53 protein-coding genes and 1 pseudogene (1 of these 54 cut by a window edge) are annotated in these 57,164 nt (G+C 69.7%); 14 read left to right on the top strand and 40 right to left on the bottom strand.

Annotation, left to right across the window (positions count from 1 at the left end; all coding sequences use genetic code 11):
- Positions 1-1,195: the start of an alpha-L-rhamnosidase-related protein gene (locus AC5DRG_RS37730; RefSeq protein WP_491804188.1), read on the bottom strand. It extends 1,709 nt beyond the left edge of the window; only the first 1,195 of its 2,904 coding nucleotides appear in the window; its start codon is at positions 1,193-1,195; its stop codon lies off the left edge, out of view.
- A gap of 594 nt (positions 1,196-1,789) precedes the next feature.
- On the opposite strand from AC5DRG_RS37730, the gene AC5DRG_RS37725 reads away from it, so the two are divergent.
- A complete protein-coding gene (locus AC5DRG_RS37725) occupies positions 1,790-3,412 on the top strand; it encodes a glycoside hydrolase family 76 protein (RefSeq protein ID WP_491813265.1) in 1,623 nt (540 codons plus the stop codon).
- Positions 3,413-3,466: 54 nt separating this feature from the next.
- Complete coding sequence (locus AC5DRG_RS37720) at positions 3,467-4,114, top strand: dihydrofolate reductase family protein (protein ID WP_491804187.1); 648 nt, start codon at positions 3,467-3,469, stop codon at positions 4,112-4,114.
- Between the two features lie 26 nt (positions 4,115-4,140).
- On the opposite strand, the gene AC5DRG_RS37715 is transcribed toward AC5DRG_RS37720, so the two are convergent.
- The 3 genes from AC5DRG_RS37715 to AC5DRG_RS37705 are packed head-to-tail and all read right to left on the bottom strand — an operon-like array spanning position 4,141 to position 7,306.
- Entirely contained in the window at positions 4,141-5,343 is a 1,203-nt protein-coding gene (locus AC5DRG_RS37715; protein WP_491804186.1) for an ABC transporter substrate-binding protein, read from the bottom strand.
- A gap of 57 nt (positions 5,344-5,400) precedes the next feature.
- Positions 5,401-6,612 (bottom strand): sensor histidine kinase, encoded by a 1,212-nt coding sequence (locus AC5DRG_RS37710; RefSeq protein WP_491804185.1) that lies wholly within the window; start codon positions 6,610-6,612, stop codon positions 5,401-5,403.
- Positions 6,613-6,649: 37 nt separating this feature from the next.
- A complete protein-coding gene (locus AC5DRG_RS37705; RefSeq protein ID WP_491804184.1) occupies positions 6,650-7,306 on the bottom strand; it encodes a response regulator transcription factor in 657 nt (218 codons plus the stop codon).
- 130 nt (positions 7,307-7,436) lie between these two features.
- Between AC5DRG_RS37705 and AC5DRG_RS37700 the strand changes: the two genes are divergently transcribed.
- Complete coding sequence (locus AC5DRG_RS37700; RefSeq protein ID WP_491804183.1) at positions 7,437-7,985, top strand: hypothetical protein; 549 nt, start codon at positions 7,437-7,439, stop codon at positions 7,983-7,985.
- A gap of 83 nt (positions 7,986-8,068) precedes the next feature.
- Here AC5DRG_RS37700 and AC5DRG_RS37695 read toward each other — a convergent pair whose 3' ends face one another.
- Positions 8,069-9,508, bottom strand: a complete 1,440-nt coding sequence (locus AC5DRG_RS37695; RefSeq protein WP_491804181.1) for a gamma-aminobutyraldehyde dehydrogenase — start codon at positions 9,506-9,508, stop codon at positions 8,069-8,071.
- Between the two features lie 179 nt (positions 9,509-9,687).
- Here AC5DRG_RS37695 and AC5DRG_RS37690 point away from each other — a divergent pair, with 179 nt between their 5' ends.
- From AC5DRG_RS37690 to AC5DRG_RS37660, 7 genes are all read left to right on the top strand, one after another.
- Entirely contained in the window at positions 9,688-10,206 is a 519-nt protein-coding gene (locus AC5DRG_RS37690; protein WP_491804180.1) for an Lrp/AsnC family transcriptional regulator, read from the top strand.
- A complete protein-coding gene (locus tag AC5DRG_RS37685; RefSeq protein ID WP_491804179.1) occupies positions 10,191-11,570 on the top strand; it encodes an aspartate aminotransferase family protein in 1,380 nt (459 codons plus the stop codon). The genes AC5DRG_RS37690 and AC5DRG_RS37685 overlap by 16 nt, the downstream gene beginning before the upstream one ends.
- A 197-nt stretch (positions 11,571-11,767) precedes the next feature.
- Positions 11,768-12,508: an ABC transporter ATP-binding protein gene (locus tag AC5DRG_RS37680; RefSeq protein ID WP_491804178.1), complete on the top strand. Its 741-nt coding sequence runs from the start codon at positions 11,768-11,770 to the stop codon at positions 12,506-12,508.
- Positions 12,490-13,851 (top strand): hypothetical protein, encoded by a 1,362-nt coding sequence (locus AC5DRG_RS37675; RefSeq protein WP_491804177.1) that lies wholly within the window; start codon positions 12,490-12,492, stop codon positions 13,849-13,851. Before AC5DRG_RS37680 ends, AC5DRG_RS37675 begins: the two co-directional genes overlap by 19 nt.
- Positions 13,852-13,947: 96 nt before the next feature.
- On the top strand, positions 13,948-14,355 hold the full coding sequence (locus AC5DRG_RS37670) for a VOC family protein (RefSeq protein WP_491804175.1): 408 nt from the start codon (positions 13,948-13,950) through the stop codon (positions 14,353-14,355).
- 22 nt (positions 14,356-14,377) lie between these two features.
- Positions 14,378-15,499, top strand: coding sequence for an LOG family protein (locus AC5DRG_RS37665; RefSeq protein ID WP_491804174.1), 1,122 nt, complete (start codon positions 14,378-14,380; stop codon positions 15,497-15,499).
- 169 nt (positions 15,500-15,668) lie between these two features.
- Positions 15,669-16,358 carry an LAETG motif-containing sortase-dependent surface protein gene (locus AC5DRG_RS37660; protein WP_491813264.1) on the top strand — a complete coding sequence of 230 codons (690 nt, stop codon included), beginning with the start codon at positions 15,669-15,671 and terminating at the stop codon, positions 16,356-16,358.
- Positions 16,359-16,454: 96 nt separating this feature from the next.
- Here the strand turns inward: AC5DRG_RS37660 and AC5DRG_RS37655 are convergent, their stop codons facing one another.
- The 10 genes from AC5DRG_RS37655 to rpsB form a co-directional block, all read right to left on the bottom strand.
- On the bottom strand, positions 16,455-17,474 hold the full coding sequence (locus tag AC5DRG_RS37655) for an ABC transporter ATP-binding protein (protein WP_491804173.1): 1,020 nt from the start codon (positions 17,472-17,474) through the stop codon (positions 16,455-16,457).
- Positions 17,474-19,111 (bottom strand): ABC transporter permease, encoded by a 1,638-nt coding sequence (locus AC5DRG_RS37650; RefSeq protein ID WP_491804171.1) that lies wholly within the window; start codon positions 19,109-19,111, stop codon positions 17,474-17,476. The genes AC5DRG_RS37655 and AC5DRG_RS37650 overlap by 1 nt, the downstream gene beginning before the upstream one ends.
- A 44-nt stretch (positions 19,112-19,155) precedes the next feature.
- Complete coding sequence (locus tag AC5DRG_RS37645; protein ID WP_491804170.1) at positions 19,156-20,241, bottom strand: thiamine ABC transporter substrate-binding protein; 1,086 nt, start codon at positions 20,239-20,241, stop codon at positions 19,156-19,158.
- Positions 20,242-20,455: 214 nt separating this feature from the next.
- Positions 20,456-21,562, bottom strand: coding sequence for a dual-specificity RNA methyltransferase RlmN (gene rlmN, locus AC5DRG_RS37640; protein WP_491804169.1), 1,107 nt, complete (start codon positions 21,560-21,562; stop codon positions 20,456-20,458).
- A gap of 56 nt (positions 21,563-21,618) precedes the next feature.
- The gene (locus tag AC5DRG_RS37635; protein WP_491804167.1) at positions 21,619-22,068 is read right to left on the bottom strand and encodes an SRPBCC family protein; all 450 of its coding nucleotides are present in this window, start codon (positions 22,066-22,068) and stop codon (positions 21,619-21,621) included.
- A gap of 271 nt (positions 22,069-22,339) precedes the next feature.
- Entirely contained in the window at positions 22,340-23,464 is a 1,125-nt protein-coding gene (locus AC5DRG_RS37630) for a phosphatidate cytidylyltransferase (RefSeq protein WP_491804166.1), read from the bottom strand.
- Entirely contained in the window at positions 23,464-24,021 is a 558-nt protein-coding gene (frr, locus tag AC5DRG_RS37625; protein ID WP_037741929.1) for a ribosome recycling factor, read from the bottom strand. Before frr ends, AC5DRG_RS37630 begins: the two co-directional genes overlap by 1 nt.
- Before the next feature lie 130 nt (positions 24,022-24,151).
- Positions 24,152-24,910, bottom strand: coding sequence for a UMP kinase (gene pyrH / locus AC5DRG_RS37620; protein ID WP_491813263.1), 759 nt, complete (start codon positions 24,908-24,910; stop codon positions 24,152-24,154).
- Between the two features lie 191 nt (positions 24,911-25,101).
- Positions 25,102-25,938 (bottom strand): translation elongation factor Ts, encoded by an 837-nt coding sequence (tsf, locus tag AC5DRG_RS37615; RefSeq protein ID WP_491804165.1) that lies wholly within the window; start codon positions 25,936-25,938, stop codon positions 25,102-25,104.
- Positions 25,939-26,033: 95 nt separating this feature from the next.
- A complete protein-coding gene (rpsB, locus tag AC5DRG_RS37610) occupies positions 26,034-26,981 on the bottom strand; it encodes a 30S ribosomal protein S2 (RefSeq protein ID WP_491804164.1) in 948 nt (315 codons plus the stop codon).
- A gap of 273 nt (positions 26,982-27,254) precedes the next feature.
- On the opposite strand from rpsB, the gene AC5DRG_RS37605 reads away from it, so the two are divergent.
- On the top strand, positions 27,255-27,854 hold the full coding sequence (locus AC5DRG_RS37605) for a murein hydrolase activator EnvC family protein (protein WP_491804163.1): 600 nt from the start codon (positions 27,255-27,257) through the stop codon (positions 27,852-27,854).
- Positions 27,855-27,858: 4 nt separating this feature from the next.
- On the opposite strand, the gene AC5DRG_RS37600 is transcribed toward AC5DRG_RS37605, so the two are convergent.
- The 18 genes from AC5DRG_RS37600 to proS all read right to left on the bottom strand — a co-directional run bounded on the left by AC5DRG_RS37600 (position 27,859) and on the right by proS (position 42,607).
- A complete protein-coding gene (locus AC5DRG_RS37600; RefSeq protein ID WP_491813262.1) occupies positions 27,859-28,416 on the bottom strand; it encodes a TetR/AcrR family transcriptional regulator in 558 nt (185 codons plus the stop codon).
- Between the two features lie 114 nt (positions 28,417-28,530).
- On the bottom strand, positions 28,531-29,373 hold the full coding sequence (gene whiG / locus AC5DRG_RS37595) for an RNA polymerase sigma factor WhiG (protein ID WP_491804162.1): 843 nt from the start codon (positions 29,371-29,373) through the stop codon (positions 28,531-28,533).
- 273 nt (positions 29,374-29,646) lie between these two features.
- Positions 29,647-30,804 (bottom strand): DNA-processing protein DprA, encoded by a 1,158-nt coding sequence (dprA, locus tag AC5DRG_RS37590; protein WP_491804161.1) that lies wholly within the window; start codon positions 30,802-30,804, stop codon positions 29,647-29,649.
- Entirely contained in the window at positions 30,801-32,426 is a 1,626-nt protein-coding gene (locus AC5DRG_RS37585) for a YifB family Mg chelatase-like AAA ATPase (RefSeq protein WP_491804160.1), read from the bottom strand. The genes dprA and AC5DRG_RS37585 overlap by 4 nt, the downstream gene beginning before the upstream one ends.
- Entirely contained in the window at positions 32,426-32,797 is a 372-nt protein-coding gene (locus AC5DRG_RS37580; protein ID WP_491804158.1) for a YraN family protein, read from the bottom strand. Before AC5DRG_RS37580 ends, AC5DRG_RS37585 begins: the two co-directional genes overlap by 1 nt.
- Before the next feature lie 115 nt (positions 32,798-32,912).
- Positions 32,913-33,221 carry a DUF2469 domain-containing protein gene (locus AC5DRG_RS37575; RefSeq protein WP_003965949.1) on the bottom strand — a complete coding sequence of 103 codons (309 nt, stop codon included), beginning with the start codon at positions 33,219-33,221 and terminating at the stop codon, positions 32,913-32,915.
- A 56-nt stretch (positions 33,222-33,277) separates the two neighbouring features.
- Entirely contained in the window at positions 33,278-33,802 is a 525-nt protein-coding gene (locus AC5DRG_RS37570; protein ID WP_491804157.1) for an NUDIX hydrolase, read from the bottom strand.
- Positions 33,792-34,568 carry a signal peptidase I gene (lepB, locus tag AC5DRG_RS37565; RefSeq protein ID WP_491804156.1) on the bottom strand — a complete coding sequence of 259 codons (777 nt, stop codon included), beginning with the start codon at positions 34,566-34,568 and terminating at the stop codon, positions 33,792-33,794. The genes AC5DRG_RS37570 and lepB (AC5DRG_RS37565) overlap by 11 nt, the downstream gene beginning before the upstream one ends.
- A 123-nt stretch (positions 34,569-34,691) precedes the next feature.
- Complete coding sequence (gene lepB / locus AC5DRG_RS37560) at positions 34,692-35,669, bottom strand: signal peptidase I (RefSeq protein WP_491804155.1); 978 nt, start codon at positions 35,667-35,669, stop codon at positions 34,692-34,694.
- The gene (gene lepB, locus AC5DRG_RS37555) at positions 35,557-36,651 is read right to left on the bottom strand and encodes a signal peptidase I (RefSeq protein ID WP_491804153.1); all 1,095 of its coding nucleotides are present in this window, start codon (positions 36,649-36,651) and stop codon (positions 35,557-35,559) included. Before lepB (AC5DRG_RS37555) ends, lepB (AC5DRG_RS37560) begins: the two co-directional genes overlap by 113 nt.
- On the bottom strand, positions 36,644-37,360 hold the full coding sequence (lepB, locus tag AC5DRG_RS37550) for a signal peptidase I (RefSeq protein ID WP_491804152.1): 717 nt from the start codon (positions 37,358-37,360) through the stop codon (positions 36,644-36,646). The genes lepB (AC5DRG_RS37555) and lepB (AC5DRG_RS37550) overlap by 8 nt, the downstream gene beginning before the upstream one ends.
- 45 nt (positions 37,361-37,405) lie before the next feature.
- A complete protein-coding gene (rplS, locus tag AC5DRG_RS37545) occupies positions 37,406-37,756 on the bottom strand; it encodes a 50S ribosomal protein L19 (RefSeq protein ID WP_403961245.1) in 351 nt (116 codons plus the stop codon).
- 133 nt (positions 37,757-37,889) lie between these two features.
- Positions 37,890-38,723 (bottom strand): tRNA (guanosine(37)-N1)-methyltransferase TrmD, encoded by an 834-nt coding sequence (gene trmD, locus AC5DRG_RS37540; protein WP_491804151.1) that lies wholly within the window; start codon positions 38,721-38,723, stop codon positions 37,890-37,892.
- Complete coding sequence (rimM, locus tag AC5DRG_RS37535; protein ID WP_491804149.1) at positions 38,723-39,265, bottom strand: ribosome maturation factor RimM; 543 nt, start codon at positions 39,263-39,265, stop codon at positions 38,723-38,725. The genes trmD and rimM overlap by 1 nt, the downstream gene beginning before the upstream one ends.
- Positions 39,266-39,371: 106 nt before the next feature.
- Positions 39,372-39,611, bottom strand: coding sequence for an RNA-binding protein (locus AC5DRG_RS37530; RefSeq protein WP_003973401.1), 240 nt, complete (start codon positions 39,609-39,611; stop codon positions 39,372-39,374).
- 2 nt (positions 39,612-39,613) lie between these two features.
- Positions 39,614-40,033 (bottom strand): 30S ribosomal protein S16, encoded by a 420-nt coding sequence (gene rpsP / locus AC5DRG_RS37525; protein ID WP_491804148.1) that lies wholly within the window; start codon positions 40,031-40,033, stop codon positions 39,614-39,616.
- A gap of 294 nt (positions 40,034-40,327) precedes the next feature.
- On the bottom strand, positions 40,328-40,930 hold the full coding sequence (locus AC5DRG_RS37520; protein ID WP_491804146.1) for a hypothetical protein: 603 nt from the start codon (positions 40,928-40,930) through the stop codon (positions 40,328-40,330).
- Between the two features lie 261 nt (positions 40,931-41,191).
- Positions 41,192-42,607 carry a proline--tRNA ligase gene (gene proS, locus AC5DRG_RS37515; protein ID WP_491804144.1) on the bottom strand — a complete coding sequence of 472 codons (1,416 nt, stop codon included), beginning with the start codon at positions 42,605-42,607 and terminating at the stop codon, positions 41,192-41,194.
- 192 nt (positions 42,608-42,799) lie between these two features.
- Between proS and AC5DRG_RS37510 the strand changes: the two genes are divergently transcribed.
- Positions 42,800-43,660 carry an SAM-dependent methyltransferase gene (locus AC5DRG_RS37510; RefSeq protein WP_491804143.1) on the top strand — a complete coding sequence of 287 codons (861 nt, stop codon included), beginning with the start codon at positions 42,800-42,802 and terminating at the stop codon, positions 43,658-43,660.
- On the opposite strand, the gene ftsH is transcribed toward AC5DRG_RS37510, so the two are convergent.
- The 6 genes from ftsH to nsdA form a co-directional block, all read right to left on the bottom strand.
- Positions 43,657-45,591, bottom strand: a complete 1,935-nt coding sequence (gene ftsH / locus AC5DRG_RS37505; protein ID WP_491804142.1) for an ATP-dependent zinc metalloprotease FtsH — start codon at positions 45,589-45,591, stop codon at positions 43,657-43,659. The two genes, AC5DRG_RS37510 and ftsH, sit on opposite strands and share 4 nt — an antisense overlap.
- 119 nt (positions 45,592-45,710) lie before the next feature.
- A complete protein-coding gene (gene ffh, locus AC5DRG_RS37500; RefSeq protein ID WP_491804141.1) occupies positions 45,711-47,261 on the bottom strand; it encodes a signal recognition particle protein in 1,551 nt (516 codons plus the stop codon).
- 134 nt (positions 47,262-47,395) lie between these two features.
- On the bottom strand, positions 47,396-49,846 hold the full coding sequence (locus AC5DRG_RS37495) for a [protein-PII] uridylyltransferase (protein ID WP_491804140.1): 2,451 nt from the start codon (positions 49,844-49,846) through the stop codon (positions 47,396-47,398).
- Positions 49,847-49,876: 30 nt separating this feature from the next.
- Positions 49,877-50,215: a P-II family nitrogen regulator gene (locus AC5DRG_RS37490; protein WP_006379495.1), complete on the bottom strand. Its 339-nt coding sequence runs from the start codon at positions 50,213-50,215 to the stop codon at positions 49,877-49,879.
- Entirely contained in the window at positions 50,212-51,552 is a 1,341-nt protein-coding gene (locus AC5DRG_RS37485; protein ID WP_491804139.1) for an ammonium transporter, read from the bottom strand. Before AC5DRG_RS37485 ends, AC5DRG_RS37490 begins: the two co-directional genes overlap by 4 nt.
- Before the next feature lie 323 nt (positions 51,553-51,875).
- Positions 51,876-53,360 (bottom strand): transcriptional repressor NsdA, encoded by a 1,485-nt coding sequence (gene nsdA / locus AC5DRG_RS37480; protein WP_491804138.1) that lies wholly within the window; start codon positions 53,358-53,360, stop codon positions 51,876-51,878.
- A gap of 448 nt (positions 53,361-53,808) precedes the next feature.
- On the opposite strand from nsdA, the gene AC5DRG_RS37475 reads away from it, so the two are divergent.
- Complete coding sequence (locus tag AC5DRG_RS37475) at positions 53,809-54,471, top strand: bifunctional DNA primase/polymerase (protein ID WP_491804137.1); 663 nt, start codon at positions 53,809-53,811, stop codon at positions 54,469-54,471.
- Between the two features lie 116 nt (positions 54,472-54,587).
- Here AC5DRG_RS37475 and ftsY read toward each other — a convergent pair whose 3' ends face one another.
- Positions 54,588-55,793, bottom strand: coding sequence for a signal recognition particle-docking protein FtsY (ftsY, locus tag AC5DRG_RS37470; protein WP_491813261.1), 1,206 nt, complete (start codon positions 55,791-55,793; stop codon positions 54,588-54,590).
- Positions 55,794-55,923: 130 nt separating this feature from the next.
- Here ftsY and AC5DRG_RS37465 point away from each other — a divergent pair.
- Positions 55,924-57,109: pseudogene (locus AC5DRG_RS37465) on the top strand (cytosine permease).
- Positions 57,110-57,164: the final 55 nt, after the last annotated feature.

The raw sequence follows: 57,164 nt of genomic DNA, 5'->3' as shown, positions 1-57,164 counted from the left end.
GCAGCGCGTTGGCGGAGATGTTCTCGCCGCCCTGGCCCGCCCGGGCCCAGTCCTGGGTGCGGGTCACGTTGAGCAGGTTGTTGCCGTCGATCTTGTTGATGATGAAGGCCATCGAGCGCTTGTAGTTGGCCCATTGGGAGTCCAGCCACGCACGGTCGGCGGTGTACGTGTAGTACGTGGCCGTGCCCAGCAGGGTCCAGGTGTGGTAGGTGTCCGAGCCGGTGAGGTTGAACGGCGGTCCCGACCAGGGGATTTCACCCTCCGCGGACGCCGCGTTGAACATCGTGGTAAGCGCGTTGCGCGTCGAGGTGAGGTCGTTGGAGTAGGCGTACTGCGTGGGTACGGCGATGCCCAGGTCGCCGGGCCACACCGTACGGTCGCGCTTGGCGCCGTCGACCAGGACCGAGTCGCCCACGCCGACGGTGGCGCCGTTGTCCCACTCCGAGGCCGGCGGGGGCCAGGCGCGGCCCTGGTTCGAGGCGATCGTGTTGAGCTGCACGGTGTACGCCCCCGCATACCAGATGCTGTTGAGCAACTCGTCGCTGGAGGAGAAGTAGTTGGCGTAGTCGGCCGGGTTGGCCTTCCCCGGAGCCGCGGTGAACGCGAGGCTGACGCCCTTGAGATCCACCCAGCCCGAGGTGTCGAGAAAGACGGTCAAGTAGCGGAAGCCGCCCCGCTGTTGAGCGGTGGGCACGGTGTAGGTGCCGTCGGCGGAGGCCGTGGCGTAGAGCGCCCCGTCCTCTCCGTCGCGTCCGCTGCTGCGGTCGCTGTTGTTGCCCACGTACAGGGATGACTCGCTGAAGGCCAGACCGACGCGCTGACCGCTGTCACTGACGGCCCCGAAGGACAACGTTGTCACGCCCGCGACCTCTTTGCCGAAGTCGAGCGTGATGGCCGACTGCGAGCCGGAGATCCGCGTCGACTGTCCGCTGAGGACGTTCTGCGGGTTCGCGACGCTCCCGGCCGTGCGATGGACGGCGGTCGGCTTGAGGGTGCGTGAGGTCGGCGAGTAGTTCACGGCGGCAAGCTCCGCTCGGAGTCCGGACGTTGAGGTTGCCGACGCCTCCTCGGACACGGAGGGGGCGGCGCCGGCGGACGGCGCGAGAGCCATGACCGGCGCCACTGCCACGGCCATGGCCAGGCCGAGCAATCGGTACCGGCCTGGCGGTCTGCTCAGCGGGGAACGACGACGCATGGGAACCTCCCGGAGCGGGTGCGGAAACATGGAAGCCTGCGGGTCTGAAACGATTCAAAATCACGGTCCACGAGACCCCAACGCCTGACCGGACAGGGGGATGCACGAGAAGCCTCGTCGAAGTTCCACCGATGATGGGCGCGCGGAATCGGGGTGTCAACCCGTCGCGGCCACCGGGAACTCCCTTACGACGGACTCCTGTTGAGGGCATTGACAGGGCCCCGCCAAGCCGGTTCACTGCCCCGGAGACAGGTATGGACCAGTGCTCCATTCCGGCCCGGCTCGGCGAGAGCCGCCGGCCCCAGTCGCGCCCGCCGACCGGCGTCCCCCATCGTTGAATCGAGGCGAGTTCGGGTGTCCTTCCGCAGCTCAGACAACGTTGTCAGATCACGCTTCCTCGTCTTCCTCCTCGCGGCCGCTCTCGCGTTCGTGGCACTGGTCCCGGCCGCGACGCCCGCGGCCGCCGCCACCCCGGTGTGCGTCCTGGCCTGCGACGCGCTGGACCCCTCACAGGCCCGCCAGGAGAGCTTCCCGGTGCCGACCAAGAACCTCAACGGCCGCCGCCTCCAACTGCACGTCTCCGACGCGGACGACATGGCGTGGGCCAGCATCGACGAGGGCACGACCGGCAACTCGGTGTGGCTGGACCGCTCCTGGGACGGCGGCGCCACCTGGGAAGGACTGCTGGGCAAGGCGAGCATCCCGAGCACGTGGACCGGCACCAGGACCCTGATGTACAACATCACCGACCCCCGCAACCACCGCCGCGGACTGGTCCGGGCATGCGGCGACGCGGCCGCCGTCGGCTGCACGGACTGGGTCTACCCCACCGTCTGCGACACGCTCTGCGACGGCACGAGCGCCGCCCAGGCGGCCGGCGACGACCAGCCGGTTGGCTCAACTACCCTCTACGGCCGCACGATCCGCCTCCACGTGGACCAGAAGAACTCCATGGCCTGGGCGAGCATCGACACCGGAGGCGCCGGCGACGAGATCTGGCTCGACCGCTCCTGGGACGGTGGCGCCACCTGGCCGGACGGCTCCTCCCTCGGCCGTACGAGCACGCCATCCGGAGCCACCGGCACCCGTACCACGATGTACGCCACCCGCGACCCGCGCGGCCTCCTCTACGGCGGCGCGGTCCGCGCCTGCGGCCGCGAGGCGAGCCACAACGAGGGCAGTTGCACCGCCTGGGTCAGGCCCGCGCCGACCAGGGCGCGCGCCGCGGCGGACGCGCTGATGACCTCGTACGACCCCTACAACGGCTGGTGGCCGAGCAGTTGGTGGAACTCCGCCGCCACCCTCACCTCCCTCATCGACTTCGCGAGGACCACCGGCAGGCACGACTACGACTGGGCCATCGCGCGCACCTTCGAGCAGAACAAGGGAGTCTTCGCGGCCGGAGTGCGCAGCACGGACGCGATCGAGGGCCACTTCGTCAGCCGGGCCATCGACGACGCGGGCTGGTGGGCCATCGCCTGGCTCGACGCGTACGACCACACCGGCGAGGCCCGCTATCTCGACGAGGCGGTGACCATCGCCAACTACGTTCAGCAGTACTGGGATCCCAGCTCCTGCGGCGGGGGCGTGTGGTGGGACCGTGAGCGGACGTACAAGAACGCGGTGACGAACGGGCAGTACCTCTGGCTGACCACGGCCCTGCAGCAGCGCATCCCGGGCGACACGGTGTGGCTCCAGCGGGCGCAGACGTCCGCCGCCTGGTACAAGGCCAGCGGGATGATCAACTCCTCGGGGCTTGTGAACGACGGGCTGACCTCGTCCTGTGCCAACAACGGCAGCACCGTGTGGAGTTACAACCAGGGACTGGCCATCGGCGCCTTCACCGAACTGTGGAAGACGACCGGCGACAGCTCGATGCTGACCCTCGCACGAACCCTGGCCGACGCCGCGATCAGCAGCCCGGCGCTGACCCGGGACGGAGTGCTCACCGAGTCCTGCGACATCGGCTCGGCATCCTGCGACGACAACCAGAAGCAGTTCAAGGGCATCTTCATGCGGCACTTCGCCGACCTCGCGAAGGTCACCGGTTCGAGCACCTACCAGGCGTACATCCAGAAACAGGCGGACACCCTGTGGGCGCAGGACCGCACCTCTCTCAACGCCCTGGGCCAACGCTGGGCCGGCACCACCCCCAACCAGACCGATTGGCGTACGCAGGCCAGCGCACTGGGAGCGCTCACCGCGGCGGCGAACTAACGTTGGAGCAGTGGGACGAAGCTCGACCTGTAGAAGGAGAGGGTGTCGCCAGCCATGTCACTCGCCCGAGTCCACAACTTCTCCATCTCGCTCGACGGCTTCGGCACCGGTGAGGGTCTGAGCCGTGACGCGCCGTTCGGCCACGCCGGTGAACGGCTGCACGAGTGGATGTTCACCACCCGCTTCTGGCACGAGATGACCGACCGACCCGGCGGAACCGGCGGCGTCGACGACGCCTTCGCGCGACAGTTCGAGCCGGGGATCGGCGCCGAGATCATGGGCGCCGGGAAGTTCGGCTACCCCGGATGGCACGACGACCCGGACTGGAAGGGGTGGTGGGGCCCCAACCCGCCCTTCCACACACCGACGTTCATCCTCACCCATCACCCACGCCCGTCGATCGAGATGGAGGGCGGCACGACGTTCCACTTCCTCGACGCCTCGCCCGCCAAGGCCCTGGAGACGGCCCGCGAGGCCGCGGACGGCCAGGACGTACGCATCGGCGGGGGCCCGGCCGTGGTCCGCGACTTCTTCGCCGCCGGGCTCATCGACCACCTGCACATCGTGGTGGCCCCGATCCTGCTCGGCCGAGGCGTACGCCTCTGGGACGGCCTGGAGGATCTTGAGAAGGACTACGAGGTCGAGGCCACGTCCTCACCCACGGGAGTCACGCATGTGACGTTCACCCGAACGGGCCTCTGACACTCCTGCGCGTGACCGCACCCTCCCTACAACCCCACAATCGCGTTCCACCTCTTCGCGAACTCCACCCGCTCCGTCGACGTGATGTCCCGCGCGATCGCAAGCCGCTTACGCATCGCAGCGTCGGGAAAGATCAGCGGATCCTCGGCAAGGGCGGCCGTGTCCTTGTCCTTCGACGAGGCGAGGACGTCCTGGGCGCCGGGGACGGGGCAGACGTAGTTGACCCAGGCGGCCAGTTCTGCTGCCACCGCCGGCTCGTAGTAGTAGTCGATCAGGGTCTCGGCGTTCGCCTTGTGGCGGGCCAGGTTCGGGATCATCAGGGACTCCGCCCACAGCTCGGCGCCCTCCTCGGGGACGACGAAGCGGATGTCGGGATCGTCGGCCTGGAGCTGGATGACGTCGCCCGAGTAGGCCTGACAGGCCAGGACGTCGCCGCTGGAGAGGTCCTTGATGTAGTCGTTGCCGGTGAAGCGGCGGATCTGCTTGCGGGCCACCTGCTTCTCGACCTGGTCGCACACCTGGTGGAAGTCGTCCGCCTTCCACTGGGTGATGTCGACGCCGTTGCCCTGCATCAGCAGCGCGAACGCCTCGTCCAGGCCGGACAGCAGCGTGACGCGGCCCTTCAGGTCGCTCGCCCACAGGTCGGAGACATGGCGGATCTCCCGGCCCAGCCTGCGGCGGTTGTACGCGATTCCGGTGATGCCCGACTGCCACGGCACCGTGAACTTGCGGCCGGGGTCGAAGGCGGGCGAGCGGAGCAGCGGGTCGAGGTACTTCGTCACGTTGGGCTGCCGGGCCCGGTCCATCTCCTGCACCCAGCCGAGCCGCACGAACCGTGCGCACATCCAGTCGCTGATGACGATGAGGTCGCGGCCGGTCTGCTGGTGGTTCATCAGGGCCGGGCTGATCTTGCCGAAGAACTCGTCGTTGTCGTTGATCTCCTCGATGTAGTCGACGGAGATCCCCGTCCGCTTCTCGAACGCCTCCAGCGTCGGCCGCCTGGTCTCGTCGTTGTCGTCGGTGTCGATGTACAACGGCCAGTTCGCCCAGGTCAGCCGTTTGTCACTGGCGGACAGATCGGCGGCGGCCCGGTCACCGGGCGACACATACGCGGCGGGCACACCACAGCCGGCGAGCGCACCGAGCGCGGCGGTACCGCCCAGCGCACGCAGGAGGGAGCGACGGGACGGCGAGGCCGAGAAGGCGGACGTCTTCGGGGTGGGGGGCATCCAGGCAGCATGCCCCCACCGCCTGTGGCCGGACAATGGACGCTGCGTCGAGCGGAATCAGACGGACCCGACACCTTGTCGATCAGCCCCTATATCTCGTACGTCCATGTCGGGCATCCGCGTGACAGCGGCCGCCGCCCCCTCGTACCGCGGCAGGCTCACCTCCACCGTCAGCCCGCCCCGCGGCTGCGTCCGCGCCAGCACCCGGCCCCCGTGCGCGGCGACCACGGCGGCGACGATGGACATGCCGAGGCCGAGCCCGTCCCGCCTGCGCACCCGCTCCGGGCCCAGCCGCCGGAACGGCTGGAACAGCCCCGCCGCCTCGTCGGCCGGGATCACCGGCCCGCTGTTGGCGATCCGCAGGCCGGGCCGGCCGGCCGCGTCGAGGCCGGTCCACACGCTCACCCAACCCTCCTCGCCCTCCGGCAGGTTGTGGCGTACGGCGTTGTCGGCGAGGTTGACGACCAGCCGCTCGATCAGCTGCGGATCCCCGAGCACGGGAGCGGGGTCGAGACGGGCCTCGACGCGGGGACCGCCGTCCGGCAGCCGCTCCCGCACCACCTTGGCCAGGTCGACGAACTCCCGCCGCTCCAGCCCCCGTTGACTGCGCGCCAGCGTCAACAGGGCGTCGATCAGCCGCTCCTGCTCCTGCCCGGCCGCCCGCACCCGAAGACACGCGGCCCGCAACGCCTGAGGCGAAGCATCGGGATCGGCGAGTGCCACGTCCACGATGGTCTGCTGAAGCGTGAGCGGGGTGCGCAGTTCGTGCGAGGCGTTGGCGACGAACCGCCGCTGCGCCTCGAACGCCCCCTCCAACCGCGCCAGTACGTCGTCGAAGGTGTCGGCCATCGCCTTCAACTCGTCGTCGGGACCGGGCGCGGCGAGCCGCTCATGAAGGTTGTCGGCGGAGATACGACGAGCGGCGGCGGTCATCGTCCGCAGCGGAGCGAGGACCCGCCCCGCCATCAGCCAGCCCAGCACCACCGACGCCAGCGTCATCACCGCGAGCGCGACACCGGCCCCGACGAGCAGGCTGTGCAGGGCCTCGGCGCGCAGGATCTCGACGTACGCGGTGAGGGTGGCCTCGGGCACGGGGGCACCGGGGCCGACCGTCGCCTCGGGCGCCTCGGCCGAGCCGGTCATCGTCGCCCCGGTCTCGGTGGAGTGCGCCGCGAGCGCGTACGTGAAGCCGAGCAGTCCGGCGCCGCCCACCATGAACAGGGCGCTGTAGAGCAGGGTCAGTCGCGAGCGAATGCTGCGCGGTCCCACGGGATTCCACCTCATCTGCCGCCGCCCCTCCCGGAGTTCACCGGATCCGGTATCCGGCCCGCTCGACCGTCTCGATCAGCGGCGGCTCCCCCAGCTTGCGCCGGAGCCGGCTCACCGTGACCTTGACGGTCTGGCTGAAGGGGTCGGCCGCCTCGTCCCAGGCCCGCTCCAGGAGTTCCTCGGTCGAGACGACGGCCCCCTGCGCGGCCAGCAGCATCTCCAGTACCGCGAACTCCTTGGGGCTGAGGGCGAGTCCACTTCCGCTACGGGTCGCCTGCCGCCGGGCAGGGTCGAGCCGCAGTTCCCCCCTGAGCAGGACCGGCGGCAGCGCGGGCTGCGCACGTCGCGCCAACGCCCGTATCCGCGCGACGAGTTCGGTGAACGCGAACGGCTTGGACAGATAGTCGTCGGCCCCGAGACCGAGCCCGGCGACCCGGTCGGCCACCGTCCCGGCCGCCGTCAGCATCAGCACCCGCGCCCGGCTGCCCTCCGCCGCCAGCGTCCGGCACACCTGGTCGCCGTGGATGCCGGGCAGGTCGCGGTCGAGTACGACGACGTCGTAGCCGTTGATCTGGGCGCGCTCCAGCGCGGTCGCCCCGTCGAAGGCCACGTCGACCGCCATCCCCTCCCGTCGCAGGCCCCCGGCGACGGTCTCGGCGAGCTCTTCGTGGTCCTCGACCACCAGCACACGCATGGGGTCAGTTAACCGGCCGGCCGGTTACAGGGCGATAAGCCCGACCGTTCCCGTGCCGTAACCGCCCCTGCGGTGAGCTGAGTTCAAACCGCACCGCCGTCCACGAACGACCGGAAGGACCGACACCTCCATGCGCACCATGCTGCACACCCGGCACCGATACGCCTTCGTCGCCTGCGCCCTGCTGTCCGCCGCCGCACTGGGCACGGTCACGGCATCGGCGGCCACGGCGACCGGCACCCACCAGACAGGGATCGCCTCCGGGCACGCCAAACACACCAAGCCCGGCACCCCGCCCGAGGGAGCCGGCCTGTGGGTGGCCTACACCCCGACCGAGAACGCACCCGACGACGTCAACGACGCCAACCCGAAGTTCGCCGCGTGCATGAAGGAACAGGGCCAGAAGTACTTCCCGGACTTCCACGCGTCCAAGGACGAGGAGGGCCACGTACGCCTGGAGGTGAGGATGTCCGCCGGCAAGGGCTTCGACCCGACGTCGGACGCCTACCAGGACGCCATCAAGACCTGCGCCCCGATCGTGGAGGAGACGGGCCTCACCTTCACCGACGACCTGCCCCCGCTCCCCGGAAAGCCGGGCAAGGGCGGCGGCACGACCGAGGACGGGACCCCGTCCCTGCACACGGAGCCCGAGACCTTTACAGGCTCACAGACCGCCTGACCACCCGGAGGGGGGAACACCGCGGCCCCGGACGGAAGTTGATCCGTCCGGGGCCGCGCGCTTGTCTCAACGCCTGCGAATGCTTACCCGTCGAGCGACGTCATGACGTGCTTGATCCGCGTGTAGTCGTCAAACCCGTACGCCGACAGATCCTTGCCGTACCCGGACTTCTTGAACCCACCGTGCGGCATCTCGGCAACCAGCGGAATGTGCGTGTTGATCCAAACGCACCCGAAGTCAAGGGCCTTGGACAGCCGCATCGCACGAGCGTGATCCTTGGTCCACACCGAGGACGCGAGGGCGTAGTCGACCCCGTTCGCCCACTCGATGGCCTGCGCCTCGTCCGAGAAGGACTGGACGGTGATGACGGGCCCGAAGACCTCGTTCTGGATGATCTCGTCGTCCTGCTTCAGTCCCGACACCACCGTCGGAGCGTAGAAGTAGCCGACCTCACCGACCCGGTGACCACCGGACTCGACCTTGGCGTGGGCCGGCAGCCGCTCGATGAACCCGGAGACCTGCTTGAGCTGGTTGGGGTTGTTGAGGGGCCCGTACAGCACATCCTCGTCATCCGGCTGGCCGGTCTTGGTCTCGGCGGCGGCCTTCGCGAGCGCGGCCACGAACTCGTCGTGGATGCCCGCCTGGACGAGGACGCGCGTGGCGGCCGTACAGTCCTGCCCGGCGTTGAAGAAGCCCGCGACGGAGATGTCCTCGACGGCCTTGGCGATGTCGGTGTCCTCGAACACGACGACCGGCGCCTTGCCGCCCAGCTCCAGGTGAACCCGCTTGAGATCCTTGGCCGCGGACTCGGCGACCTGCATGCCGGCCCGCACGGAGCCGGTGATGGAGGCCATGGCCGGGGTCGGGTGCTCGACCATCAGACGGCCGGTCTCGCGGTCACCGGTGATGACGTTGAAGACACCCTTGGGCAGGACCGAGCCGATGATGTCGGCGATGAGGACGGTCGAGGCCGGAGTGGTGTCGGACGGCTTGAGCACGACCGTGTTGCCCGCGGCCAGCGCCGGCGCGAACTTCCATACGGCCATCATCATCGGGTAGTTCCACGGCGCGACCTGCGCGCAGACACCGATCGGCTCGCGGCGGACGATGGAGGTCATCCCCTCCATGTACTCGCCGGCCGCACGCCCCTCCAGCATCCGGGCCGCGCCCGCGAAGAAGCGGATCTGATCGACCATCGGCGGGATCTCCTCGGACCGCGTGAGCCCGATCGGCTTGCCCGTGTTCTCCACCTCGGCGGCGATGAGTTCCTCGGCACGCTCCTCGAACGCGTCCGCGATCTTCAGGAGGGCCTTCTGGCGCTCGGAGGGGGTCGCGTCGCGCCAGGCCGGGAAGGCCGCGGCGGCGGCCGCCATCGCGGCGTCCACGTCCGCCGCCCCGGACAGCGGCGCTGTCGCGTACGCCTCGCCGGTCGCGGGGTTGACCACTTCGGTGGTCCGTCCGTCGGCGGCGTCCCGGAACTCACCGTCGATGTAATTGCGCAGACGACGCAGCTCGGTGCTCACTGCCGGCCCTCCAAGTTCGGGTACCCAATGACTGATGTCCACTGGCTGAGACACCCACCCTAATCCGTGGCCCCACGTTTTCAACACCCCCACTCCCCCGATATCTGCGAAATCCGCAAGCTACATGCTCGTAAACAACGAATTTCATCGCATCGGCCTTGCGGAACTGTCGAGACGTCGTGCACAGTGAGCTGGTGGCCAGTCGAAGCGCAGACCCCAGGGACTCCCGCGAGTCCAGGAACGGCAGCACCCCTCAGTTGGATGCCGTCTCCCTCGCCATCATCGAGCAGCTCCAGGAGGACGGCCGCCGGCCGTACGCCGCGATCGGCAAGGCCGTCGGCCTCTCCGAGGCGGCCGTGCGCCAGCGCGTCCAGAAGCTGCTCGACCAGGGCGTGATGCAGATCGTCGCCGTCACGGACCCGCTCACCGTGGGCTTCCGGCGGCAGGCGATGGTCGGCATCAACATCGAAGGCGACACCGAGTCCGTGGCCGACGCGCTGACCGCCATGTCGGAAGTCGAGTACGTGGTGATGACCGCGGGCTCGTTCGACCTCCTCGCCGAGATCGTCTGCGAGGACGACGACCACCTGCTGGACGTCATCAACAAACGCATCCGGGCCCTTCCCGGCGTGCGCTCCACCGAGAGCTTCGTCTACCTCAAGCTCAAGAAGCAGACCTACATGTGGGGAACCCGATAACCGTGAGCAAGGACCTCAGCCGAACCGCGTACGACCACCTGTGGATGCACTTCACCCGCATGTCCTCGTACGAGAACTCCCCCGTCCCCACGATCGTGCGGGGCGAGGGCACCTACATCTACGACGACAAGGGCAAGCGCTACCTCGACGGTCTCGCGGGGCTGTTCGTGGTCCAGGCCGGTCACGGGCGCGTGGAGCTCGCCGAGGCGGCCTTCAAGCAGGCGCAGGAGCTGGCGTTCTTCCCCGTGTGGTCGTACGCCCATCCGAAGGCCGTGGAGCTGGCCGAGCGGCTCGCCCACCACGCGCCCGGCGACCTGAACAAGGTCTTCTTCACCACGGGTGGCGGTGAGGCGGTCGAGACCGCCTGGAAGCTCGCCAAGCAGTACTTCAAGCTCACCGGCAAGCCGACCAAGTACAAGGTCATCTCCCGCGCGGTCGCCTACCACGGCACCCCGCAGGGCGCCCTGTCCATCACCGGCCTGCCGGCCCTGAAGGCCCCCTTCGAGCCGCTGGTCCCCGGCGCGCACAAGGTCCCGAACACCAACATCTACCGCGCCCCGCTGTTCGGCGACGACCCGGAGGCCTTCGGCCGCTGGGCCGCCGACCAGATCGAGCAGCAGATCCTCTTCGAGGGCCCGGACACGGTCGCCGCGGTCTTCCTGGAGCCGGTGCAGAACGCGGGCGGCTGCTTCCCGCCCCCGCCGGGTTACTTCCAGCGGGTCAGGGAAATCTGCGACCAGTACGACGTACTTCTCGTCTCCGACGAGGTCATCTGCGCCTTCGGCCGCCTCGGCACGATGTTCGCCTGCGACAAGTTCGACTACGTCCCGGACATGATCACCTGCGCCAAGGGCATGACCTCGGGCTACTCTCCGATCGGCGCCTGCATCATCTCCGACAAGCTGGCCGAGCCGTTCTACAAGGGTGACAACACCTTCCTGCACGGCTACACCTTCGGCGGCCACCCGGTCTCCGCGGCGGTCGGCCTCGCCAACCTCGACCTCTTCGAGCGCGAGGGCCTCAACCAGCACGTCCTCGACAACGAGGGCGCCTTCCGCTCCACCTTGGAGAAGCTGCACGACCTGCCGATCGTCGGCGACGTCCGCGGCAACGGCTTCTTCTACGGCATCGAGCTGGTGAAGGACAAGCACACCAAGGAGTCCTTCAACGACGAGGAGACCGAGCGCGTGCTCTACGGCTTCCTCTCCAAGGCCCTCTACGACAACGGCCTGTACTGCCGTGCCGACGACCGCGGCGACCCGGTCGTCCAGCTCGCCCCGCCGCTGATCTCCAACCAGGAGACCTTCGACGAGATCGAGCAGATACTGCGCGCCACGCTGACGGAGGCGTGGACCAAGCTGTGATCAGCTGAGCTGACGCTGTGATCAACACCGGCCCCGGTGCCGCCCGTTCGAGTGAGAAAGGGCGCCCCGGGGCCGCGTGCTGTCCGGCCTCGCGCCCAAGCCTCCCTAGCGTGCCCAGTGACCGATCGGCCCTGTCTTCGTTCCCCCGCACGGGGGATCGAGTCAGGGAATTACGGATCTGAACGAGGTGTACGGCCATGGTGGCTTCGCCGGACAACGACGTGCTCTGGGCACGCGCCCTGCACTACAAGCACGACGACGGCTCGCCCGCGCTCGGCGGCGTCTCGCTGGGCGTCCGCGAGGGCGAGATCCTCGCCGTCAGCGGCCCTCGCGGCAGCGGCAAGACGACGCTGCTGCGCTGTCTGTCGGGTCTGGTACGACCGCTGCGGGGCGAGGTCTGGTTCAACAGCGTGCCCGTGCACACCATGGGCCCCCTCACCCGCGAGCGCCTGCGCCGCGACCGCTTCGGCTGGATCGACCCGGCCCCGGTGCTCGTCCCGGAACTCAACGTCTGGGAGAACGCGGCCCTCCCCCTCATGCTTCGCGGCACCGGCCGCCAACGCGCCAAGACCGCGGCCCTGGAATGGCTGGAACGCCTGGAGATCGGCGACCGCGCCCGCAAACGCCCACACGAACTGGTCCAGGCGGAACGCCAGCGCGTGTCGATCGCACGGGCGTTGGCCCCGGCACCGACGGTCCTGTTCGCGGACGAGCCGACGGCCCCCCTCCACCGCGCGGACCGCGCTCACGTGCTGCGCACGCTCACCACGGCGGCCCGCTCGCACGGCATCACCGTGGTCCTGGCCACGCACGAGGCGGAGACGGCGGCCCTCGCGGACCGCACGGTTTCGCTCCTGGACGGACGGCGCGTGAACACCGTCCACCTCCCCCCGGTCACCGAGTCGGAAGGCCGGGCCGCGTGCTCGCTCTCCGTCTGACCCGCGGCGCCCACCCCGCCGTCCAGCTGCGCCGCCTCCTGGTCATGGCGGCGTCGGCGGGCACGGGCTTCCTGCTCCTGTGCGCCCTCGGCTACGCCATGAGCCACCCCGACGACCCCAGCGCCTCCGTCCTCCGCCTGGCCTGGTGCATGACCCCGCTGGCCGCCACGGTGTACTTCGCGGTGGCGGTGGCCCGCACGGACCCGGGCACCAAACCCCGCCCGGGCCTGGCGGCGATCGGCCTGGGCCCCGGCCGCCTGATGCTGATCGCGGCAACGACAACGGCCCTGTCCTGCACCCTGGGTTCCCTCCTCGCCCTCCTCCTGTTCCTCCACCTACGCGGCGACCTGACGGGCATGCCCTTCGACGGCGCGGCATCGGAGTTCCTGGCAGCGAAGGAACACCTCCCACTCCCGGCCGCCCTGACCTTGCTCGCCCTGGTCCCGGCGATCGCGTCGCTGTCGGCGGCCGTGGTACTCCGCCCGAAGAACACCCGCCCGGCTTCGCCAAGGGCAGCGGCGGCAAGGACGTACGGCCGCTTCGGCGCGTACGGCAGGACGGGGACACGGGAGACCTTCGGGGAGTACGGGAGGTTCGGCGCGCGCTTGCGCCCGGCTTCGAGAGGCGGCACCCCGCAAGCACCGGGCAGCGCGACCCACCCCCCGGCACCCACCCCGGACGACGCCGAAGACACCGTCCAGCACGCCGACCCCCACACCTCACTCCCGGCGCCCCGAGAAGCCCCCCGAGGCCTCCCCTGGGGCGTGGCCGTACTGGCCGCAGGCCTCGCGGTCGAGACCTACGCGAGCCGCGCGGCGACGACCACCTCACTCGCGATGCCCGGCGGCCTGGCGACCGGTCCCGTCGGCGTACTCCTCGGCTGGATCCTGACCGCCCTCGGTCTGGCCCTGGCAGGCCCGGGCCTCACCCACCTCTGTGGCCGCCTGCTCCAGTCCGCCCGCCCCGGCGCCCTGCGCCTCCTGGCGGGCCGCGTCCTCATGGACGAGTCGGCCCGCATCGGCCGCCCCCTGGGCGTGGTGTGCGCGGTGGCATCGGGGACGTACGCGATGACCGCGCTCTACGACACCAACGCCCCGTCCTTCGGCCCCCTGACCACCCTCGGCACCCTCCTGGTGACGGGCTGCACCGTGGCGACCCTGCTCACCGCGGCCGTGGAGGCCAAGCACGCGCGCGCCGAGACGACCGCCGCGCTGCTCCGGCTCGGTGCCCCCACGACGATGCTGCGCAGTGCGGCCGCTCTCCGCGCGGGAGCTCTGCTCGCACTCTTCGGCCCCCTGACCCTGATCGTGGCGGAGCTGGCGGCGCTGCCGCTGGCCGCCTGAAAATCCGTACGAAAAAATCACCGACCGGCGATGAGTTCCAAACCGGCCTACGGTCTAACCCACCGAACGGAACGACACCGACGGGAGACACCTCGCATGTACCAGCAGATGATTTTCGTGAACCTGCCCGTGAACGACCTCGACGCCTCGAAGAAGTTCTTCACCGAGCTCGGCTACTCGATCAACCCGCAGTTCAGTGACGACAACGCCGCCTCCGTCGTGATCAGCGACACGATCGTCGCGATGCTGCTGACCAAGCCGTTCTACGCGACCTTCACGAAGAAGCAGATCGCGGACTCTTCGACGACCAGCGAGGTGCTGGTGTGTCTGAGCGCCGAGAGCCGTGCGAAGGTCGATGAACTTGTCGACAAGGCGATCGCGCTCGGCGGTTCGGAGACCGGCCAGACCCAGGACCACGGCTTCATGTACGGCCGTGCCTTCGACGACCTCGACGGCCACACCTGGGAGATCATGTGGATGGACCCGGCGGCGGTCGAGGGCTGAACCGCCCTCCTACCATGGGCGGGTGCAGACGATGCCCGCCCATGCGGCCCACCACAACGACCGTGAGATAGAGACGCTGGAGGAGTTCGACGCGACCGTCTCGGCGCGCGGCACGCTCGCCGGTCACCGTGTCCAGTCCGTCGATCTGACCGACCGTACAAGGGAGTTGCTCGCCAGCGACACGTCCGGTGCCGTGTTCCTCGGCTGCCCGATGCGCCCGGACGCGGCGGCGAAGGTCCGCGCGGACGGCGCCCTGGCCTTCCCGCCCGTTCCCGGCCTGCCGTTCGACCCGTACCGGGGCACGCTCTACTCCCCCGACGAGCTCTTCGAGTCGCTGTCCGACGGGTACGAGGCGACGCCGGACGCCCGCACCTACGCCTGGTTCCAGCAGACGAAGGCCGACCGGGACATATACGCCTCCACCCTCCGCGCGATCCACGACGACGCCGTCTCGGACGCGCTCGACGAACTCCTCGTCGGCGCCCGGGTGGTGGGCGTCATGGGCGGCCACGCGATGGCGCGCGGCACGGAGGCGTACGCCGGTGCCGCGCGCCTCGGCCGCGAGCTGGCCCGCGCCGGCCTCACGGTCGCGACGGGCGGCGGCCCGGGCGCGATGGAGGCGGCGAACCTGGGCGCGTACGCGGCCCCGTTCGACGACGGGATGCTGACGGAGGCACTCCAACTCCTCGCCAAGGCCCCGTCGTTCACACCGTCCATCACCGACTGGGCGTGCGCCGCGTTCGAGGTCCGCGCCAGCTGGCCGCGCGGCGGCGGTTCGGTCGGGATCCCGACCTGGTTCTACGGCCATGAGCCGCCGAACGCGTTCGCCTCGTACATCGCCAAGTATTTCGCCAACGCCACCCGCGAGGACGGTCTGTTGGCCCGTTCGAACGCGGGTGTGGTCTTCCTGCCGGGCGCCGCCGGGACCGTACAGGAGATCTTCGACAACGCGACGCCGAACTACTACGAGTCGCGTGGCGAGCCCACGCCGATGGTGCTGGTGAATCGCGCGCACTGGACCGAGAAGTTGCCCACGTGGCCCTTGTTGCAGTCGCTTGCCCGCGAACGGTCGATGGAGTCCCGAATCGCCCTCGTTGACCGTATCGAGGAGGCTTCGGCAGCACTGAAACGTCTCGGTGGTTAATAAGCGGGTAAAGCCAACGGTCAGCGGGCGCATCGGGATTGACACTGCTTATGGAGCCCTTATAGACCTGTGAGTCTCCTGGGGGCGCAGAGGCCTCACCTCATCGTTGCCTCATCTCCCCCTCAACCCCCCGCATTTGCGCATCCCGTGAAGGGCAAAAGTGGCAACTCTGTCCATATCCCGCCGCACCGCCGCACGTTCCGCACGCGTCCTCGGACTTGCCTCGGCGTCGGCCGCGCTCGTGCTCGGTGTCGCAGGCAACGCGCTCGCCTGCAACATCAGTGAGTTCTCCGCCGAAGCCACGTGCGACGGCACCCAGGGCGTCATCACCGTCACCGACAAGGACCCCTCGGGTACGTCGGCCGTCGTCACCGTGTTCCTCGAGAACAACGGCGCCGACGTGAAGAAGATCGGCACGCAGGAGGTCAAGGGCACCCGCGAAGGTGTCACGCTCACCTTCGAAGAGGCCTGGGAGCCGAACGCGACTTACCGCATCCACGTCAAGGCCGGCAACCAGGTCGACGAGGACATCACGCCCAACCTGACCACCCCGGCCACGGCCTGCGCGACCGAGGAGACCCCGCCCGCGTCGGAGACCCCGACGCCGTCGGACACCCCCTCGGCCTCGACTCCGGCCGAGTCCGACACCCCGACCCCGTCGGCCTCGGAGAGCACCACCTCCCCGGCCGAGACGTCGAGCAACGCCCCGTCACCGGCGGTCGGTGACTCCAACCTCGCCGAGACCGGCGCGGGCCCGAACACCGGCATGATCGCCGGCATCGCGGCCGCCCTGGTCGTCATCGGCGGCGGCGCGGTGTTCTTCGGAATGCGCCGTCGTGGGGCCAGTAGCGATCGCTGACGCCTCCAGCAAAAGCAGTAGTTGTGGCCCGTCCCCGAGAAATGGGGGCGGGCCACCGCGCTTTCTCGCGCTTGCGCGCCCCACTCCGAGCGCCCCTCAGCCGAGCACCACAACCTCGTCCCCGTCGAACTCCACCCCCACCACGTCCCCAACCCCTGGCGCCTCCCGCAACGCGCACGCCGCCTCCAGCCTCGGCGCGTCCTCCGGCTGTAGTTGCACGGCGACATGCGTGCCCTTGAACGTGCGTGCGGCCACGACGCAGCGCAGCCCCTCGTCGGCGGCCACCAGCCGCACACCCGAGGGCCGTACGAGCAGCGTGCGCGCCCCCTGCGGCGCACCCTCGGCGACCGGCACCTTGCCCCAGGGGGTGTCCGCGACCGTCCCGCCGACCGTCGCCTCGACCACGTTGTCGAAGCCGAGGAAGCGGGCAACGAACTCGTCCACCGGCCGCTGCCACACCTCAAGAGGCGTGCCGGACTGGGCGATCCGCCCGTCCCGCATCACCACGACCCGGTCCGCGAGCGCGAACGCCTCGCCCTGGTCGTGCGTCACGGCCAGTACGGTTGTCCCCAACCGCCCGAACATTTCCCGGAGTTCGACGACCAGCCGCTCCCGCAACGACCGGTCGAGCTGGCCGAGCGGTTCGTCGAGCATCAGCAACCGCGGCCGGGGGGCGAGCGCACGGGCCAGCGCGACCCGCTGCTGCTCGCCACCGGAGAGCCCGGCGACGGCACGACGACCAGCGCCAGGGAGGCCCACGAGGTCCAGCAACTCCCGTACGCGCACGTCCCGTTCACCGCCGGATGCACCCCGCATCCGCAGCCCGAACGCGACGTTCCCGCCCACGTCCCGCTGCGGGAACAGCTGATGGTCCTGGAACATCAGCCCGACCCCCCGCTTGTGCGCGGGCACCCCGGCCTGGTCGCGCCCGTCGAGCAACACCCGCCCGGAGTCGAGGGGTTGCAGCCCAGCCACCGCCCGCAGCAGCGTCGACTTGCCGCTGCCACTGGGCCCAAGCACGCACACGATCTCGTGCTCGGCGACCCCCAGGTCCACGGCGTCGAGCACGGCCCGCCCGCCGAACCGTACGGTCGCGCCATCGATGCCCAGCAGCATCAGAACTCCCCCGTCCGATCGGTCCGCAGCCGCTCAAGGACCAGTAGCGCCACCGCGCACACCACCATCAGAATCGTCGAAAGGGCCATCGCCTGGCCGTAGTTGAGCTCACCGGCCCGCCCCAGCAGTCGCGCCACGGCGACCGGCAGCGTCGGGTTGTCGGGCCGCGCGATGAACACGGTCGCCCCGAACTCCCCGAGCGACACCGCGAAGGCGAACCCGGCCGCGATCAGCAGCGCCCGCCGCACCATCGGCAGATCGACCTCGCGCCACACCCGCCACGGCGACGCCCCCAGCACGGCCGCGGCCTCCCGCAGCCGCCCGTCCACGGCCCGCAGCACGGGCAGCATGGTCCGTACGACGAAGGGCACCCCGACCAGCGCCTGGGCGAGCGGCACCAGAATCCACGTCGACCGCAGATCGAGCGGCGGCTCGTCGAGCGCGATCAGGAATCCGAAGCCGACGGTCACCGCGGACACCCCGAGCGGCAGCATCAGCAGCGCGTCGAACCCGCGCACGAACCGCCCAGCGATGGGGGTGCCCCCGTTCGAGTGAAGCCGAGAATGGGGGAGCCGGGTCAGTGCCATGGCGGCGAGACCTCCGATCACCACGGCGATGGCGGTCGCGGCGACGGCGTACTCAAGCGAGTTCCCGATCGCCTCGATCGGCGCGACCAGGAAGATCCCGCTGTCGTCGCTCGTCAGCGCCCGGTAGTAGCCGAAGTCCGGGGCGTCGAACGACCGTTGCACCAGCACGGCCAGCGGCAGCACCAGCAGTACGGCGATGGTCGTAAGGACGCCGGCCAGCAGCGCCCACTGCCCGGCCCCGCGCGGCCGCCTGGCGGTGACCGACGCGTCCACAAGGCGCAGGGCGGCCTCCCGCCGCCGTACCGTCCGGGCGTGCACGGCCAGGATCGCGCCCACCGCCAAGAACTGGACGAGGGTCAGCACGGCGGCCGTGGACAGGTCGAAGATCTCGGAGGTCTGCCGGTAGATCTCCACTTCGAGGGTCGAGAAGGTCGGCCCGCCGAGGATCTGCACCACGCCGAAGGAGGTGAAGGTGAAGAGGAAGACCATCAGCGCGGCGGCGGCCACGGCGGGCGCGAGCGCCGGGAGCGTGACCTTCCGCCAGGCCGCCCACCGCGACGCCCCGAGCATCCGCGCCGCCTCCTCCTGACGCGGGTCGAGCTGCGACCAGAGCCCGCCGACCGTCCGTACGACCACCGCGTAGTTGAAGAAGACGTGCGCCAGCAGGATGGCCCAGACGGTCGTGTCCAGCCGTACGCCCCACAACTCGTCGAGCAGACCACCCCGCCCGACCAGCGCCAGGAACGCCGTACCGACGACGACCGTCGGCAGCACGAACGGCACCGTCACCACGGCCCGCAGCACCTGCTTGCCCGGGAAGTCGAAGCGGGCGAAGACATACGCGCCCGGCAGTGCGACCAGCAGCGTGAGCGCGGTGGAGGCGAGCGCCTGCCAGATGGTGAACCACAGGACGTGCCGGATGTCGGACTGCGCGGCCACGTCCCAGATGCGCCCGAACCGCCAGACGCCGTCGACATGCAGCCCGCGCACGACGATCGCGGCGACGGGCCACGCGAAGAACACCGCGAAGAACGCGACGGGCAGGGCCATGAGCCCGAGCCGCGCCGCGTTCCCCGCACGGTCGTTCCGGGGGGCTACTTCAGTACGAGCGAGGTCCACGACTTGACCCACTGATCACGGTTGTCGGCGATCTTGTCCGCGGCCATGGTCTCGGGGTCCTCGGCCTGCGGCCCGTACTTCGTGAACTCGGCGGGCACGGCGGCCCCCTTGACCACCGGGTACACGAACATGTTCAGCGGCATGTCCTCCTGGAACTCCTTGGAGACCAGGAAGTCGAGCAGCGCCTTGCCGCCCTCGGTGTTCGCGGCGTTGCTGAGCAGCCCCGCGTACTCGACCTGCCGGAAGCACGTGCCCGTCGCGACGCCGGTGGGCGCGGTGGTGGGCTTCGGGTCGCCGTAGATGACCTCGGCGGGCGGCGAGGAGGCGTACGAGACGACGAGCGGCCGGTCCGCCTTGGCCTGCTTGCCGCCGGCCGAACCCGAGAACTCCTCGTTGTAGGCCTGCTCCCAACCGTCGACGACCTTCACGCCGTTGGCCTTGAGCTTGGTCCAGTAGTCCTGCCAGCCGTCGTCGCCGTACTTGGCGGCAGTGCCGAGCAGGAAGCCGAGGCCGGGCGAGGACGTGGAGGCGTTCTCGGTGACGAGGAGGTTCTTGTACTCGGGCTTGACGAGGTCGTCGAAGGACTCGGGCGGCGTCAGCTTGTGCTCGGTGAAGTAGGCCTTGTCGTAGTTGACGCAGATGTCGCCGGTGTCGATGGGGGTGACGCGGTGCTTGTCCTCGTCGACGTGATAGGCGGCCTCGACCTGGTCCGCGCCCTTCGCCTCGTACGACTGGAACAGCCCGTTGTCGAGCGCCCGCGACAGCAGCGTGTTGTCGACGCCGAAGAAGACGTCGCCCTGCGGGTTGTCCTTGGTCAGGATGGCCTTGTTGACGGCCTGACCGGCGTCGCCGTCCTTGAGGACCTTGACCGTGTACCCGGACTGCTTCTCGAAGTCCTTGAGGACGCTCTTCGACACGGCCCACGAGTCGTGGCTGACGAGGGTCACGGTCTTGGAGCCGGAGCTCCCGGTGTCCGACGACGACCCGCACGCGGCCAGCGCGGGCAGCGCGACGAGGCCGAGGCCGGCGACCAGCACCGTGCTCTTCTTGGTGATGCTCACTGAATTCCTCCTGGGGGTGACCAGGAAGAGACGCGGCCCTGCCCGGGACTCAGCGAAGAGTTCCCGGGCAGGGCGCAACAGCTCGAGTAGTGACCGAACTTCCTACCCAGAATGACCTGGGCGAGGTTCAGAGGGTCTGCGGTCGTTACCGCACTCTCAGCGCTGTGGCGCTCCCCTGTCGGAATATGAAGATGTACGTACGACGGTCAGACTACTACCGCTCGGTTGCCGCGAGCTGACCGCACGCCCCGTCGATCTCCTGACCACGGGTGTCCCGGACGGTCACCGGCACCCCGTGGGCGGCGATGGCCTCCACGAAGGCCTTCTCGTCCTCGGGCCGTGAGGCGGTCCACTTGGACCCAGGCGTCGGGTTGAGCGGGATGAGGTTGACATGGACGGGCTTGCCCCTGAGCAGCCGCCCGAGCCGGTCACCGCGCCACGCCTGGTCGTTGATGTCGCGGATCAAGGCGTACTCGATGGACAGCCGGCGTCCGGACCTGGCCGCGTACTCCCATCCGGCGTCGAGCACCTCCCGCACCTTCCACCGCGTGTTGACGGGTACGAGGGTGTCGCGCAGCTCGTCGTCGGGGGCGTGCAGCGAGATGGCGAGCCGGCACTTGAAGCCCTCGTCGGAGAACCGGTTGATGGCCGGCACGAGCCCGACCGTCGACACGGTGATACCGCGCTGCGAGAGCCCGAGCCCGTCCGGCGCGGGGTCGGTGAGCGCGCGGATGGCGCCGACGACGCGCTTGTAGTTGGCGAGGGGCTCGCCCATGCCCATGAAGACGATGTTGGACAGCCGCGCGGGCCCGCCCGGAATCTCGCCGTCCCTGAGCGCACGCATCCCGTCGACGATCTGATGCACGATCTCGGCGGTGGACAGATTCCGGTCAAGCCCCGCCTGTCCGGTGGCACAGAACGGGCAGTTCATCCCGCACCCCGCCTGCGAACTGATGCACATGGTCACCCGGTCCGGATACCGCATCAGCACCGACTCGACGAGCGTCCCGTCGAACAGCCGCCACAGCGTCTTGCGCGTGGTGTCCTGGTCGGTCGACTGATGCCGTACGACCTTCATCAGATCCGGAAGCAGAGCCTCCTGGAGCTTGGCACGCGAACCGGCGGGGATGTCGGTCCACTCCGCCGGGTCGTGCGCGTACCGCGCGAAGTAGTGCTGCGAGAGCTGCTTGGCACGAAACGGCTTCTCACCGATCTCCGCGACAGCGTCCTTGCGCTCGGCGGGCGAGAGATCGGCAAGATGCCGCGGCGGCTTCTTGGCTCCGCGGGGGGCGACGAAAGTGAGTTCTCCGGGCTTGGGCATGGTTCGTCAAGTGTCGCAGATCGTTTGCGGTGACCTGCGACGGTCCATGAGGCCGTCTATGTAGCCGTGTGCTCCAGGTGCTCCTTGAGCAGCCGCTCGTTGCGCGGCAGTTCCTTGCGGACCTGCGGGCGCACGACGAGGGGCAGCAGTACCTTGCCGATGCCGTGGCCCTCGAAGTCGAGGTCCATGGTCACCCGGGTGCGGCGGCCGTCGTCGATTGGGGTGATCCGGCCGTGGAAGTCTCCGCGGATGGGGCCGTCGATCCCGCGCAGACCCCAGCTGCGCGGCGGATCGTATTCGGTGACCTCCATGGTCATCGGCATGTCGCGGCGGCCCACGTGGCGGGTGACCCGGACGTGGGTACCGAGGCCCATCGGCCCCTGTTCGAGCTGCTCCGCGGCGACCGCGCTCGCCTGCCACTCCGGCAGGTGGGAGGGGTCGATCACATACGCCCAGACGTCTGCGGGGGCGCGGTCGACGTCGATCTCTTCATGGAAGGCGGACATGACGCCCTCCTCTCAGGTGACCCCCTTTGAGGGCTTACACCGGAATCGTCCCACTCGGCCGCCCGGAGAGCCATCCCACTCCCTCACATACGAACAGCGAGGAGCCCCTGCCCTTCGCGGGTCAGGGGCTCGATCGCCGTACCGGCTTGCTCACGCGGAGCCGACGAACACCACCATCAGCAGCCACACCACCGGCGCGGTAGGCAACAGCGAGTCCAGCCGGTCCATACTGCATCCATTTGCCGCTACCGCGGCGTGGCGCCGTGACCCCTCAGCTGCTCCCCACGAAAACAACCATGAGAAGCCACACCACCGGCGCGGTAGGCAACAGCGAGTCCAGCCGGTCCATGATTCCGCCGTGACCGGGCAGCAGCGTGCCCATGTCCTTGATGCCGAGGTCCCGCTTGATCATGGACTCGCCGAGGTCGCCCAGCGTGGCGCTGGCCGCGACCGCGAGGCCGAGCAGCAGGCCCTGCCACCAGGTGCCGTCGTCGATCAGGAACTCCATGCACAGCGCACCCGTCACCATCGCGAAGGCGATCGCTCCGCCGAGGCCCTCTCGGGTCTTGCCGGGGCTGATGCGCGGGGCGAGCTTGTGGCTGCCGAAGCGCCAGCCGATCGCGTACGCGCCCGTGTCGCTGACGACCGTCAGCAGCAGGAACGTGAGGACGCGGGCCGCCCCGTCGTCGGCGGTGAGCATCATCGCGACGAACGTGGCCAGGAAGGGGACGTAGAAGGCCGCGAAGACGCCGGCCGTGACGTCCCTGAGGTAGCCCTCCGGCGGCTCCGTCATCCGCCAGACCAGCACGGCCAGCGCGGTGAGCGCCATCGCGACCCAGGCGCCCTCGGCGCCCCGGACGTAGCCGGCGACGACCATCGCCGCACCGCCGACCGCCAGCGGAACCAGCGGCGCCCTGATCTCCTTGCGCTCCTGGAGCCGGCTCGTCAGCTCCCACAGGCCCACGACGACGGCGACCGCGACGACGCCGACGAACACGGCCTTGACGACGAACAGCGACGCGATGATCACCGCACCGAGTCCGACAGCCACCCCTATCGCCGCACCCAGGTCCCGGCCCGCGCTCTTCTTCTGCGGTGCGGGCGCCGGCTGCGGGGCGTCGGGCATGGGCTCCGGATTCTGCTGAGCCGCCCCGTAGGGCGACGTGTGCGGCGTCTCGTCGCGGAACAAGGGGCCACTCAGCCGAGCGGCCCCCCGGTCGTCATCCTGGTCACTGCCATACGCGGGCAAGTCGGGCACGATGGGCATGGGGCGAGTCTGCTGCGCTTCATGCGCATCGTACGTGGGACCCGCCGGGGCAGCCCCCTGGGCAGGCCCCTGTGCGGACGGCCCCCAGTACCCGGCTTGTGGCGGCGCCCCCCAGGAAGAGTCGTTCATCAGACCTCGAGAAGCTCCGCTTCCTTGTGCTTCAGAAGCTCGTCCACCTGGGCGACGTACTTCGCCGTGGTGTCGTCGAGCTCCTTCTCCGCGCGGCGGCCCTCGTCCTCGCCGACCTCGCCGTCCTTGATCAGCTTGTCGATGGCGTCCTTGGCCTTGCGCCGGACGGAGCGGATCGAGATCTTGGAGTCCTCGGCCTTGGTCCGGGCGACCTTGATGTAGTCCTTGCGGCGCTCCTCGGTCAGCTCGGGGAACACCACCCGGATGATGTTGCCGTCGTTGCTCGGGTTGACGCCCAGGTCCGAGTCCCGGATCGCCTGCTCGATGTTGCGCAGCGCGCTCTTGTCGAACGGAGTCACCACGGCCATCCGCGGCTCCGGTACGGAGAACGAAGCCAACTGGTTGATCGGCGTCAGCGCGCCGTAGTAGTCGGCCACGATCTTGTTGAACATCGCCGGGTGCGCACGGCCGGTGCGGATCGCGGCGAAGTCCTCCTTGGCGACCACGACGGCCTTCTCCATCTTCTCCTCGGCCTCGAGGAGGGTCTCTTCGATCACCACTTGCTCCTGCGTGTCTTGAGTAGGCCCGGCTGCGGTTCCTTGGTGGGGGCGGCGGCCGGCTGCGTCGCGTCTTCTTCCTGCACGGTTCCCGACCGGCAGGACATTGTCCATCCCCCGGTCAGGGTCATCAGCCTTGGCTGCCTTGCTCACCCACAAGCGTGCCGATCTTCTCACCCTTGACGGCGCGCGCGATATTGCCCTCCGTCACAAGCTCGAAGACGAGGATCGGAAGCTTGTTGTCCCGGCACAGGGTGACGGCCGTGGCGTCGGCGACCTTCAGCTCGCGCGTGATGACCTCCCCGTAGCCGAGGGAGTCGAACTTGACCGCGTCCGGGTTGGTCTTCGGGTCGGAGTCGTAGACCCCGTCCACGCCGTTCTTGCCCATCAGCAGCGCCTCGGCGTCGATCTCCAGGGCGCGCTGGGCGGCGGTGGTGTCGGTGGAGAAGTACGGCATGCCCATACCGGCGCCGAAGATGACGACGCGGCCCTTCTCCAGGTGACGCACGGCGCGCAGCGGGATGTACGGCTCGGCGACCTGCCCCATGGTGATGGCGGTCTGCACGCGCGAGTCGATGCCCTCCTTCTCCAGGAAGTCCTGGAGGGCGAGGCAGTTCATGACCGTGCCGAGCATGCCCATGTAGTCCGAGCGGGCCCGGTCCATGCCGCGCTGCTGGAGCTCGGCGCCGCGGAAGAAGTTGCCGCCGCCGATGACGACCGCGATCTGCGCGCCGTCGCGGACGACGGCCGCGATCTCGCGGGCGATCTTGTGGACCACGTCGGGGTCGACGCCCAGGCCGCCGCCACCGGAGAAGGCCTCTCCGGACAGCTTCAACAGAAACCGGCCGCGTACCTTGCCGTCGTCGCTCTTCTGGGCCTTGGTGGTCATGGACATCTCGCCTCTTTTACGTGTCGCACATACGAAGAAGGCCATTGCCGGTGGGGTGTCGTTCGCAACCCATGCTCGGCAATGGCCTCCTCGTCAGATCTGCTGTCGTCCGCCACGCGCGCGTGCGTGACGTCGTACGCGGACGGCTGCGCCAGACCCTATCCGGCTCGCGCAGCCCTCGCGGTACGGACTCAGATGCCGACCTTGATGCGCGTGAAGCGCTTCAGGGTGACACCCGCCTCGTCCAGAACCTTCTGGACGGACTTCTTGTTGTCGAGCGCGTACGGCTGACCGAGCAGCGTGGCGTCCTTGAAGAAGCCGTTGAGGCGACCCTCGACGATCTTCGGCAGGGCGGCCTCGGGCTTGCCCTCGGCGCGGGTGGTCTCCTCGGCGACACGGCGCTCGGACTCGACGACCTCGGCCGGCACGTCGTCCTTGGAGAGGTACTTCGGCGCGAAGGCGGCGATGTGCTGCGCGACACCCTTGGCGATCTCCGCGTTGGGCTTGTCGAGCTCGACGAGGACACCGATCTGCGGGGGCAGGTCGGGCATCGTGCGGTGCATGTACGCCGACACGAAACCGTCCGCGAACTGCGCGAAGCGGTCCAGGACGATCTTCTCGCCCAGGTTGGCGTTGGCCTCGTCGACGAACGCCTGAACGGTCTTGCCGGCCTCGATCTCGGAGGCGAGCAGGGCCTCCAGGTCGGCCGGGGAGGTCTTGGCGACGTGCTCGGCGATCGCGGTGGCGACGGCCTGGAACTTGTCACCCTTGGCGACGAAGTCCGTCTCGCACTTCAGCTCGACGAGAACACCGGAGGAGTTGTCGTCGGCGATGATCGAGACCACGGCGCCGTTCTCGGCGGAGCGGCCCTCGCGCTTGGCGACGCCCTTCTGGCCCTTGATGCGCAGGGCCTCTACGGCCTTGTCGACATCGCCCTCGGCCTCGTCCAGCGCCTTCTTGCAGTCCATCATGCCGGCGCCGGTGAGCTCGCGGAGCTTCTTGACGTCAGCGGCGGTGTAGTTCGCCATGATTCCTGGAATCTCTCTCGGAGTCTGAAGATCTACGGGCCGAACGGCGGGGGCTTTGGGTGCCCCCGCCGTTCGCAACCCGAAGGGGTGAGGGGTCAGGCCTGCTCGGCGTCCGCGGCCGGGGCCTCAGCGGCAGGAGCCTCGGCGACCGGGGCCTCGGCCTCAGCGGCGGGAGCCTCAGCAGCGGCCTCGGCCGGAGCCTCGACAACAGCCTCGGTGACAGCGGCCTCGGCGGCGGGGGCCTCGGCAGCGTCCTCGGAGTCCGCCTTCTTCTCGCCCTCGAGCAGGTCGCGCTCCCAGGCGGCCAGCGGCTCGCCGGCGGCCTTGTCGCCCTTGCCCTCGGTGGCGACACCGGAGCGGGAGATGAGGCCCTCGGCGACCGCGTCCGCGATCACACGGGTGAGCAGCGTGACGGAGCGGATCGCGTCGTCGTTGCCGGGGATCTTGTAGTCGACCTCGTCGGGGTCGCAGTTGGTGTCGAGGATGGCGACGACCGGGATGTTGAGCTTCCGGGCCTCGCCGACCGCGATGTGCTCCTTCTTGGTGTCCACGATCCAGACGGCGCTGGGCACCTTGGACATCTCGCGGATACCACCGAGGGTCTTCTCCAGCTTGGCCTTCTCGCGCGAGAGCACGAGAAGCTCCTTCTTGGTCAGACCGGACGCGGCGACGTCCTCGAAGTCGATCTGCTCAAGCTCCTTGAGGCGCTGCAGACGCTTGTAGACGGTGGAGAAGTTGGTGAGCATGCCGCCCAGCCAGCGCTGGTTGACGTAGGGCATGCCGACGCGGGTGGCCTGCTCGGCGATGGCCTCCTGCGCCTGCTTCTTCGTGCCGACGAACATGACCGTGCCGCCGTGGGCGACGGTCTCCTTGACGAACTCGTAGGCGCGGTCGATGTACGACAGCGACTGGAGCAGGTCGATGATGTAGATGCCGTTGCGCTCGGTGAAGATGAAGCGCTTCATCTTCGGGTTCCAGCGACGGGTCTGGTGACCGAAGTGGACGCCGCTTTCCAGCAGCTCCCGCATCGTGACGACGGCCATGGCCGTTCTCCTTGAGTTTCTCGGTTGTGCCGCGGGTACCGGACGGAACCCGCGCCTGACGCCCGCTGTGCGCCGTGCCGCTAAGGACCGAGGGGCGCAGACACCAGCCGTTTGACGGGCCTGATGTCGGGGCGTGCGAAGTCGACCCGGTGACCCGGATCGCCATAGAAAGTGTACGGGACCCGCGAGGCACCGGGTGACGCCGCTGTCCACAACCCGGGAGTAGTCCACAGCTCCCGGCCATGATCGGCCGAAGTGCGGGACGGTTCCGGCATGCGAGCGAATCGATGTACGCGGCCGGCCTGGGTACTGCTGTGGGTGTCTCTGCTGGTCCTGACGCCGGCACTCCCGCCTCCCACGGCCCGGGCGGACGCCCCACCACCACCGACGCGGACGGAAACAGACCCCTCACTTCCGGCCATCGCCCACACCTGGCCCGTGGGCACACACCCCTTGGTCCTACGAGGCTGGGAGCCCCCGGCGACGGCATACGGCCGCGGCCACCGGGGCGTGGATCTGGCGGCCCCCGCCGGCACTCCGGTACGGGCGGTGGCCGCGGGCCGGGTGTCCTTCGCGGGCCGGGTCGCGGGCCGGGGGGTCATCGCGGTGGAACTGACCGGAACAGGCACCCCGCCACTGAGGACGACGTACGAACCGGTGAGGGCGTCGGTGAAGAAGGGGGACGAGGTGACGGCGGGCGAGGTGGTGGGCACGGTGGAGGTGGGCGGCTCGCACTGCGCGCCTACGTGCGTGCACTGGGGCGTCCGCAGAGGGGAGACCTACGTGGACCCGTTGACCCTGCTACCACCGTGGCTGCTGCTCAGGGGCCCGTCGAGACTGCTGCCGGTGCTGGGCGTACCGCTGCCGTCGTAACGGCTCAGCCCCGCACACCCCTGAGCGCCATCCCCACAGCCGCTTCCGTGATGGCCGAGGGGTCCTCCGCCGCGCCGAGCTCGATCCGCCGCACGGCCGCGTCGACAACCCCCTGAAGCAGCATCGCGGCCAACCGGGGCTCCGCGTGCCCCATCTCCGCCAGCGCCTCGACGATCATCGCGACGAGCCCGCCGTGCGCGGCACGGATCTTCTCCCGGGCCCCGGCGTCCAGTTCGCTCGCCGAAATGGCGACGACGGCCCGGTGCCGGCGGTCCCCGACGAGGGCGAGTTGCCGCCGTACATACGCCTCGACCTTGCCCTCGGCCGAGTCCGCGCCCTCCATCGCGACCGACACCTCCGCCGCCCACACGGGGAAGTCGACCTCGCACAGCTCTTCGACCACGGCGGCCCGCGAGCGGAAGTACTCGTACACGGACGATCGCGCGAGCCCCGTCCTCTCGGCGAGGGCCGGGAAGGTCAGGGCCTCCGTCCCGCCCTCGGACAGCAGAGAGCGAGCCGCGTCCAGCAGGGCGGCTCGCTGCATCGACCGGTGCTCGGCCACGGAGGCCGCTCGAATCCTTGGCACATCGACCACTTTACGGACGCACCGCGCCCGACGGGAGTGACTACGGCCAAGCAGACACGATTCATCGAGGTCAGCGAAGGTCAGCCGGGGTCAGCGCCCGAAACTCGCCAGCTTCGCCCGCAGCTGCAGCACCGACTTGGTGTGGATCTGACTGACCCGACTCTCGGTCACACCCAGCACATTGCCGATCTCGGCGAGCGTGAGGCCCTCGTAGTAGTACAGGGTGACGACGGTCTTCTCCCGGTCGGGCAGCGTGTTGATCGCTCGCGCCAGAAATCTCCGCAGCTCCCGGCCCTCGGCCACCTCCACGGGGTTGTCGGCGGCCGTGTCCTCCAGCGTGTCCATCAGACTCAGCCGGTCGCCGCCCTCACCCCCCGCATGCAGCAGCTCCTCCAGCGCCACCACGTTGGCCAGCGACAACTGGCTGAAGACCGCGTGGAGTTCGTCCACCGCGATCCCCATCTCGGCGGCCACCTCCCCCTCGCTCGGTGTCCGCCGCAGCCGCGCCTCCAGCGTCGTGTACGCCCGCTCCACGTTCCGCGCCTTCTGCCGCACCGACCGCGGAATCCAGTCCAGCGCCCTGAGCTCGTCGATCATCGCGCCCCGGATCCGCGTGATCGCGTACGTCTCGAACTTGATCTCCCGCTCGATGTCGAACTTCTCGATCGCGTCGATCAGCCCGAACACTCCCGACGACACGAAGTCCGCCTGCTCCACATTGGGCGGCAGCCCGACGCTCACCCGCCCGGCGACGTACTTCACCAGCGGCGAGTAGTGCAGGATCAGCTGCTCACGCAGCCGCTCGTCGCCCGTCGCCTTGTACGAGCGCCACAGTTCGTCGAGCGTCGAGGGAGCGGGCGGCCGCACGCTGCCACCGTCACGGGCGGCTGGGGGGATCGCCGCCCGGTCGGACCCGGAGGTGTGCTGGGGCATTCGTCGCCTTGTGCCGTTCTGCTGTGAAGTGGGGGTGCCTGAGTGAGGTGTCTGCCTGATGTCGAGATTGCCTGTCTGCGGGGGAATCCACGTGAGCGTAGCGTGACTGGAGTGTCGCGGTGCGCGAAGGGCGGGGCGCAGGCCGTGCGCAGACACGTTCCACAGGACGCCCCGCCGGGTCGCGACCGTCGCGCTGTGTGATCACCCGGAAGCACCAACTACGGGAATTCCCAAGGGCGTAGGGGGTTCCCCCGGACGGCCGAACACGCTCGGTCAACCACGCGTCCGACCGGTGCGGACGGAGATCATCGCCTGGCGTGTCAACTTCCAACCGTCGCCGTGTCGTTCGACGTAACCAAGTGCTCGGAGTTCGTACAGCCTCGCGACCACGTCGTCCTCACTCGTCCGCGCCTCCCGTGCGATCTCGTACGGCGCTGCCGCCCGGCGTGCGGGCAGTGCCGCCAGGACACGCCGGGCGGCCGGCTCCAGCAGGTCCCGGGGCAGTACCGGCCCGCGCCGGTCCGGGGCCAGCTCGCCCATGTCGCCGACCAGTTCGACGACTTCCGCGGCGTCGGTGACCAGCACGGCGTCTCCGCGCAGGAGCTCGTGCACCCCCGCCGAGAGCGCACTGCTGGCCGGCCCCGGCACCCCTATGGTGTGACGCCCCAACCGCTGCGCCGCCCGCGCCGTGACCAGCGAGCCGCTCCGGTAGGCGGCCTCGACGACCACGGTGCCGCGGGTGAGAGCGGCGATCACCCGGTTCCGCAGGACGAACCGGCTCGGCGTCGGATGATCACCGGGAGGCAACTCTCCGATCACCAGCCCCTGTTCGGCGATCCTGCTGATCAACTGGGTGTGCCCGCGCGGGTAGGGCCGGTCGACACCGCAGGCGAGCACGGCGACGGTGGCACCGCCGGCGCCGAGCGCGCCCCGGTGAGCGGCCCCGTCGACGCCATAGGCTCCGCCGGACACCACCACCCACCCGCGCTCGGCGAGCCCGGCGGCCAGCGTGACGGCCATGTGCGCCCCGTACTCCGTGCAGGCCCGCGCCCCGACGAGGGCGACGGATCTGAGCGCCCACATCCGCAGACTGGCCTGCCCCCGCACCCACAACCCGATGGGCCGGGCATCTCCCAGATCATCGAGCTGCACCGGCCACTCACCATCCCCAGGACAGACGAACCGCACCCCGGCCTCCCGGGCGACGGCAAGATCCCGCCCTGGCTCGGCAACCTCGGCCCGGGCCCGCAGCCCGGCCCACCGCTTGTCGGTCACCCCGACCAGCTGCCGCCCTTCCCGCAACCGCCGCACCACTTCCACGGCCCCCAACTCCCGCAACCACCGCCCACCGACCTCATCACCGGGCTCGATGACCCGAGCGAGAAAGACCCGGGCGAGCCGCTCCTCGTCCGGATCGTCGCCGCCGGTCACGTCAGCGCCCCGATGGCCATGGGCACGCCCCGAGGCACCCCCGTGCGCAGTTGCAGCGCCAGGGCCACGTCCGTCGCGTCGGGTCGGTCGTGGCCGAGAAGATCGGCGACGGTCCAGGCGACGCGCAGGACGCGGTCGAGTCCACGGGCCGTGAGCACACCGCGCTCCAGGCTGCGCTCGGCCTCGTCCATCGCGCCGGGTGTGGCGTACCAGCGGCTGCGCAGCTCGCGGCCGGGCACCTCGCTGTTCGTCAGCCACGGTGTGCCCGCCAAGCGTGCCGCTGCCCGTTCCCTGGCCGCCCTCACCCGGGCGGCGACCGTCGCCGTGGCCTCTCCCCGGGCGCCGCGCTCGGTGAGTTCCGCGCGCGAGACGCGGTCCACCTCGACGCGAAGGTCGACCCGGTCGAGCAGCGGCCCGGAGAGCCGGGCCTGGTAGCGGCGGATGGTCGCGGGCGGACATTCACAGAAGTCGTCCGTCTGGGAGAAGCGGCCACAAGGGCAGGGATTGGCCGCGAGCACCATCAGGAATTTCGCCGGGAACCGCACGACCCCCGCACTGCGCGCGATCACGACATGCCCCGCCTCCAGAGGCTGCCGCAGGGCGTCGAGGGCCTGACTGTTGAACTCGGGCGTCTCGTCCAGGAAGAGCACCCCCCGATGCGAGAGCGAGACCGCGCCGGGCCTCGCGATGCTGGGACCGCCTCCGACGAGCGCCTGCATCGTGGCCGAGTGGTGCGGGGCGCAGTAGGGAGCGACGTCGATCAGGGGCTTGCCCGGTGGCAGCAGGCCCGCCACCGAGTGGACCGCGGTGACTTCCAGCGACTCCCCCCTGGTGAGCCGGGGCAGGATGGCGGGGAGCCGCTCGGCGAGCATCGTCTTGCCTGCCCCGGGCGGTCCTTCGAGGAAAAGGTGATGCCCGCCGGCCGCGGAGACCTCCACCGCCGTACGGGCCGACATCTGGCCCACGACATCGGCGAGGTCATGGCCCTGCTCGTGCTGCGCGGCACCCATGCTGTGCATACCGGTGGCCGCGCCCGTGCCCGGCACCCGCAAGCCGGCCAGCAGCGGATCAGGGCGGCCCTCTTCGTCCGGAGCCTCGTCGGGCACGGGTTCGTCCGCCAGTACGGCGATCAGTTGCCGCAGACTGCGGACGCCCAGGACGGACACCCCGGGTACCAGGGACGCCTCCGCGGCGGAGCACTCCGGGACGACCACCTGTTCATAGCCGGCGTCGGCCGCGGCGAGCACCGCCGGCAGGATGCCCCGGACAGGACGCACCCGTCCGTCCAAGCCCAGCTCTCCGATCATCACGATGTCGGACAGCACCCGCGGGTCGATCCGCTCGGAGGCACCGAGCACCGCGCAGGCGATGGCCAGGTCGAAGCCGCTGCCCGCCTTCGGTACCGACGCGGGACTGAGCCCGACCGTGAGTTTCTTCTGCGGCCACTCGCCACCCGAGTTGACGACGGCGGCCCGCACCCGGTCCCGGCTCTCCGTAAGGCTCTTGTCCGGCAACCCCACCAGAGTGAACGCCGCGACCCCCGGTTCGAGGTCCGCCTGGACCTCGACGACCACGCCCTCCACGCCGACCAGCGCCACCGCGCACGTACGAGCGAAGCCCATCACGCCACCCCCCGCGCGTGCTCGACCACCGCGGCCCCTCGCGGGGGCAGCACGACGCCGATCAGGTCGATGCGGACGCCTCCGGGCGGCGCCCCTCCGTGTGCGTGGATCCAGCGTTCGGCGAGGCAGCGCAACCGCTCCGCCTTCTCCGGGGTCACCGCGGCCATCGGATGCTCGAAGACACCCGCCCTGCGGGTCTTGACCTCGCAGACGACCAGGACGTCTCCGTCCCGGGCCACGATGTCGATCTCGCCCGTCCTGCCGCAGCGCCAGTTGCGCTCCAGGACCTTCATGCCGGCCTCGGCCAGCCGCCGCGCGGCCAGCTCTTCCCCGTACTCGCCGATCGCACCTCGTGCGTTGCCTGTACTCATGTCGGCACCTCCTCGGCGCCAACAATGAGGGCAGCTCAGCGAGCTATTGGATCTTGGTGGACGATCCCCGCGTTGTGGATAACCTCGTCACCCCCACGAGGGACCGGAGGGACCGTCAGCCGCCCGGCAGCTCCAGATCGCTCTTGTTGAGCTCCTCGATGTTCACGTCCTTGAACGTCAGGACGCGGACCTGCTTCACGAAGCGAGCCGGCCGGTACATGTCCCACACCCATGCATCCGCCATGGACACCTCGAAGAACACCTCACCCTGGACTGAGTGCACCTGCATCTCGTAGTCGTTGGTCAGGTAGAAACGCCGCTCGGTCTCGATCACGTATTTGAACAGACCGACGACATCGCGGTACTCCCGGTAGAGCTTCAGCTCCATCTCGGTCTCGTACTTTTCGAGGTCCTCGGCGCTCATGGCATGTTCCCCTTCAGCCTTGCGATCCCACCATTGTGCGCCAGTCCCGTGCGCCCCTAGACGATTTCCGTGTCAAGGGTCTCGGGCCCGGCCGGGGGACCTTCGTCGAACAGCCTGCGGAGCAGCTCGGCGAGTCTGGTCGGATACACCGTCTCATGCGCCCGGGTCAGTTCATGGCACGTCCACCAGCGTGCTCCGGCGACACTGCGTCGCTCCAGCTCGGTGAGGGCCGTGGCCCGGGTGGCCGTCTGGGTCGTACGGGCCAGGTAGTACCACTCGTCCTGGTCCCAGCGGCGGCCCGCGAAGGGGAAGGAACACCTGCGTCGCCACAGGACCGGGCCCAGTTCGACCTCTGTGATTCCGGTCTCTTCCGCGAGTTCCCGCAGGGCGGCCTCCTCGCGCGTCTCGTCGCCCTCGAGACCGCCGCCCGGGGTGAACCACCAGTCGTCGGCCGCATCGTCCGGTTCGTGGCCGTGCAGGAGCAGAATGCGGTCGTCGGGGTCCAGCAGGACGACCCTGGCGACCTTGCGCAGCCCGCCTTCGTACGAGTCCGCGCCGGCGTCCGTCGCCTCAGCCGGCACTGGCAGGCTCCGTGCGCGTACGGGAGCGGCCGCCCAGTCGCTTGGCGATCGGGCCGTAGGCCCCGCCGGCGAGGACCAGGACGGCGCCGGCGATCACCAGGACGGTGATCATGCGGAGCGGTCCGGGCTGGGACAGGGTGCCCAGTGTCTCGAATCCGGTCGGGCGCTTCAGCATGCCGTCCATGGGCCAGACGACGGCGTCGACACGGGCCGTCACGGCGCTTCGCGCCACTGTGCCGCTGGCCGCGTCCGTCAGATGGGCGGTGGAGTCCAGGGAGCCCTGGCGCTCGTCACCGAGCAGGAACAGGCGCCCCTTGGGCACGGTCACGGTCGGGAAGTCCGTGATCTCGGCGAGGCTTCCCTCGGGCAGATACGGTTCGTCGATCTGCTTGCCGTTGACGGTCAGCTTGCCCTTGGTGCAGCAGGAGACCGTGTCACCGCCGACGGCGACCACACGCTTGACCACCGACGCGTTGCTGACCCAGGTCTTGTCGTCGAAGACGACGACATCGCCCCGGCGTATCTCATCGCCGTCCACGCGCTGCGCCAGCACCCGGTCGCCCACGCCGATCGTCGGCGACATCGAGCTGGTGGGCACGGTGTACGGCCGGTAGACCACCGCCGCCCAGACGAATCCCCCGAGGAACAGCACAAGGCCCAGCGCGACGGCCAGCCCGGACAACCGCTCTCCGGTCCGGCTGCCCACCGGGCCCTTGCCTGTGCCGCCGCTGCGCGGGGCCGTACGTGTTGCGCTCTCGCCACCCATGAATCCGCACCCTACCCGGCGGTACCGAACCCGGTCAGCCCTTCGTCAGGACCAAGGTCACAAGCTCACGGAGGCTTCACCCGGTTCGGCGGTACGACCGGAAGGTCGCGTTCCGAAGGTGGTTCAGTGGGTCTCGGCGGCGATCCGCCTGCGGCGCCACAGGGCCACCGGCAGGACACCGACCAGCGCGATGCCCTGCGGGGCGACCGTGACCGCGGTGGCCGACGACTGCGCGTTGAGGCCGTCCTGGTCGAAGGTGTCCGGGACGGGGAGCGTGCCCCAGCGGTTGATCGGCCAGGCCTTGACGATGGCCCGTCCGACGACCTCCTCCACCGGGACCATGCCCTTGTTCTCGTCCGACTGGTTGTAGCGGGAGTCGCGCGAGTTCTGCCGGTGGTCGCCCATGACCCAGATGAAGCCCTTGGGGACCTTCACCGTGAACTGGCCGCCCTGGTCGTCGACGCTGCACGGGGTGTTGCCCGCGTACACGTACGACGCCTCGTTCAGCGCCTTGCCGTTGACCTTCACCGGGCCCGTGCCCTCGCACGAGACGGTGTCGCCGCCGACGCCGATGACGCGCTTGATGAGGTCCTTCTCCTCCGCGGACGGCATGAGGCCGATCCAACTGAGGACCGTCTGCAGGGCGTTGGGGTCGGCCGTCGCCTCGCCCGCCAGCCAGTTGTCGGGGTCGTGGAAGACGACGACCTCTCCGCGCTCGGGCTCGGAGCCGAACCACGGGGTGAGCTTGTCGACCAGGACGCGGTCACCCTGCTGAAGGGTGTTCTGCATCGAGTCGGAGGGGATGGAGAACGCCTGCACCAGGAACGTCTTGATCAGCAGCGCGAGTACGAGCGCGATGCCGATCAGGATGGGCAGCTCCTTCCAGAAAGAACGCTGCTTCTTCGGCTTGGGGGTCGAGTCGCCCGGCCCCTGGTCGTCGGTGCGGGTCCGCTCGCCCGTCGCCGTACCGTCCTCGGCCGCCCCGGAGTCACTCCCGGGGGTCACGGCGCCGTCCACGGCCGGGTCGGCCGCTTCCACGGGGCGTCCGCGATGCTCCTCGCCGTCGTGCCCGGATCGTGCGCCAACCGCCACATCCCCCACGCCAACTCCTTACTCTGTGCCGCTGCCTGCCCCATACACGACGCAGGCCCACCACTCCCATAACGAGCGGGAGTTCCGCAGGGGTCGGGAGTGCGATCGCTTCGTCCGGATCGCTGGAGGTAACCCTATGCGACAGCTGGGGAGCCGCGGTCGACCCGGATGACGAGTCGGCCACAGAAGCGTAGGTATTCGGTTCCTTCAACGTCGTCCAGTGGCCGAAGGGCCAGGCGATGACCATGGCCCGCCCCACCACTTCGTCCTCGGAGACCGTGCCGCCGTAGTCGGTGTCCTGGTGCGAGCGTGAGTCCGCGGAGTTGGCGCGGTGGTCGCCCATGACCCACAACCGCCCCTGGGGGACGGTGATGTCGAACTGCGTGCTTGACGGGGCGTTCCCGGGGTACAGGTAGTCCGTCTCGCTCAGGGCGACGCCGTTGACGGTCACCCGCCCTTGTGTGTCGCAGCACTTGACCCGGTCCCCGCCGACGCCGACGACCCGCTTGATGAGGTCCTTCTCGTTGTCGGAGGGCAACAGGCCGATGAAGGTGAGCCCTTCCTTGACCTGCTTGACGACGATGGGGTCGTCCGCCTTCGTGGTGGTCTGCTCGTCCTGGAGCCAGCCGCCGGGGTCCTTGAAGACGACGACGTCACCGCGCTGCGGCTGGGAGCCGAACCACGGGGTGAACTTGTCGACCAGGACGCGGTCGCCGATCTGGATCGTCTGCTCCATGGAGCCCGACGGGATCACGAACGCCTGGACCAGGAAGGTCTTCAGGACCAGGGCTATGAGGACGGCGACGCCGACCAGAAGGGGTATCTCCTTGACCGCGCCCCGCCGTCTGCGCCGCTTGACCTTGCGCTGGAGCTTGCGCCGCTCGGCCCGCGAACGCCCGCCGGACGGACTCGCGGCACGCCGGGACCCGGTGGGCAGCAGGTTGTCGGCGACGTGGTCGGAGACCCCGCGCGGCCTCCCGCGGTTACCCATGGGCACCGTCCGCCGAAGGCACACGCGCGTAGCCGACGGGCCGGTGCAGGCGGGTCCAGTGGTCGGCCGGCCAGGCGATCCAGTCGGCGCGGCCGATCACGTCGCCCACCGGGATCATGCCGCCGCCCGGCGAGCCGAGGTGGTCGCGGGAGTCGCTGGAGTCGCTGCGGTGGTCGCCGAGGACGAACAGGGTGCCGTCGGGCACGACGACGTCGAAGTCCACCGTTGACGGACTGTCACCGGGGTACAGGAAAGCCGACTCGTCGATCGACCGGCCGTTCACCTCGATCCTCCCCTTCTTGTCACAGCAGACCACGTGGTCTCCCCCTACCCCCACAACGCGCTTGATGTAGTCGGCGTGCCCGAAGTAGCCGGTCCCGTCGAACACCACCACGTCCCCGCGCCGCGGATCGGCACCGAAACGGTACGCCAACTTATTTACGAGAACGCGGTCCCCGATCCTCAATCCCTTTTCCATGGATCCGCTGGGAATCTGGAATGGCTGCACCACGAACATGCCGAGCAACAGCAAAAACAGCAGGAAGACCAGCGCGGTGAGGGTGATCCGCCCACCGGGGACTTGCTCCCTGATCCACGACACCAACGCGAAACGCGACCGTTCCTCCGGTCCCCCTGTGTCCGAGGTCTCCTCGGAATCGGAAGGGCTGGAGGAGCGGTCGCGCTCCGTCGGCTGTGCTTCGGTGTCCATCGGGGCCAAATGTTATCCGGCCCCGCTTCGGACTCCCTGGCGCGATCAGTTGTCGCGCTTCTCCTTGATCTTCGCGGCCTTGCCGCGCAGGTCACGGAGGTAGTACAGCTTCGCGCGACGGACGTCACCGCGGGTCACGAGCTCGATCTTCTCGACGATCGGGGTGTGCACCGGGAAGGTGCGCTCCACGCCGACGGAGAACGAGACCTTGCGGACCGTGAAGGTCTCGCGGACACCGGCGCCCTGGCGACGGATGACTACGCCCTTGAACTGCTGCACACGGGAGCGGTTGCCCTCGATGACGCGGACGTGGACGTTGACGGTGTCACCCGGGCGGAAGGCCGGGATGTCGCTGCGCAGCGACGCGGCGTCGACGGAGTCGAGCAGGTGAGACATTTCGTCTGCTTTCTTCGCTGATGCCACAGGTCATCAACGGGAAATAGGTGGTGAAGAGGAATGCCGTGCGGGTCGGGCGGGCGTCGTGTCCCCCTGTGGCAGGGGCGCACGCCGGACGACACACAACAGCGGTCTATTCTTCCACGCCCTCTGGCCTGCGCCAAAATCGGCCGTACGGCTCCCCCGCCGGATCCGGCGCCCAGCCCAGGATGGAGAGCATCTCGCGGTCCTTCTTGTCGAAGGCCTTGGGGTCGCAGCCCTCGATCAGGTCGGGCCGGTTGGCCGCCGTACGCTTCAGCGCCTCGTCCCGGCGCCAGCGGGCGATCTTGCCGTGGTGGCCGCTGAGCAGCACGTCCGGGATCTCCCGGCCGCGCCACTGGGGCGGCTTGGTGTAGATGGGCCCCTCCAGGAGGTTGGCCATGGCCCCGGGGGCGAAGGAGTCGTCGCGGTGGGACTCGGCGTTGCCCAGGACACCGGGCAGCAACCGCGCCACGGCCTCCGTGACGACCAGTACGGCCGCCTCACCACCGGCGAGGACATAGTCGCCGATGGACACCTCGTAGACGGGCATACGGGTCGCGTACTCGTCGATGACACGGCGGTCGATGCCCTCGTAGCGGGCCGGCGTGAAGATCAGCCAGGGACGCTCGGAGAGCTCGACGGCGAGTTCCTGGGTGAAGGGGCGGCCGCTGGGCGTGGGGACGATGAGCGCGGGCGCCGCGGCCCCCGTCTCATAGCCGTCCGCGAGGACCTGGTCGAGTGCCTCGCCCCAGGGCTCGGTCTTCATGACCATGCCGGGGCCGCCGCCGTACGGGGTGTCGTCGACCGTGTTGTGGCGGTCGTACGTCCAGCCGCGCAGGTCGTGCACGTGCACGTTCAGCTGTCCACGCGCGCGTGCCTTGCCGACGAGCGAGACGTTCAGGGGGTCGAGGTACTCGGGGAAGATCGTGACGACGTCGAGCCGCATTACGCCTCGTCCCGCGAGGAGGCGACCTCGGCGTTGTCGTCGATCAGGCCGGGCGGCGGGTCGATGACCGCGCGCTGCTCCTCGAGGTCGATCTCGGTGACGATCTCCTCGACGAACGGGATCATCACCTCGCTCCCGTCGGGCCGCTCGACGATGAAGAGGTCCTGGGAGGGAAGGTGCGAGATCTCGGTGATCCGGCCCACCTCGGTGCCGTCCACGGTAACCACGTCGAGGTCCATGAGCTGGTGGTCGTAGTACTCGTCCTCGTCCTCCGGCAGCTCCTCCGGATCGACGTCTGCGATCAGGATGATGTTGCGCAGCGCCTCGGCGCCGGTGCGGTCACGCACGCCCTCGAAGCGCAGCAGGAGGCGGCCGCTGTGGACGCGGCCCGTCTCGATGGTCAGCGGTCCGGCGGACGCCGGGTCGGTGGCCAGGACGGCGCCGGGGGCCAGCCTGAGCTCCGGCTCGTCGGTACGTACCTCGACGGTGACCTCGCCCTTGATGCCGTGGGCGCGACCGATCCGTGCGACTACCAGCTGCACTGTGCTTGCTCTCCTGTCATGCGACGGCTCATACGACGACTCGTACGACGACGGGCCGGGGACGGCCCACTGGCCCTCCCCGGCCCGAGCCGGTGCTGCAAATGTGTCAGCGGACGTGATCCACGTCGACGAGGTCGACGCGGACACCGCGGCCGCCGATGGCGCCGACGACGGTACGCAGAGCGCGCGCGGTACGGCCGTTACGGCCGATCACCTTGCCGAGGTCGTCGGGGTGGACCCGGACCTCCAGCACACGCCCACGGCGCAGGTTGCGCGAGGCGACCTGCACGTCGTCGGGGTTGTCGACGATGCCCTTCACGAGGTGCTCGAGAGCCTCCTCGAGCATGCTCAGGCCTCGGTCGACGCGGACTCGGCGGAGGCCTCGTCCTTCTTCTCAGCCTTCTTCTTCTGGGTGATGGCCTCACCCTTGCCCTCGTCCTCGCCGCCAAGGGCGTCGAACACGGGGCGCGCCTTCTTCGGCTCGGCCACGAGCAGCGGGGCCGGGGCGGGCAGACCCTTGAACTTCTGCCAGTCGCCGGTCAGCTTGAGGATGGCGAGAACCGGCTCGGTCGGCTGCGCGCCGACACCCAGCCAGTACTGCGCACGCTCGGTGTCGACCTCGATGCGCGAGGGGTTCTGCACCGGGTGGTACAGGCCGATCTCCTCGATCGCACGGCCGTCACGGCGAGTGCGGGAGTCGGCGACGACGATGCGGTAGTGAGGCGAACGGATCTTGCCCAGACGCTTCAGCTTGATCTTGACTGCCACGGGAGTGGGTTCTCCTGGTTTTGACGTGGTTGGGCACGGCGAGATGGCCGCGTGGGGTTGCGGTACCCGAGTGCCCGATGGACGCGTCAGCCGGAGGCGAGAGGGTTCCTGTGCGGCTGTCGAGTACAGCTAGCCATTGTGCCACACCCTGCGGGTCTGCATTGACCGGCGGTGGTCTCCGGACCCGGGCACGCCTGAACCGCACCCGGCGCCGGATTGACCGACGTCGGGTGCGCGGCCCGGGAGGGACATACGCCGACCGCCGGGCTACGGCTGCCACGAACAGCCGTAGCCTCAGGCGACCGCCGCGCCCACTACCTCCGGGATCCGGAACGGCTTCCCGCAGCCCCCGCACACGATCGGTGCCTGCGCCAGTACGGACGGGACGACCCGGACGTTACGTCCGCAGTCGCACACCGCCTTGACGCGAACGCCGCCACCCGAGGAACCGTGCCGGGCCGCCGGGCCGCGGAACGTACGGGAGGTGTCGGCGGACGTGGCTGCCGTGTGGGCCTTGAGGGCGCGCTGGAGGCGCTCGATGGTCGGGCGGTACCGTCGCTTCGCCTCGGGGTTGAGCGTGACCAGCGAGAAGCCGCTGCTGGGATGCGGCTCCTCGGGGTGGTCCAGGCCCAGCTCCTCGGCGATCGAGAGGAATCTGCGGTTGTGGTAGCGGCCGGCGCGCGAAGTGTCGCGGACTCCGCGGGCGGCGGCGATGCCGTGGACTGCTTCGTGAAGCAGTCGCTCGAAGGAGAGCTCATGTCCGCAGGCGGACGACGACTCTCCGATCAGGGACTCCGGCGCGGCGAGATCCGGCAGCTCGGGGTGGTACCGCTGAATGTCGGCCCACGCCTCTGCCAGTTCTGCGGCGAGAACAGGTGGTGTCTGTGTCGTGCTCACGTAATGACAACGAGCCAGAGTGCCGCTGTGTTCCTATTCCGGGGCATCCCAAATAATTTGCACGTACCCGTCAGTTGCCGCTGATGTGTCCGGACGAGGGCTAGTGCGCTGATCTGCGGAGAAGCCTCACAGCTCATACCAAGCTGGTGCGTAGTCCTACGTACGCCCCGGCACGTAGACGATGTCAGCGCTCCGGGGTACCTGAGGTCCGCAGTTGCGCAAGAGGCGTTTCGGTCGCTCTCCCGCCGGAGGGGCGCTACCTCAGTAAGCGCGCGCGACGATCGCGACGTTACCGGGGGCGTCGTCGGCGTCCGGCACCGACCCGTCCGCGGCGACCAGACACCGTACGGTCACCGCGTGCTCCCCCAGCCTGGCCTCGCCTTCTTCGCCGAGCACGGCCCACGGGACACGCGCCCAGCCGCCGGCGGTCGTCACCTCGATGGCCTTCTCGATCGTCGACACGTCGGACGTCCGGGACTCCCGGCGCTCGCGTGACTCCTTCAGGAGCAGCGCCTGATCCTCTTCGAGGATCGCGGGGAGCAGTCGTACGAGGGAGTCGAGCGCCACCGGGTCCTTGCCGCCCGGGATCCGGCGGGCCAGCATCGCCGTGCCGTTCTCCAGGTCACGGGGCCCGATCTCGATCCGTACGGGCACGCCCTTGAGCTCCCAGTCGACGGCGCGGCGCCCGAACGGGGTGTCCGTGCGGTCGTCGACCTGGACGCGGATGCCGGCCGCCTTGAGCTGATCGCCGACTTCGCGGACCTTGGCCAGAACCGCTTCGTCGCCCTTGATCGCGAGGACCACGGCCTGGACCGAGGCGAGACGCGGCGGCACCCGCAGCCCGTTGTCATCTCCGTGAGTCATCACGAGGGCGCCGATCATGCGGGTGGTGGACCCCCAGGACGTCTGCCACACCAGTTCCTGCTTGCCCTCCTTGGAGAGGTACCGGGTGTTGAACGCCTTGGCGAAGTTCTGGCCCAGTTCATGACTGGTGGCCATCTGGAGGGCCTTGCCGTCGCCCATCATCGCTTCGAGCGTGAGGGTGTTGAGGGCGCCGGCGAAGCGCTCCTTGGCGGTCTTGCGGCCGGGGACGCTGTCGATCGCGAGGACGTTCACCATGAAGTCCTCGTAGACCTCGCGGTGGATGTGCGCGGCGAAGTCGCGGGCGTCCTCGTACGTGGCGTGCGCGGTGTGGCCCTCCTGCCACAGGAACTCCGTCGTACGGAGGAACAGGCGGGGGCGCAGCTCCCACCGGACCACGTTCGCCCACTGGTTGATCAGCAGCGGCAGGTCGCGGTAGCTCTGCACCCACTTCGAGAAGTAGTCGTTGATGATCATCTCTGAGGTGGGGCGGACGACGGCCGGCTCTTCGAGGTCCTTGCCGCCGGCGTGGGTGACCACGGCGAGCTCGGGCGCGAAGCCCTCGACGTGCTCGGCCTCCTTGGTGAAGTACGACTGCGGGATCAGGAGGGGGAAGTACGCGTTCTGGGTGCCGGTCTCCTTGATGCGGGCGTCCATCTCGGCCTGCATCCGCTCCCACAGCCCGTACCCGTACGGTCGGATCACCATGGTGCCGCGCACCGGACCGTTGTCCGCCAGCTCGGCCTTGCCGACCAGATCCTGGTACCAGCGGGGGAAGTCGTCCGCCCGGGGCGTGAGAACGGGAGCCTTTGCCATGGGCGCGATGGTACGGGCCCGCATTGCCGGGATGTGAATTCTTTTCACCCGCACAGCGAACCCACAAGCCGGGCTCCGCAAACCCTGGACGCCATCGCGAGCTCGGAGTTTCCTGGCATACGGGGGAAGTTCGAGCGCACGTCACGGGGCTAGGGCCACAGTGGCAACTCTCGGCGGATTGGGGCGCTTTCGATGACACCTACGCTCGTGCGGCAGCACCGGCCTCAGGCGGGGCCGGCGCCCCGCGTGGATCTGTGTGCACGCGCGCGTGACTGGTCCGAGATCCAGGAGCGGATGCTGGTGCCGCTCTACGAGACCGTCTACGAGCGACTGGAAGTGGGCCCCGGCACACGGCTGCTGGGCCTTGGCTGCGGATCCGGTCTCGCCCTCCTGATGGCGGCCTCCAGAGGGTCCGCGATCACCGGCGTCGAATCCTCGTTCTCCGAAAGGCTGGCCCTCGCGCGGGAGCGGCTGCTGCCGGAAGCGTGGGGCACGCGCGCGCGTGCGGACACTCGGCTCATCGACGGCTCACCGGACGACATCGCGGGCGACGCGGAGACGCCCGCGTACACCCTGGTGACCGCTTTCGAGCCCATCGGGTGTCTCGCGGGCGACTCGGAGGGGCTGGGTGAGCTGCTCGCCTCGGCGACGCCGCTCGCCGAGCGCGGGGCGCCCGTGGTGCTCGCCGGCTGGGGTCCGCCGGAACGTTGCACCACGTCGTCCGTGCTGCGCGTCGCCAAGAGGCTGGCGGATCCGCTGCGCGGCACGGGCGGTTGGCGCCCCGCCCTTCGCGACGACCTGGAGGAGGTCGCCCACCGCGCCGGCCTGAAGCCGGACGGCTCCGGGCGGGTGGCCTGCCCGTTCGGGTACGCCGACATGGACAGTGCGGTACGCGGACTGCTGTCGACGGGACTGTTCGACGCGGCGATCGTCGCGACGGACCAGGCGCAGGTCGACAAGGAGTTGACGGAGGCGCTGCATCCGTATCAGCGGCGGGACGGGTCGGTGTGGATGCCGAACGTGTTCCGGTACGTCATCGCCCGGACCCGCTAGTCGCTCTTGGCCAGCCGGGTGATCCCCGCGACGCGGTAGGCGTCCACCTCTTCCAGCGTCTCGTTCGCCAGGAGCGCCTCGGCCAGGGCGTCCAGTTGGTGCCGGTGGTCGCGGAGTTTGCGGCAGGCCTCCTCGTAGCACTCGTCGACGATCCGCCGCATCTCGTGCTCGATCGTGTCGAGGGTTCCCGGGGCCGCCGCGAGGCCGTACGCCTGCTGGGCGTCGCTGGGAAGCGCGGAGAGGCGGCCGACGCGTTCGCTCATGCCCCAGCGGGCGACCATGCCGCGGGCGATGTTGGTGACCTGTTCGAGGTCGTTCTCCGCGCCCGTGGTGACGACCCCGTAGACGACGTGTTCGGCGGCCATGCCTCCCAGGGCGCCGATGATCCGGCCGCGCAGGTACTCCTCCGTGTACGCGTACCGGTCCGCGTCCGGCGTTGACAGCGTGACGCCCAGTGCCCTGCCGCGCGGAACGATGGTGATCTTGCGGACGGGGTCGGCGCCGGGCTGGAGCATGCCGAGCAGGGCGTGTCCGCTCTCGTGGTAGGCGGTGCGCCGGCGTTCCTCCTCGGGCATCACCAGCGGGCGTTCGGCGCCCAGTTGCACCTTCTCCAAGGCCTCCGAGAGGTCGCTCTGCGTGACTCGCTCCTGCTTGCGCTTGACCGCCAGCAGCGCCGCCTCGTTGGCGAGGTTGGCGAGGTCGGCGCCGGTCATGCCCGGGGTCGTACGGGCCACCTGGGCCAGGTCCACGTCCTGGTCCATGGGGATCTCGCGGGTGTGGATCTCCAGGATCGCCTCGCGTCCGCCGCGGTCCGGGGGCGAGACCATGACCACCCGGTCGAAGCGGCCGGGGCGGGTCAGGGCCGGGTCGAGGACGTCGGCGCGGTTGGTCGCGGCGATGACGATGACGCCCTCCGAGCCCGAGAAGCCGTCCATCTCGGTGAGGATCTGGTTCAGCGTCTGCTCGCGCTCGTCGTGGCCGCCCATGGCGGCGCCGCCGCCGCGGGCCCGGCCGATGGTGTCGATCTCGTCGATGAAGATGATCGACGGGGCCACCTTGCGGGCCTCCGCGAACAGCTCACGCACGCGTGAAGCACCGACGCCCACGATCATCTCGATGAACTCGGAGGCCGACGCCGAGAAGAACGGGACCCCCGCCTCGCCCGCCACCGCACGCGCGAGCAGGGTCTTTCCGGTGCCGGGCGGCCCCGCGAGGAGCACACCGCGGGGCATCTTGGCGCCCATCTTCCGGTAGGCGTCGGGGTTCTTGAGGAAGTCGACGACGTCGTTGAGCTCGCCCTCCACCTCGTCGATGCCGGCCACGTCCTCGAAGGTCGTGCGCTGCTTCCCGGGTTCCAGCTCGACCGGCTTGGGCGGAGCCTTGCGGCCGAGCATGCCGCCCGCGCCGCCCATCCCGGCGCTCATCCGCCGCGCGATGAAGATCCACAGGACGACCAGGAGCAGCATCGGGGCCAGCGAGATCAGCAGGTTGAAGAGGAAACTGCGCTGCTGGACGACCGGTTCCGCCGTGACGGTGACGTTGTTCTTGGTCAGGTCCTCCCAGAGCTGGTCGTCCGCGAACTCCGGGCGCTGGGTCTTGAACTTGGTGTAGGTGCCGTCGCCCTCGGGATTGTCCTGGGCCTTCTTCAGCTGGCCCTGGATCGCGTCGCCCTTGGAGTAGATCTTGGTGACGTTGCCGGCGTCGACCTGCTTGCTGAACGCGGTGTACGAGATCGTCGGTTCGTCGCCGTCGTTGAAGAAGGACAGCACCAGGTTGGCGATGAGGAAGACGACCACGGCGGCCAGGATCAGGCTCCACCAGCCGCCGCGCGGTCTCCGCCCGCCGGACGGCGGCTTCGGCGGCTCCTCCGGAGTGCCCTCGGTACGCCACGGCTGGTCGGGCGCCTTGCGCGGCGGCACAGGGTTGCTCATATCGGGAAGCTACGGCACCCCGCACCCCTCGGCACCTGCGGGAAAGCATTGGGGGCACCCCTCCGGAGAGGGGCGCCCCCAATGACGTACGGCCGGAGTCCGGACGTACGACCGAATCGTCAGCCCATGAACTTCTTGAACTCGTCGGGCAGCTCGAAGTCCTGGGAGCCCTGCTGCGGCAGGCCGAAGGCGTTGCCCCCCTGGGCGGCGGCCTCGCGGCGCTGGGCCTCCTCCAGCTCCTGCTGCTTGCGCTTCATCGGGTTGCCGGAGCGCTGCTTGCCCTTGGCCTGCTTGGGCTGCTTCTTGGTGCGGCCGGGGCCGCCGCCCATGCCCGGCACCCCCGGCATGCCGGGCATTCCGCCGCCCTGGGCCATGCGGGACATCATCTTGCGGGCCTCGAAGAACCGCTCGACCAGGCCCTTCACCGCGCTGACGTCGACACCGGAACCCTTGGCGATACGGGCGCGGCGCGAGCCGTTGATGATCGTCGGCTCCTGGCGCTCGGCCGGGGTCATCGACTTGATGATCGCGGCCGTGCGGTCGACGTCCCGCTCGTCCAGGTTGTTGATCTGGTCCTTGATCTGGCCCATGCCGGGAAGCATGCCGAGCAGCTTGGAGATGCTGCCCATCTTCCTGACCTGTTCCATCTGGGCCAGGAAGTCGTCCAGGGTGAAGTCCTGGCCCTTCTTGGACGCCAGCTTGGAGGCCATTTTCTCGGCCTCTTCCTGGCTGAACGTCTTCTCCGCCTGCTCGATCAGGGTGAGCAGGTCACCCATGTCGAGGATGCGGGAGGCCATCCGGTCAGGGTGGAAGGCGTCGAAGTCCTCCAGCTTTTCGCCGTTCGACGCGAACATGATCGGCTTGCCGGTCACCGAGGCGATCGACAGGGCCGCACCACCGCGGGCGTCACCGTCGAGCTTGGAGAGGACCACGCCGTCGAAGCCGACGCCGTCGCGGAAGGCCTCGGCCGTGTTGACGGCGTCCTGGCCGATCATCGCGTCGACGACGAAGAGGATCTCGTCCGGGGAGACGGCGTCCCGGATGTCCGCGGCCTGCCGCATCATCTCGGCGTCGATACCGAGGCGGCCGGCGGTGTCGACGACCACGATGTCGTGGACCTTGGTCTTCGCGAACTCGATGGAGTCCTTGGCGACCTTGACCGGGTCGCCCACCCCGTTGCCCGGCTCGGGCGCGTAGACGGCCACGCCGGCGCGCTCGGCGACGACGCTGAGCTGGTTCACGGCGTTCGGGCGCTGGAGGTCGGCGGCGACGAGCAGCGGCGAGTGGCCCTGCTCCTTCAGCCAGCGGCCGAGCTTGCCCGCGAGGGTCGTCTTACCGGCACCCTGGAGACCGGCCAGCATGATGACGGTCGGCGGCTGCTTGGCGAAGCGCAGGCGCCGGGTCTCGCCGCCGAGGATCGTGACGAGTTCCTCGTTGACGATCTTCAGGACCTGCTGGGCCGGGTTCAGCGCCTTGTTGACCTCGGCGCCGAGGGCACGCTCCTTGACGTTCTTGATGAACGTCCGGACGACCGGCAGGGCCACGTCGGCTTCGAGGAGGGCGATGCGGATTTCGCGGGCCGTGGCGTCAATGTCCGCCTCGCTCAGCCTGCCTTTGCCGCGGAGGTTTTTGAAAGTCGCGCTAAGGCGGTCGGAGAGAGTATCGAACACGGCGGCGTCGGTCCTCGGAGTCGGGGGCAGTGTGGGCGTCTTCCAGGGTATCCGGCCCGGCAAGACAATCGTCCCCGCCTGCTGTGTTCAGCGGGCGGGGACGGACAAATCCCCGCATCGGCGGTGAGCGGGTGTCACGCGCGCAACGTCTCTTCCAGCTTCCGCGCCGCCGATGCCGCCTCGTCCCCCAGCAAAGGCACGCCCTCGGCGGTGGTCACGTAGAAGGCGTCGACCGCGTTGGAACCCAGGGTGCTGACATGCATGCTGCGCACCCGCAGCCCCATGTCGTCCAGGGCCCGTCCGATGCGGTGCAGCAGGCCAGGGGCGTCATGGGCACGCACCTCGATCACCGTTGCGAGGCGGGACGCGGCCGGTGCGACCGTCACGCGCGGCGGGGGCGCTACGACGCCTCGGCGGCGCGGATACGCGGCGTCCCGTTCGGCGAGGCGGGCGGTGATGTCCAGGGAGCCGTCGAGGGCACGGACGAGGTCGGCGCGCAGCCGGGCGGCCTGGGGCAGGGAGCCGTACTCGGCGGCGACCCGCCAGTTCAGCAGGAGCACAGAGCCCTCGACGCCGTCCGGGAGGTCCAGCGCGCGCAGTTCCGCCGTGCGGACGGTCAGCCGGTGCATGGCGAGGACGCCGGCGACGGCGGGCAGCACGCTCTCCTGGTCCGGTACGGCGATGAGCAGTTCCACGCCGAGGGGCTCGGGATCGCCGGACGGCTGTTCCTCGTTCGGCGGCTCGGTCTGTGCGCGCAGCGCGAGCACGGGGCTGCCCGTGGCGACCGCCTCGATCGCGAGCCGCTCCTGTTCGGCGGTGACCAGGACGGCGGCCTCGGGCTCCTCGGGGGCGTCGCCCGCAAGCACGGCGGCGACCCGCTTCACCAGGTCGGCGACGAGCGAGCCGCGCCAGGACGACCAGGCGGCCGGGCCGGTGGCCAGGGCGTCCGCCTCGGTCAGCGCGTGCAGCAGCTCCAGGGTGCTCTGCGAGCCGACGGCCTCCGCGACCGAGCGGACGGTGGCCGGGTCCTCCAGGTCGCGCCGGGTGGCCGTCTCGATGAGCAGCAGGTGATGACGTACGAGAGTGGAGAGCACGGCCACGTCCGCGCGGTCGAAGCCGATGCGGGCGGCCACGTCCTTGGCGATGATCTCGCCGGCCACGGAGTGGTCGCCGGGCCAGCCCTTGCCGATGTCGTGCAGCAGCGCGGAGACCAGGAGGAGGTCGGGGCGGCTGACGCGGCGGGCGAAGTCGGAGGCGCGGACGGCGGTCTCGATGAGGTGCCGGTCGACGGTCCAGATGTGCACGGCGTTGCGCTGCGGCCGGCAGCGGACCCGCTCCCAGTCGGGCAGCAGGCGGGTGATCAGGCCCTCGGCCTCCAGCGCCTCCCACACGTCGACGGTGGGCTGCCCGGAGCCGAGCAGGGTCACGAGCTGCTCGCGCGCCTCGGCGGGCCAGGGTGTGGGCAGGGGGCGCGTGGTGGCCGCCATACGCCGGACGGCGTGCAGCGAGAGCGGGAGGCCGGCCTGTGCGGCGGCGGCAGCGGCGCGCAGGGGGAGCACGGGGTCGCGCTCGGGGCGCGCGGCGCGGGCGAGCACCACCTCGCCGTCCTGTTCCACCACGCCCTCCGCCAGCGGAGAGCGCTCGGCGGCGGGTTTGGCGCCGCCCAGCATGGCGCGCAGGCGCGGCCGCACGGAGCGCGACCGCAGCACGCGCCCCACTTCGCGCCACGTGACGTCACTGGCGTACGACACGACGCGCGCGGCCTCGTAGACCTGCCGCAGGAGGGTGTCGGCGTCGAGGAGGCCGAGCTCGGCGGCGACCTGGTCCTGCTCCTGGAGCGCGAGGCGGTCGGTCGCGCGCCCCGTCGTGAGGTGGAGTGCGTCGCGTACGTCGAGGAGGCGGCGGCGGGCGTCGTCGAGGCCCTCGCGCGGGGCGTCCGCCAGCCAGGAGGCGGCGACGGCGCGCAGGGCGGTGGCGTCGCGGAGGCCGCCGCGGGCCTCCTTGAGGTCGGGTTCGAGGAGGTACTGGAGCTCGCCCTGGCGCTCGGCGCGTTCGACGCAGAGTTCCTGGAGTTCGGGGAGGCGTTTGGGTGCCTGGTTGCGCCAGTCGGCCAGGACGCTCGTACGCAATCCGGCGGTGAGGCCGAGGTCGCCCGCGAGGTGGCGGGCGTCGAGGAGGCCGAGCTGGACCTTGAGGTCCTCGCCGGCCGTCTTGCGGGCCTCGGACGGCGTACGGACGGAGTGGTCGAGGGCCAGGCCGAGGTCCCAGATGGGGTACCAGATGCGGTCGGCCAGGGCGGCGACCGCGCCGGAGTCGCTGCCGTCGTGCAGCAGGAGCAGGTCGAGGTCGCTGCGTGGGGAGAGCTCGCCGCGGCCGTAGCCGCCGACGGCGACCAGGGAGACGCCCCGAAGGCCGTCGGCGCCCGCGCCGAAGAGCCCCGACAGCCAGTCGTCGGTCAGTTCGGCGAGGGCCGCACGGCGCGGCGGCCCGGACCGCGCCCCCTCGGTGAGGAGGTGCAGCCGGGCCGCCGCATAGCCGCTGGGTCCCGAGTCCTCTGCATCCTTACGCACGTTCGTACTCGTCACCCAGCGACTCCTGTTCTGTTTTGCTGCGCCTTAGAGCGCGTCCGGGCCGCGCTCGCCGGTCCGGACCCGTACGGCCGTCTCGACCGGGAGGGACCAGACCTTGCCGTCACCGATCTTGCCGGTGCGGGCCGCCTTGACGATGACGTCGATGAGACCCTCGGCGTCGTCGTCCTCGGCGAGGACCTCGATGCGGATCTTGGGTACCAGGTCGACCGTGTACTCGGCGCCGCGGTAGACCTCGGTGTGTCCCCGCTGACGACCGTAGCCGCTCGCTTCGGTGACCGTCAGACCGTGGACCCCGAAGGCCTGCAGCGCTTCCTTGATCTCGTCGAGCCGGTGGGGCTTCACGACGGCGGTGATGAGCTTCATGCGTCCACCTTCTTTGCGGTGCCCTCAGCCGAAGCGGACGAGGCGGTGAAGCCCGCGCCGCCGCCGGTGCCACTGAAGTCGTACGCGGTCTCGGCGTGCTCGGCCTGGTCGATACCGGCCACTTCCTCGTCCTCGGAGACCCGCATACCGAGGGTCTTGTCGATCAGGAAGGCGAGGATCGCGGAGGCCACCAGCGAGTAGCCGAGGACCGCGAAGACGCCGGCACACTGCTTCCAGAACTGGTCGAGGCCGCCGCCGTAGAAGAGGCCCTCGACGTCGGACTGGCCCTTGCCGCTGGCCAGGAGGCCGATGAGCAGGGAGCCGACGACACCGCCGACGAGGTGGACGCCGACGACGTCGAGCGAGTCGTCGTAGCCGAACTTGTACTTCAGGCCGACGGCCATGGCGCACAGCAGACCGGCGACGACACCGACGGCGATCGCGCCGATCGGGGAGACCGCACCACCGGACGGGGTGATGGCGACCAGACCGGCGACCGCGCCGGAGGCGGCGCCCAGCGTGGTGAACGCGCCGTGGCGGATCTTCTCGTAGATGAGCCAGGCGAGCATGGCGGCGGCGGTGGCGACCTGCGTGTTGACGAACATCAGGGAGCCGACGCCGTCATCGTTGCCGAGCCACGAGCCGGCGTTGAAGCCGAACCAGCCGAACCACAGCAGACCGGCGCCGAGCATGACCAGCGGGAGGCTGTGCGGGCGCATCGGGTCCTTCTTGAAGCCGACGCGCTTGCCGATGACCAGGATCACGCCGAGCGCCGCGGCACCCGCGTTGATGTGGACCGCCGTACCACCGGCGAAGTCGATGACACCGAGCTCGAAGGCCCAGCCGCCCGCACCCCAGACCCAGTGGGCGACGGGGAAGTAGACGACCGTGGCCCACAGGGCGACGAACAGCGCCCAGGCCGTGAACTTCACACGGTCCGCGATGGCACCGCTTATCAGGGCGGGCGTGATGATCGCGAACATCATCTGGAAGATCATGAACGTCAGGATCGGGATGGTGTAGCCATCCCAGAGGTCGGTCAGGCCGATGTCACTCAGACCGACCCAGCCCGAGGTCCAGCCGATGAAGCCGCCCTTGTCGGTGCCGAAGGCGAGGGAGAAGCCGTAAATGACCCAGAGGATCGTGACGATCCCGATGCTGATGAAGCTCATCATCAGCATGTTCAGGGTGCTCTTGACTCGGACCATGCCGCCATAGAAGAAGGCGAGACCGGGGGTCATGATCAACACCAGGGCTGAACAGATCAGCATGAATCCGGTGTTTGCGGCAGACAGCGTGGGAGCGTCTGCGGCTAGCGTGATGGCGGCTGATGCCATCGGCGTCTCCTCGTCATTTGGTACGGCCCCGTGCGGGCGAAGCCTGAGTGGATTGAGGGGTGGGCCGGTTATGCGCCCTGAGATTGGCGCAGCGCGGTTTCGATGGAAGCCCCTCATTGTTTCGCCACAGTGACGAAGGCGCCTTGCGTGTTACGTGTCGATGAACTGCCAGATACCCGGGCGCACGATCGTTATCGTGGCGCAACCTTCCCCGGAGGACCAAAACCGGCCGCGGTCGGCCTTCCGATGACCTGGCATGGGGGAGCCGAGTCGGGCAGTTCGGGAGGGTCGGCCGCGGCCGGGGCTTGAGGTGGGACGGGTTCTCAGACCGCCTCCGCGGTCTCGGGCAGTTCGATCTGGAGCTTGTCGGTCAGGTCGACGACCTCGGCGAGATCCCCGAAGTCCCGGACGGCCGTGTCGACCGTCTTTCGAATACGAGTGTTGACGCGCTCCGAGCGCACCTTCTTGGCGGCCGTCATGGCCTGCTCGGCCAGCACCGTGCTCTTCTCGGGCTCGCGCTGCAGCAGGTGCACGGTGGCCATACCGATGAGGTTGAGTGCGTACGACCGCTGGTGGTCGTCGTCCGTGGCGAACAGGTCGACGGCCCGCCGCATCAGGGGCTCGGCCAGCGAGGCGTAGGTGGGGCTGCGGCCCGCGACATAGGCGAGGTCTCGGTAGGAGTGGGAGTTCTCGCCGTACAGCTCGGCCTCGGAGAAGAAGCGGATCCAGTCGGGGTCCGGGTCGTCCCACTCGTCGGCGTCGGCGAAGGTGTCCTCGGCCATCCGGACCGCCCGCTTGCACTTGCCGGGCTGCCCCATGTTGGCGTACGCGCGTGCCTCCATCGCATACAGCATGGACTGGGTGCGCGGGCTCGCGCAGTCCCGGCTGCCGTACTGCGCGAGGTGGATCAGCTCCAGGGCGTCGTCGGGCCGGCCGAGGTGGATCATCTGGCGGCTCATGCTGGACAGGACGTACGAGCCGAGCGGCTTGTCGCCGGCCTCCTTGGCCGCGTGCAGGGCCAGCACGAAGTACTTCTGCGCGGTCGGCTGGAGCCCCACGTCATACGACATCCAGCCGGCCAGCTCCGCGAGCTCGGCGGCGACCTGGAACAGCCTCCTGGTGGTGGCCTCGGGCTGCGGCTCCTGGAGGAGGTCGGTCACCTCGTGCAGCTGCCCGACGACCGCCTTGCGGCGCAGGCCGCCGCCGCACTGGGCGTCCCACTGCCGGAACATCACGGTGGTGGATTCCAGGAGGTCCAGCTCGGGCTTGGAGAGCCGCCCGCCGCGCCGGGACACGGCCGCCGACTCGGGCTCGCGGTGGGGAGCCGTCGGCGAGGGGACGAGCCAGCGCTGCATGGGCTCGATGAGGGACGGGCCCGCGGAGAGGGCCAGCGAGGTCCCGAGGAAGCCGCGCCGCGCCAGCATGAGGTCGCTGCGCGAGAACTCGCTGAGCAGGGCCACGGTCTGCGGGCCCGTCCAGGGCAGGTCGACTCCGGACACGGACGGTGACTGGCGGGCGGCGCGCAGACCCAGGTCCTCGACGGAGACGACACAGCCGAACCGCTCGGAGAACAGCTCGGAGAGGATCCTGGGGATCGGCTCGCGCGGGTTCTCCCCGTCGAGCCATCGGCGCACCCGAGAGGTGTCCGTGGAGATGTGGTTGGCCCCCAACTGGCGTGCCCTGCGGTTCACTTGACGTGCGAGTTCACCCTTGGACCAGCCGCTGCGCACAAACCACGAGCCCAGCAGCTCATTGGGGCGCTTGTCCGTACTGGTCGCGGTCGTCCCGCTTCCGCCGTTGCCGCCCACTGGAACGCCCCCATCCCTGAGACCCACTTGTCGCTGCGTGCGCCAAGCCCTATCAGAATGCCGGTAAATACGGCCTCCCGTCCGGTAGTTCTCACCCTTCGAACGGGAAGCCGGGTTGCCCCCGGCATACCCACGAGTGCACGCGCCCCCAGGACTTGTGCACTCAAAGTAATCCTACGATCACTGCTCCAGCCATGGCGATCCCGGAAACGCCACCATTCGCCACCCCTTCGAATGAACTACCGGTGGCCTGCGCGCGATTCACTTGACATAGGACGGCCGGAAGTGGGCGTAGAGGTGCACGCAGGGGCGCGCACCGCCGAGTTCACCACCGGGGGCACTCCTGGGCGCCACCCGGACCAAGCGTCGCCCGGCGGTCGGGAACACACAGGGTCACGTTCTGCTTCCGCCGCGTAACCACCGGCGCGTTGGACCCGTTGGAGGGGGCATGGGCTTCACGATCGGCAGCAGCCGGGGGATCCGCGACATCCGGTCCGGCTCGCGCCGCCGCGGCCGCTCGTCGGACTGCACCGCCGTCGCCGAGTACACGGGACTGTGGGGTTGGGACGTGGTGCCGGGCGCACGGGCGGCCGGGGGCGCGTGTTCCTGCGGCGACACCAAGTGCCGTACGCCGGGCGCGCATCCACTGGACTTCGCACCGCAGATCTCCGCGGGCGCCACGCTCGACGAAGTGACCGAGGCCTGGACCGAGTTGCCCGGCGCGGCGGTGATGCTGCCGGTCGGCCGCGCGTTCGACGCGATCGAGGTCGCCGAGCCCGCGGGGCGCCGGGCCCTGGTCCGCCTGGAGCGCATGGGCCTCCCCCTCGGCCCGGTGACGGCGACCCCGGACGGCCGCGCCCACTTCTTCGTCGCCCCGGGCGCCGCCGCCGAACTCCCCGAACTCCTCTACCGCATGGGCTGGGACGACCCGACCCTCGACCTCGACGGCCTCGGCCCCGGCACCTACCTCACGGCCCCACCGAGCGACAGAGCCGGCCTGGGCCCGGTCCGCTGGCTCCGCCCCCCGGCCCTGGACTCGGCGACAAAGCCACCGGCGGCCCGGCTGCTGCTGGGGACGCTGGCTTACGTGGCACACCGGTCACGCGCATAGGCGACAACAGCGAAGTGCCCGTCCTCAACTGCACCTTGAGGGCGGGCACTTCTTGCTCCACTTCACCTGGGAACGTTCCTGGGTGGCCATCACCACCTAGGAAATTTCCTGGGTGGTCAGTCGCCGATAAGGGCGTCAACAAACGCCTCCGGCTCGAACGGCGCCAGATCGTCCGCGCCCTCGCCGAGCCCGACCAGCTTCACCGGCACCCCCAGCTCGCGCTGCACCGCGATCACGATGCCGCCCTTCGCCGTGCCGTCCAGCTTGGTCAGCACGATGCCGGTGATGTCGACGACCTCGGCGAAGACGCGGGCCTGGACGAGCCCGTTCTGACCGGTGGTCGCGTCCAGGACGAGCAGGATCTCGTCCAGCGGCGCGTGCTTCTCGACGACGCGCTTGACCTTGCCGAGCTCGTCCATGAGCCCGGTCTTGGTGTGCAGGCGCCCGGCGGTGTCGATGAGCACGACGTCGGCGCCGATCTCCTTGCCCTCCTTCACCGCGTCGAAGGCCACGGAGGCGGGGTCGCCGCCCTCGGGACCGCGCACGGTGTGGGCGCCGACCCGGTCGCCCCAGGTCTGGAGCTGCTCGGTGGCGGCGGCACGGAAGGTGTCGGCGGCCCCGAGGACGACGCTGTTGCCGTCGGCGACGAGCACCCGGGCGAGCTTGCCGGTGGTGGTGGTCTTGCCGGTGCCGTTGACGCCGACGACCATCACGATGCCGGGCTTGCGGCCCTCCGGCTCGGTCTTGACCGTGCGGTCGAAGTCGGTGCCGAGCAGCTTGAGCAGCTCCTCGCGCAGCAGGCCGCGCAGTTCCGCGGGAGTGCGGGTGCCGAGGACCTTCACGCGGGCGCGCAGCCCGTCGACCAGCTCCTGGGTGGGAGCCACGCCGACGTCGGCGGTGAGCAGGGTGTCCTCGATCTCCTCCCAGGTGTCCTCGTCGAGGTGCTCGCGCGACAGCAGCGTGAGCAGCCCCTTGCCGAGGGCGTTCTGGGAGCGGGACAGTCGGGCTCGGAGCCGGACCAGACGTCCCTCGGTGGGCTCCGGGACCTCGATCTCGGTCGGCGGAAGCTCAGTGGGCGGCTCCTCCACGGCGACGGGAGCCGAGCCGTCGGGGAGGTCCACCTCCTCTATGGTCCGGCGCGGTTCGTCGCGCGGCGTCTCGGCCTCGTCGCCGATGTGCGGCTCGGCCGGAGGTGCGGTGATGTCGGGGGCGGTGGGCGGCGGCGGGGGAAGCGACTTCTTCCGCCGGCTGCCGACGACGAGGCCGCCGAGCGCGCCGAGCACGATCACGGCGATGACTACAGCAAGGATGACGGTTTCCATAACGGGTCCAGTATCCATGCCTCCCTCACAAGGGGAGATTCATGGCTTCCTCCAAGAAGGTGAGCATCCGCGAGGGCGTTTCATCCCGACATATGGTGATTGACCATGAGCGCCCCTCGAAACCCACGGCATAGAACCGGTCCCCCACGCCGAGCGCACCGCCCGGACCCGCGGCCTGTTCCCCACCTGGGTCGCCGCCAACATCAGCGTCCTGCTCCTCTGCCCGGCACGCTGATCTGGGTCGCCCGCTGGGACTGGGAGACGATCAACGCGGTGATACCGGCGCGCATGCCCTGCTCACCGTGCTGGACATCCTGTTCGGTATTCGGAGCAACACGTTCCTGATCGTCGTGACGCTGCTGTTCTTCGCCCTCACGACGTTCGTGTGCACCACATGGGCCACGTATCTCTTCGGCGGCTTCTCCGTGCTGGTGCTCGTGCGGCTGATCGTCGGGACGGATTGGGACGAGGTCTTCGGACAGGGCGCGGGAGCCCCGTCCGCGATGATCGCCGGGGTCGGGCTGATCGCCGCGGGCGGGATCAGCTGGGCGCCGACGGCTCCGGACTTCACGCGGTATCTGCCGGCCACGGCGAAATCGTCGGCGATCGTACGCAACACGGTCGTCGGCGCGATCATCGTCGTAGCGCCGGTGGTCCTCATGGGCGCGGTCATGGCGTCCGGCGCGCCCGACCTGGCCTCCGCCGCGGACCCGGTGTCCTTCCTCGGCGAGATCCTGCCGCTGTGGCTCGCGGTCCCCTACCTCCTCATCGCCCTGGTCGGCACGCTGCTCATCAACGCGATGTCGATGTACTCGGCGGGCTTCACCGCCCAGACGCTCGGGTTCAAGGTCCCGCGTTACTGGGCGGTCTCGGTCTACGCGGCGATCTCCCTGGTCCTCGGCGGCATCCTGATACTGGCCGCGACCAGCTTCATGAGCTCCTTCATCGCCTTCCTCTCCCTGCTCGCGGTGGCTTTCTCGGCCTGGGTCGGCGTCTTCGGCGCGGACATGCTGCGCCGCAAGGAGTACGACGCAGAGGCCCTCCTCGACACCACGCGCACCAGCGCCTACTGGTACCGGGGCGGCTTCAGCCCGGCGGCGGTGACCGCGTGGGCGGCCGGCCTGGTGGCGGGCCTGCTGTTCACCACGTCCGACTGGTTCACCGGCCCCCTGGCCTCGAACAACCCGATCGGCGAGTACGGCCTCGGCTGGATCGCGACGATCGCGACCTCGGGCGCGCTGCACGCGGCGCTCCCGAAGCCGCTCGTCACGCCCACCTCAGCCACCACCAAGAAGCCCGCGACTATGGCTGTCTGACGCCTCGTCGGCTACCGTCCCCCGCGCCGAACCCACCAGAGTCACCCACCCTCCC

It is taken from the genome of Streptomyces sp. JLBG701 (assembly GCF_058544905.1).
This window is presented reverse-complemented; position numbering and strand designations above follow the sequence as displayed.

Bases quoted from the DNA above. Each gene is read 5' to 3' on its own strand.
- AC5DRG_RS37725 (WP_491813265.1), top strand. From the start codon at position 1,790: ATGGCGTGGGCCAGCATCGACGAGGGCACGACCGGCAACTCGGTGTGG.
- AC5DRG_RS37720 (WP_491804187.1), top strand. From the start codon at position 3,467: ATGTCACTCGCCCGAGTCCACAACTTCTCCATCTCGCTCGACGGCTTC.
- AC5DRG_RS37715 (WP_491804186.1), bottom strand. From the start codon at position 5,343: ATGCCCCCCACCCCGAAGACGTCCGCCTTCTCGGCCTCGCCGTCCCGT.
- AC5DRG_RS37705 (WP_491804184.1), bottom strand. From the start codon at position 7,306: ATGCGTGTGCTGGTGGTCGAGGACCACGAAGAGCTCGCCGAGACCGTC.
- AC5DRG_RS37700 (WP_491804183.1), top strand. From the start codon at position 7,437: ATGCGCACCATGCTGCACACCCGGCACCGATACGCCTTCGTCGCCTGC.
- AC5DRG_RS37680 (WP_491804178.1), top strand. From the start codon at position 11,768: ATGGTGGCTTCGCCGGACAACGACGTGCTCTGGGCACGCGCCCTGCAC.
- AC5DRG_RS37670 (WP_491804175.1), top strand. From the start codon at position 13,948: ATGTACCAGCAGATGATTTTCGTGAACCTGCCCGTGAACGACCTCGAC.
- AC5DRG_RS37655 (WP_491804173.1), bottom strand. From the start codon at position 17,474: ATGCTGCTGGGCATCGATGGCGCGACCGTACGGTTCGGCGGGCGGGCC.
- AC5DRG_RS37650 (WP_491804171.1), bottom strand. From the start codon at position 19,111: ATGGCCCTGCCCGTCGCGTTCTTCGCGGTGTTCTTCGCGTGGCCCGTC.
- rlmN (WP_491804169.1), bottom strand. From the start codon at position 21,562: ATGCCCAAGCCCGGAGAACTCACTTTCGTCGCCCCCCGCGGAGCCAAG.
- AC5DRG_RS37635 (WP_491804167.1), bottom strand. From the start codon at position 22,068: ATGTCCGCCTTCCATGAAGAGATCGACGTCGACCGCGCCCCCGCAGAC.
- AC5DRG_RS37630 (WP_491804166.1), bottom strand. From the start codon at position 23,464: ATGAACGACTCTTCCTGGGGGGCGCCGCCACAAGCCGGGTACTGGGGG.
- pyrH (WP_491813263.1), bottom strand. From the start codon at position 24,910: ATGACCACCAAGGCCCAGAAGAGCGACGACGGCAAGGTACGCGGCCGG.
- tsf (WP_491804165.1), bottom strand. From the start codon at position 25,938: ATGGCGAACTACACCGCCGCTGACGTCAAGAAGCTCCGCGAGCTCACC.
- rpsB (WP_491804164.1), bottom strand. From the start codon at position 26,981: ATGGCCGTCGTCACGATGCGGGAGCTGCTGGAAAGCGGCGTCCACTTC.
- AC5DRG_RS37605 (WP_491804163.1), top strand. From the start codon at position 27,255: ATGCGAGCGAATCGATGTACGCGGCCGGCCTGGGTACTGCTGTGGGTG.
- whiG (WP_491804162.1), bottom strand. From the start codon at position 29,373: ATGCCCCAGCACACCTCCGGGTCCGACCGGGCGGCGATCCCCCCAGCC.
- AC5DRG_RS37585 (WP_491804160.1), bottom strand. From the start codon at position 32,426: ATGGGCTTCGCTCGTACGTGCGCGGTGGCGCTGGTCGGCGTGGAGGGC.
- AC5DRG_RS37580 (WP_491804158.1), bottom strand. From the start codon at position 32,797: ATGAGTACAGGCAACGCACGAGGTGCGATCGGCGAGTACGGGGAAGAG.
- AC5DRG_RS37575 (WP_003965949.1), bottom strand. From the start codon at position 33,221: ATGAGCGCCGAGGACCTCGAAAAGTACGAGACCGAGATGGAGCTGAAG.
- lepB (WP_491804156.1), bottom strand. From the start codon at position 34,568: ATGGGTGGCGAGAGCGCAACACGTACGGCCCCGCGCAGCGGCGGCACA.
- lepB (WP_491804153.1), bottom strand. From the start codon at position 36,651: ATGGGTAACCGCGGGAGGCCGCGCGGGGTCTCCGACCACGTCGCCGAC.
- lepB (WP_491804152.1), bottom strand. From the start codon at position 37,360: ATGGACACCGAAGCACAGCCGACGGAGCGCGACCGCTCCTCCAGCCCT.
- rplS (WP_403961245.1), bottom strand. From the start codon at position 37,756: ATGTCTCACCTGCTCGACTCCGTCGACGCCGCGTCGCTGCGCAGCGAC.
- trmD (WP_491804151.1), bottom strand. From the start codon at position 38,723: ATGCGGCTCGACGTCGTCACGATCTTCCCCGAGTACCTCGACCCCCTG.
- AC5DRG_RS37530 (WP_003973401.1), bottom strand. From the start codon at position 39,611: ATGCTCGAGGAGGCTCTCGAGCACCTCGTGAAGGGCATCGTCGACAAC.
- proS (WP_491804144.1), bottom strand. From the start codon at position 42,607: ATGGCAAAGGCTCCCGTTCTCACGCCCCGGGCGGACGACTTCCCCCGC.
- AC5DRG_RS37510 (WP_491804143.1), top strand. From the start codon at position 42,800: ATGACACCTACGCTCGTGCGGCAGCACCGGCCTCAGGCGGGGCCGGCG.
- ftsH (WP_491804142.1), bottom strand. From the start codon at position 45,591: ATGAGCAACCCTGTGCCGCCGCGCAAGGCGCCCGACCAGCCGTGGCGT.
- AC5DRG_RS37490 (WP_006379495.1), bottom strand. From the start codon at position 50,215: ATGAAGCTCATCACCGCCGTCGTGAAGCCCCACCGGCTCGACGAGATC.
- AC5DRG_RS37485 (WP_491804139.1), bottom strand. From the start codon at position 51,552: ATGGCATCAGCCGCCATCACGCTAGCCGCAGACGCTCCCACGCTGTCT.
- AC5DRG_RS37475 (WP_491804137.1), top strand. From the start codon at position 53,809: ATGGGCTTCACGATCGGCAGCAGCCGGGGGATCCGCGACATCCGGTCC.
- ftsY (WP_491813261.1), bottom strand. From the start codon at position 55,793: ATGGAAACCGTCATCCTTGCTGTAGTCATCGCCGTGATCGTGCTCGGC.